The sequence below is a fragment of the Saccharothrix lopnurensis genome (assembly GCF_042658445.1).
Taxonomy (GTDB): Bacteria; Actinomycetota; Actinomycetes; order Mycobacteriales; family Pseudonocardiaceae; genus Actinosynnema; species Actinosynnema lopnurensis.
In genome coordinates this window covers 1-57132 of sequence record NZ_JBHSQO010000054.1, presented here as the reverse complement: position 1 = coordinate 57132, position 57132 = coordinate 1, and the positions used below count along the sequence as shown (strand labels likewise).

At 74.1% G+C, this 57132-nt stretch carries 53 protein-coding genes and 1 pseudogene (1 of these 54 only partly in view); 39 read left to right on the top strand and 15 right to left on the bottom strand.

Annotated elements, in window-relative coordinates; translation table 11 throughout:
* The 9 genes from ACFP3R_RS32805 to ACFP3R_RS32765 form a co-directional block, all read left to right on the top strand.
* Positions 1-620, top strand: the 3' portion of a protein-coding gene (locus ACFP3R_RS32805; RefSeq protein ID WP_380641940.1) for a TlyA family RNA methyltransferase. Its footprint begins 187 nt before the window's first position; the window shows 620 of its 807 coding nt (coding positions 188-807); its start codon lies off the left edge, out of view; it ends in the stop codon at positions 618-620.
* 10 nt (positions 621-630) lie between these two features.
* Entirely contained in the window at positions 631-1524 is an 894-nt protein-coding gene (locus ACFP3R_RS32800; protein WP_380641938.1) for an NAD kinase, read from the top strand.
* 66 nt (positions 1525-1590) lie between these two features.
* On the top strand, positions 1591-3372 hold the full coding sequence (gene recN / locus ACFP3R_RS32795; RefSeq protein WP_380641935.1) for a DNA repair protein RecN: 1782 nt from the start codon (positions 1591-1593) through the stop codon (positions 3370-3372).
* Positions 3369-4103 carry a hypothetical protein gene (locus ACFP3R_RS32790; RefSeq protein ID WP_380641933.1) on the top strand — a complete coding sequence of 245 codons (735 nt, stop codon included), beginning with the start codon at positions 3369-3371 and terminating at the stop codon, positions 4101-4103. The genes recN and ACFP3R_RS32790 overlap by 4 nt, the downstream gene beginning before the upstream one ends.
* A gap of 22 nt (positions 4104-4125) precedes the next feature.
* Positions 4126-4758, top strand: a complete 633-nt coding sequence (locus tag ACFP3R_RS32785) for a hypothetical protein (RefSeq protein WP_380641930.1) — start codon at positions 4126-4128, stop codon at positions 4756-4758.
* Between the two features lie 75 nt (positions 4759-4833).
* The gene (steA, locus tag ACFP3R_RS32780) at positions 4834-6018 is read left to right on the top strand and encodes a putative cytokinetic ring protein SteA (protein ID WP_380641928.1); all 1185 of its coding nucleotides are present in this window, start codon (positions 4834-4836) and stop codon (positions 6016-6018) included.
* Positions 6015-6950: a copper transporter gene (locus ACFP3R_RS32775; RefSeq protein WP_380641926.1), complete on the top strand. Its 936-nt coding sequence runs from the start codon at positions 6015-6017 to the stop codon at positions 6948-6950. The genes steA and ACFP3R_RS32775 overlap by 4 nt, the downstream gene beginning before the upstream one ends.
* A 385-nt stretch (positions 6951-7335) precedes the next feature.
* Positions 7336-9024 (top strand): CTP synthase, encoded by a 1689-nt coding sequence (locus ACFP3R_RS32770; RefSeq protein ID WP_380641923.1) that lies wholly within the window; start codon positions 7336-7338, stop codon positions 9022-9024.
* Complete coding sequence (locus tag ACFP3R_RS32765) at positions 9021-9644, top strand: NUDIX domain-containing protein (RefSeq protein ID WP_380641920.1); 624 nt, start codon at positions 9021-9023, stop codon at positions 9642-9644. The genes ACFP3R_RS32770 and ACFP3R_RS32765 overlap by 4 nt, the downstream gene beginning before the upstream one ends.
* A gap of 100 nt (positions 9645-9744) precedes the next feature.
* On the opposite strand, the gene ACFP3R_RS32760 is transcribed toward ACFP3R_RS32765, so the two are convergent.
* A complete protein-coding gene (locus ACFP3R_RS32760; RefSeq protein WP_380641918.1) occupies positions 9745-10137 on the bottom strand; it encodes a hypothetical protein in 393 nt (130 codons plus the stop codon).
* A gap of 53 nt (positions 10138-10190) precedes the next feature.
* Here ACFP3R_RS32760 and ACFP3R_RS32755 point away from each other — a divergent pair, with 53 nt between their 5' ends.
* Positions 10191-10562, top strand: a complete 372-nt coding sequence (locus tag ACFP3R_RS32755) for a DUF2752 domain-containing protein (RefSeq protein WP_380641916.1) — start codon at positions 10191-10193, stop codon at positions 10560-10562.
* On the opposite strand, the gene ACFP3R_RS32750 is transcribed toward ACFP3R_RS32755, so the two are convergent.
* Complete coding sequence (locus tag ACFP3R_RS32750) at positions 10551-11165, bottom strand: DUF1707 domain-containing protein (protein WP_380641914.1); 615 nt, start codon at positions 11163-11165, stop codon at positions 10551-10553. The genes ACFP3R_RS32755 and ACFP3R_RS32750 overlap by 12 nt on opposite strands.
* A gap of 98 nt (positions 11166-11263) precedes the next feature.
* Between ACFP3R_RS32750 and xerD the strand changes: the two genes are divergently transcribed.
* The 11 genes from xerD (at position 11264) to ACFP3R_RS32695 (ending at position 22843) form a co-directional block, all read left to right on the top strand.
* Positions 11264-12196: a site-specific tyrosine recombinase XerD gene (gene xerD, locus ACFP3R_RS32745; RefSeq protein WP_380641912.1), complete on the top strand. Its 933-nt coding sequence runs from the start codon at positions 11264-11266 to the stop codon at positions 12194-12196.
* A gap of 60 nt (positions 12197-12256) precedes the next feature.
* Positions 12257-12577, top strand: coding sequence for an ArsR/SmtB family transcription factor (locus tag ACFP3R_RS32740; RefSeq protein WP_380641909.1), 321 nt, complete (start codon positions 12257-12259; stop codon positions 12575-12577).
* Positions 12578-12690: 113 nt separating this feature from the next.
* Positions 12691-13665, top strand: a complete 975-nt coding sequence (locus ACFP3R_RS32735) for a ParA family protein (RefSeq protein WP_380641907.1) — start codon at positions 12691-12693, stop codon at positions 13663-13665.
* A complete protein-coding gene (locus ACFP3R_RS32730) occupies positions 13662-14018 on the top strand; it encodes a hypothetical protein (RefSeq protein WP_380641905.1) in 357 nt (118 codons plus the stop codon). Before ACFP3R_RS32735 ends, ACFP3R_RS32730 begins: the two co-directional genes overlap by 4 nt.
* Positions 14015-14914, top strand: a complete 900-nt coding sequence (locus ACFP3R_RS32725) for a segregation and condensation protein A (protein WP_380641902.1) — start codon at positions 14015-14017, stop codon at positions 14912-14914. The genes ACFP3R_RS32730 and ACFP3R_RS32725 overlap by 4 nt, the downstream gene beginning before the upstream one ends.
* A complete protein-coding gene (scpB, locus tag ACFP3R_RS32720) occupies positions 14911-15606 on the top strand; it encodes an SMC-Scp complex subunit ScpB (RefSeq protein WP_380641899.1) in 696 nt (231 codons plus the stop codon). The genes ACFP3R_RS32725 and scpB overlap by 4 nt, the downstream gene beginning before the upstream one ends.
* On the top strand, positions 15599-16342 hold the full coding sequence (locus ACFP3R_RS32715; protein ID WP_380641896.1) for a pseudouridine synthase: 744 nt from the start codon (positions 15599-15601) through the stop codon (positions 16340-16342). Before scpB ends, ACFP3R_RS32715 begins: the two co-directional genes overlap by 8 nt.
* A gap of 72 nt (positions 16343-16414) precedes the next feature.
* Entirely contained in the window at positions 16415-20158 is a 3744-nt protein-coding gene (locus tag ACFP3R_RS32710; RefSeq protein ID WP_380641894.1) for an nSTAND1 domain-containing NTPase, read from the top strand.
* 233 nt (positions 20159-20391) lie between these two features.
* The gene (locus tag ACFP3R_RS32705) at positions 20392-21165 is read left to right on the top strand and encodes an ABC transporter permease (protein WP_380641955.1); all 774 of its coding nucleotides are present in this window, start codon (positions 20392-20394) and stop codon (positions 21163-21165) included.
* The gene (locus ACFP3R_RS32700) at positions 21162-21965 is read left to right on the top strand and encodes an ABC transporter permease (protein ID WP_380641892.1); all 804 of its coding nucleotides are present in this window, start codon (positions 21162-21164) and stop codon (positions 21963-21965) included. The genes ACFP3R_RS32705 and ACFP3R_RS32700 overlap by 4 nt, the downstream gene beginning before the upstream one ends.
* Positions 21962-22843 (top strand): ABC transporter ATP-binding protein, encoded by an 882-nt coding sequence (locus ACFP3R_RS32695; RefSeq protein ID WP_380641890.1) that lies wholly within the window; start codon positions 21962-21964, stop codon positions 22841-22843. Before ACFP3R_RS32700 ends, ACFP3R_RS32695 begins: the two co-directional genes overlap by 4 nt.
* A gap of 723 nt (positions 22844-23566) precedes the next feature.
* Here the strand turns inward: ACFP3R_RS32695 and ACFP3R_RS32690 are convergent.
* A complete protein-coding gene (locus tag ACFP3R_RS32690) occupies positions 23567-24724 on the bottom strand; it encodes a 4-hydroxybenzoate 3-monooxygenase (protein ID WP_380641887.1) in 1158 nt (385 codons plus the stop codon).
* A 232-nt stretch (positions 24725-24956) separates the two neighbouring features.
* On the opposite strand from ACFP3R_RS32690, the gene ACFP3R_RS32685 reads away from it, so the two are divergent.
* The 5 genes from ACFP3R_RS32685 to ACFP3R_RS32665 all read left to right on the top strand — a co-directional run bounded on the left by ACFP3R_RS32685 (position 24957) and on the right by ACFP3R_RS32665 (position 31420).
* Positions 24957-25982 (top strand): ABC transporter substrate-binding protein, encoded by a 1026-nt coding sequence (locus ACFP3R_RS32685; protein WP_380641884.1) that lies wholly within the window; start codon positions 24957-24959, stop codon positions 25980-25982.
* Positions 25983-26244: 262 nt separating this feature from the next.
* The gene (locus ACFP3R_RS32680; RefSeq protein ID WP_380641882.1) at positions 26245-29505 is read left to right on the top strand and encodes a sensor histidine kinase; all 3261 of its coding nucleotides are present in this window, start codon (positions 26245-26247) and stop codon (positions 29503-29505) included.
* On the top strand, positions 29502-29924 hold the full coding sequence (locus ACFP3R_RS32675; RefSeq protein ID WP_380641880.1) for a roadblock/LC7 domain-containing protein: 423 nt from the start codon (positions 29502-29504) through the stop codon (positions 29922-29924). The genes ACFP3R_RS32680 and ACFP3R_RS32675 overlap by 4 nt, the downstream gene beginning before the upstream one ends.
* A 34-nt stretch (positions 29925-29958) precedes the next feature.
* Positions 29959-30555: a GTP-binding protein gene (locus ACFP3R_RS32670; protein WP_380641877.1), complete on the top strand. Its 597-nt coding sequence runs from the start codon at positions 29959-29961 to the stop codon at positions 30553-30555.
* Between the two features lie 112 nt (positions 30556-30667).
* Entirely contained in the window at positions 30668-31420 is a 753-nt protein-coding gene (locus ACFP3R_RS32665) for a class I SAM-dependent methyltransferase (RefSeq protein ID WP_380641874.1), read from the top strand.
* Here ACFP3R_RS32665 and ACFP3R_RS32660 read toward each other — a convergent pair.
* The 5 genes from ACFP3R_RS32660 to ACFP3R_RS32640 all read right to left on the bottom strand — a co-directional run bounded on the left by ACFP3R_RS32660 (position 31374) and on the right by ACFP3R_RS32640 (position 36447).
* Positions 31374-33608: a diguanylate cyclase domain-containing protein gene (locus ACFP3R_RS32660; RefSeq protein ID WP_380641871.1), complete on the bottom strand. Its 2235-nt coding sequence runs from the start codon at positions 33606-33608 to the stop codon at positions 31374-31376. The genes ACFP3R_RS32665 and ACFP3R_RS32660 overlap by 47 nt on opposite strands.
* 34 nt (positions 33609-33642) lie before the next feature.
* Complete coding sequence (locus ACFP3R_RS32655; protein WP_380641868.1) at positions 33643-33783, bottom strand: hypothetical protein; 141 nt, start codon at positions 33781-33783, stop codon at positions 33643-33645.
* 198 nt (positions 33784-33981) lie between these two features.
* The gene (locus tag ACFP3R_RS32650; protein WP_380641865.1) at positions 33982-34446 is read right to left on the bottom strand and encodes a hypothetical protein; all 465 of its coding nucleotides are present in this window, start codon (positions 34444-34446) and stop codon (positions 33982-33984) included.
* A complete protein-coding gene (locus ACFP3R_RS32645) occupies positions 34412-35044 on the bottom strand; it encodes an RNA polymerase sigma factor (RefSeq protein WP_380641863.1) in 633 nt (210 codons plus the stop codon). Before ACFP3R_RS32645 ends, ACFP3R_RS32650 begins: the two co-directional genes overlap by 35 nt.
* A gap of 197 nt (positions 35045-35241) precedes the next feature.
* Positions 35242-36447 (bottom strand): S8 family peptidase, encoded by a 1206-nt coding sequence (locus ACFP3R_RS32640; RefSeq protein ID WP_380641861.1) that lies wholly within the window; start codon positions 36445-36447, stop codon positions 35242-35244.
* Between the two features lie 83 nt (positions 36448-36530).
* Between ACFP3R_RS32640 and ACFP3R_RS32635 the strand changes: the two genes are divergently transcribed.
* The 3 genes from ACFP3R_RS32635 to ACFP3R_RS32625 all read left to right on the top strand — a co-directional run bounded on the left by ACFP3R_RS32635 (position 36531) and on the right by ACFP3R_RS32625 (position 40268).
* Positions 36531-39188 (top strand): CHAT domain-containing protein, encoded by a 2658-nt coding sequence (locus tag ACFP3R_RS32635; RefSeq protein ID WP_380641858.1) that lies wholly within the window; start codon positions 36531-36533, stop codon positions 39186-39188.
* 201 nt (positions 39189-39389) lie between these two features.
* Positions 39390-39818 carry a nucleoside deaminase gene (locus ACFP3R_RS32630; protein ID WP_380641952.1) on the top strand — a complete coding sequence of 143 codons (429 nt, stop codon included), beginning with the start codon at positions 39390-39392 and terminating at the stop codon, positions 39816-39818.
* Between the two features lie 108 nt (positions 39819-39926).
* Positions 39927-40268, top strand: a complete 342-nt coding sequence (locus ACFP3R_RS32625; RefSeq protein ID WP_380641855.1) for a hypothetical protein — start codon at positions 39927-39929, stop codon at positions 40266-40268.
* Here the strand turns inward: ACFP3R_RS32625 and ACFP3R_RS32620 are convergent.
* Complete coding sequence (locus ACFP3R_RS32620) at positions 40265-40624, bottom strand: STAS domain-containing protein (protein ID WP_380641852.1); 360 nt, start codon at positions 40622-40624, stop codon at positions 40265-40267. The two genes, ACFP3R_RS32625 and ACFP3R_RS32620, sit on opposite strands and share 4 nt — an antisense overlap.
* 56 nt (positions 40625-40680) lie before the next feature.
* Positions 40681-41769 (bottom strand): carboxylate-amine ligase, encoded by a 1089-nt coding sequence (locus ACFP3R_RS32615; protein ID WP_380641849.1) that lies wholly within the window; start codon positions 41767-41769, stop codon positions 40681-40683.
* A gap of 76 nt (positions 41770-41845) precedes the next feature.
* Between ACFP3R_RS32615 and ACFP3R_RS32610 the strand changes: the two genes are divergently transcribed.
* Positions 41846-42874, top strand: a complete 1029-nt coding sequence (locus ACFP3R_RS32610) for a DNA topoisomerase IB (protein WP_380641845.1) — start codon at positions 41846-41848, stop codon at positions 42872-42874.
* Positions 42875-43280: 406 nt separating this feature from the next.
* On the opposite strand, the gene ACFP3R_RS32605 is transcribed toward ACFP3R_RS32610, so the two are convergent.
* From ACFP3R_RS32605 to ACFP3R_RS32590, 4 genes are read right to left on the bottom strand one after another with little or no spacing between them, the layout of a single operon-like run.
* Positions 43281-44204: a hypothetical protein gene (locus ACFP3R_RS32605; RefSeq protein ID WP_380641842.1), complete on the bottom strand. Its 924-nt coding sequence runs from the start codon at positions 44202-44204 to the stop codon at positions 43281-43283.
* 44 nt (positions 44205-44248) lie between these two features.
* Positions 44249-44827 carry a hypothetical protein gene (locus ACFP3R_RS32600; protein WP_380641839.1) on the bottom strand — a complete coding sequence of 193 codons (579 nt, stop codon included), beginning with the start codon at positions 44825-44827 and terminating at the stop codon, positions 44249-44251.
* Between the two features lie 29 nt (positions 44828-44856).
* The gene (locus ACFP3R_RS32595) at positions 44857-45579 is read right to left on the bottom strand and encodes a SigB/SigF/SigG family RNA polymerase sigma factor (protein WP_380641837.1); all 723 of its coding nucleotides are present in this window, start codon (positions 45577-45579) and stop codon (positions 44857-44859) included.
* Complete coding sequence (locus tag ACFP3R_RS32590) at positions 45576-45935, bottom strand: ATP-binding protein (protein WP_380641834.1); 360 nt, start codon at positions 45933-45935, stop codon at positions 45576-45578. Before ACFP3R_RS32590 ends, ACFP3R_RS32595 begins: the two co-directional genes overlap by 4 nt.
* A gap of 206 nt (positions 45936-46141) precedes the next feature.
* Here ACFP3R_RS32590 and ACFP3R_RS32585 point away from each other — a divergent pair, with 206 nt between their 5' ends.
* The 7 genes from ACFP3R_RS32585 to ACFP3R_RS32555 all read left to right on the top strand — a co-directional run bounded on the left by ACFP3R_RS32585 (position 46142) and on the right by ACFP3R_RS32555 (position 54812).
* Positions 46142-46927, top strand: a complete 786-nt coding sequence (locus ACFP3R_RS32585; RefSeq protein WP_380641831.1) for an ABC transporter ATP-binding protein — start codon at positions 46142-46144, stop codon at positions 46925-46927.
* Positions 46924-47802, top strand: a complete 879-nt coding sequence (locus ACFP3R_RS32580) for an ABC transporter ATP-binding protein (RefSeq protein WP_380641828.1) — start codon at positions 46924-46926, stop codon at positions 47800-47802. The genes ACFP3R_RS32585 and ACFP3R_RS32580 overlap by 4 nt, the downstream gene beginning before the upstream one ends.
* Positions 47799-49634 carry an AMP-dependent synthetase/ligase gene (locus tag ACFP3R_RS32575; RefSeq protein ID WP_380641825.1) on the top strand — a complete coding sequence of 612 codons (1836 nt, stop codon included), beginning with the start codon at positions 47799-47801 and terminating at the stop codon, positions 49632-49634. The genes ACFP3R_RS32580 and ACFP3R_RS32575 overlap by 4 nt, the downstream gene beginning before the upstream one ends.
* The gene (locus tag ACFP3R_RS32570) at positions 49631-50518 is read left to right on the top strand and encodes a branched-chain amino acid ABC transporter permease (protein WP_380641823.1); all 888 of its coding nucleotides are present in this window, start codon (positions 49631-49633) and stop codon (positions 50516-50518) included. Before ACFP3R_RS32575 ends, ACFP3R_RS32570 begins: the two co-directional genes overlap by 4 nt.
* A complete protein-coding gene (locus ACFP3R_RS32565; RefSeq protein ID WP_380641820.1) occupies positions 50515-51615 on the top strand; it encodes a branched-chain amino acid ABC transporter permease in 1101 nt (366 codons plus the stop codon). The genes ACFP3R_RS32570 and ACFP3R_RS32565 overlap by 4 nt, the downstream gene beginning before the upstream one ends.
* Positions 51616-51641: 26 nt before the next feature.
* Positions 51642-52934 (top strand): ABC transporter substrate-binding protein, encoded by a 1293-nt coding sequence (locus tag ACFP3R_RS32560; protein WP_380641817.1) that lies wholly within the window; start codon positions 51642-51644, stop codon positions 52932-52934.
* A gap of 219 nt (positions 52935-53153) precedes the next feature.
* Positions 53154-54812, top strand: coding sequence for a catalase (locus ACFP3R_RS32555; protein WP_380641815.1), 1659 nt, complete (start codon positions 53154-53156; stop codon positions 54810-54812).
* 91 nt (positions 54813-54903) lie between these two features.
* Here ACFP3R_RS32555 and ACFP3R_RS32550 read toward each other — a convergent pair whose 3' ends face one another.
* Positions 54904-55281: a hypothetical protein gene (locus ACFP3R_RS32550; protein WP_380641812.1), complete on the bottom strand. Its 378-nt coding sequence runs from the start codon at positions 55279-55281 to the stop codon at positions 54904-54906.
* Positions 55282-55486: 205 nt separating this feature from the next.
* Here ACFP3R_RS32550 and ACFP3R_RS32545 point away from each other — a divergent pair, with 205 nt between their 5' ends.
* Together ACFP3R_RS32545 and ACFP3R_RS32540 are read left to right on the top strand one after the other, a co-directional pair.
* Positions 55487-56095 (top strand): Pvc16 family protein, encoded by a 609-nt coding sequence (locus tag ACFP3R_RS32545; protein WP_380641809.1) that lies wholly within the window; start codon positions 55487-55489, stop codon positions 56093-56095.
* Positions 56092-57132: pseudogene (locus tag ACFP3R_RS32540) on the top strand (ATP-binding protein); the annotation flags it as partial. The gene ACFP3R_RS32545 and the pseudogene ACFP3R_RS32540, both read left to right, overlap by 4 nt.

Genomic DNA, 57132 nt, shown 5'->3' with positions numbered 1-57132 from the left:
CCTCGCGGGGCGCGCACAAGCTGGTCGGCGCGCTGGAGGCGTTCTCGGGGGTGGTCGTGGCGGGCAGGCGCTGCCTGGACGCGGGCGCGTCCACCGGCGGGTTCACCGACGTGCTGCTGCGCGCGGGGGCCCGGCAGGTGGTGGCCGCGGACGTGGGGCGGGGGCTGCTGGACTGGCGGTTGCGCACGGACGACCGGGTCGTGGTGAAGGACCGGACCAACGTGCGGTCGCTGGCGCCGGAGGCCATCGGCGGTCCGGTGGAGCTGGTGGTGGCGGACCTCTCGTTCATCTCCCTGCGGCTCGTGCTGCCCGCGCTGGCGGCGTGCCTGGAGGAGGGCGGTGACCTGCTGCCGATGGTGAAGCCGCAGTTCGAGGTGGGCAAGGAGCGCCTGGGCTCGGGCGGTGTGGTGCGGGACCCGGAGCTGCGCGCCGAGGCGGTGCTGGACGTGGTCGCGTCCGCCGCCGGGCTCGGCCTGCGGCTGCACGGGGTGACCGCGAGCCCGCTGCCGGGGCCGTCGGGCAACGTCGAGTTCTTCGCCTGGCTGCGCCGGGGCGAGCCGCTGCCGGACGAGGCCGCCGCCGCGCTCGTGCGCACGGCCGTGGCCGAAGGACCTCGGTGAGGGGAACGTGGTGACGAGGGAGATCCTGCTGGTCGTCCACACCGGGCGGCGCAGCAACGTGCTGGTCGCCCAGGAGGTCGCGGCGCGGTTCGCGGCGGGTGGGGTGGACCTGAGGGTGCTGGAGGACGAGGCGCCCGAGCTCGACGCGTCCTGCTTCACCCGGGTGCTGCCCGCCGACGACCACGCGGCCGAGGGCGCCGAGCTGGTGTTCGTGCTCGGCGGTGACGGCACGCTGCTGCGCGCGGCCGAGCTGGCGCGCGCGGCGGGGGTGCCGGTGCTGGGGGTGAACCTGGGCCGGGTCGGGTTCCTGGCGGAGGCCGACTCGGACGCGCTCTACGACGCGATCCGGCACGTCCTGGACCGCGACTACGAGGTCGACGAGCGGATGACGCTCGACGTGACCGCGTTCGCCGGCGGCGAGGTGCTGGGCAGCACGTGGGCGCTCAACGAGGCCAGCGTGGAGAAGAGCACCCGGGAGCGCATCCTGGACGTGGTGGTCGAGGTGGACGGGCGGCCGGTGTCGGCGTTCGGCTGCGACGGCGTGCTGGTGGCCACCCCGACCGGGTCCACGGCCTACGCGTTCTCGGCGGGCGGGCCGGTGGTGTGGCCGGACGTGCAGGCGCTGCTGGTGGTGCCGAGCAACGCGCACGCCCTGTTCGCGCGGCCCCTGGTGGTCTCGCCCGCGTCGGTGGTGGCGCTGGAGGTCGACCCGGAGAGCTACCCGGCGGTGCTGTCCGCGGACGGCCGCCGCACCGTCGACCTGCCGCCCGGCGCGCGGGTCGAGGTGGTGGGCGGCCGCACCCCGCTGCGGTTGATCAGGCTGCGCCAGGGGCCGTTCACCGATCGGCTGGTGGAGAAGTTCGAGCTGCCGGTGCAGGGGTGGCGGGGTCCCTCGGCCAGGTAGATCAACTGGGGAAACCCGGCCCCCGAGCACACGGTTCGTCGGCGTCGCCCAGTAGTGTCCTCTGTTGTGCTGGCCGAGATGCGCATCCAGGGCCTCGGTGTGATCGACGAGGCCACCCTTGAGCTCGACCCCGGGTTCACCGTGGTGACGGGCGAGACCGGCGCGGGCAAGACGATGGTCGTCACCGGCCTCCACCTGCTGGGTGGCGGTCGGGCCGAGGCGTCACGCGTGCGCAACGGCGCGGAGAAGGCGGTGGTCGAGGGCCGGTTCCAGGCCCCCGCCGGCAGCCCGGCGGCGAAGGTCGCCGAGGAGGTCGGCGGCCAGCCCGACGAGGACGGCAGCGTGATCGCCGTCCGCACGGTCGGTGCCGACGGCCGGTCCCGCGCCCACCTGGGCGGCCGGTCCGTGCCGGTCGGCGTGCTGGGCGAGCTGGCCGAGCAGCTGCTGGCCGTGCACGGTCAGAACGACCAGCTGAGGCTGCTGCGGCCCGCGGAGCAGCGGTCGGTGCTCGACCGGTTCGCCGGTGACGAGGTCGCCGGGCCGCTGCGCGCCTACCGGAAGATCCGCGACGAGTGGCTGCGGGTGGCCGGTGAGCTGGCCGAGCGCACCCGCCGGGCCCGCGAGCTGGCCCGCGAGTCCGAGCTGCTGCGGCACGGCTTGGCCGAGATCACCGCGGTCGACCCGAAGCCCGGCGAGGACGAGGAGCTGATCGCGGAGGCGCGCCGGCTCGCCGACGCCGACCAGCTGCGCGAGTCCGCGTCGGGCGCCCAGTACGCGGTGGCGGGCTCCCCGGACGGCGACCCGGACAACCCGGGCGCGCTGGGCTTGATCGGCGAGGCGCGGCGGCGGCTGGCGGCCTCGGAGGACCCGAAGCTGCGCGAGCTGGAGCCCCGGCTGGTCGAGGCGGAGACGCTGCTGGCCGACGTGGGCGCGGAGATCGTGTCCTACCTGGAGCACCTGGAGGCCGACCCGACGCGGCTGGAGCAGGTGCTGGCCCGCCAGTCCGAGCTGAAGTCGCTGACCCGCAAGTACGCCGCGGACGTGGACGGCGTGATCGCGTGGGCGCAGGACGCGTCGGCGCGGCTGGCCGGCCTGGACACCTCCGACGAGGCGCTGGCGGCGCTGGCCGCGCGGCGCGACGAGCTGGCCGTCGAGCTGGCGGGCTACGCGCTGCGGGTGACCGGGGCGCGCGTGGACGCCGCCGACGAGCTGGGCAAGGCGGTGTCCGAGGAGCTGACCGGCCTGGCCATGCCGCACGCCTCGGTCGAGGTCGTGGTGCGGCCGCGGGTGGCGGAGGCGGGTGACGCGCAGGCCCTGGAGGTCGACGGCCGGCTGCTGCACGCCGGCGCGTCCGGCGTGGACGACGTGGAGCTGCGGCTCATCGCGCACCCCGGCGCGCCCGCGCTGCCCGTGCACAAGGGCGCGTCCGGCGGCGAGCTGTCCCGGGTGATGCTGGCGCTCGAGGTCGTGCTGTCGCACTCCGACCCGGTGCCCACGCTGGTGTTCGACGAGGTCGACGCGGGTGTGGGTGGCCGGGCGGCGGTCGAGGTCGGCCGGCGGCTGGCCAGGTTGGCGCGCAGCCACCAGGTCGTCGTGGTCACGCACCTGCCGCAGGTGGCGGCCTTCGCCGACCGGCACCTGGTGGTCGACAAGACCGCGGACGGCGTGCTGACCCGCAGCGGTGTGCGGCGGCTGGACGAGTCGCAGCGCGTGGTCGAGCTGGCCCGGATGCTGGCCGGCATGGACTCCACCGACACCGGCCGCGCGCACGCCGAGGAGCTGCTGGCGGCGGCGAAGGCGGACAAGGAGAGCGTGCCCGTGGTGCGCCGCAGGGCGAAGCGCAGGTGAACCGACGCCTGCTCGGGGCGGCCCTGCTGGTGGCGGCCGCCGCGGGGGCCGTCGTCGGCACCTTCCTGCCGCTGTCGGTGCTGGAGACGGGGTTCGGCCCGGGGAACGAGGGGCTGCGGATCACGACCACGTCGTGGTCGGTGCGGGTGGAGCCGGACACGATCGAGGCGCTGAGGTTCGACGGCACGCCCCAGTACGGGGTGCCGATCGCGGCGGCGGGGCTGCTGCTGGCGGTCGCCGCGGCCATGGTGTTCCTGCCCGAGCACCAGCGCGGGATCACCCGCTACACCGCGCTCGGCGCGACCGGCGTGCTGTTCGGCGCGGTGTGGGCGGTGTGGTCGGCGGTGTCCGCGGCGGTGCGCTCGCCGCGCGGGCCCGAGCGCGACTACCTGAGGGAGACCGCGGGCGGCGGGATCTGGGTGCTCAGCGCGGCGGTGCTGGCCGCGGTGGCGGGGTTGGTGCTGGTCCACGCCCGGCGGGCGGAGCCGCGAGCCGAGGGCGCGGTGGTGTACGCGGTGGGTGGCGAGGACGAGGACACCCCGCCGTTCGGCATCCCGGTGATCGAGGTGGCGCGGCTGCCGGAGAGCGACTACCCGGGGCCGGGCGCCTCGGGGTCGACGGGTTCCGCCGGTCCTGCCGGTTCCGCCGGTGCTGCCGACCTCGTCGATCCCACCGGTCCCGGTTCCGGCGGTCCCGGTCAGGAGACCCCGCGCCCGGAGCGCGCGCCGTGACCCGGCCGGCCGGGGCACCCGCGTGACGCGGCGCGCGGTCGCCGTCGGCCTGCTCGTCGTGGGCGCGCTGCTGGTGCTGCTCGGTTCGCTGTTCCCGCTGTTCGCCGTGGAGCAGGTGGAGCTGTTCGGGCCGGGCGGCCGGGAGCCGGACAGCCGGACCGTCACGGTCGGCATCACCGGGTGGGAGGTGGTCCGCGACCCCGAGCCCGACGCCGCGGCGGAGCTGGACGGCGAGGACCCGGTCTACGGCTACGCCCTGGTCGTGGCGGCGCTGCTGGCCGGCGCCGGCGCGGTGCTGCGCGTCCGCACGCCCCGTCAGGCCGTGGTCGGCGGGCTCGCCGCGGGCGCCGGCGCGGGCCTGGTCGCGGGCGTGCTGTGGGCGGTGGTGGAGACGTGGTCGGTGCTGTTCGGCGGCCCCCTGCCCGACGAGGGCGTCCGCACGTTCGTCGGCGCGGGCGGCTACCTGCTGGGCGTGGCCGTGGCGCTGGTCGTCGCCGGGGCCGTGCTGGGCGCCGAGTGGCCGCCCCGCGCGCCCCGAACGGCCGGGGACGCGGTGCACCGGGTGGACGACGACGCCACGCCGCCGTTCGGGATCGCCGTCCCGGTGATCGAGCTGGGGCCCGTCGAGGCCGACCGGGATCACCCGACCGGGTAGTCCGTCCACTGTGGAGCGGTACCGGGCCCGGCGTGTTGGCCCGGGAGCGCGTGCGGTGTGGGCGACCATCGGGTCATGAAGCTCTCCGGGTTGCTCCACCGCACGAACCACGAACCGCCGGGCGTGACCGGTGTCGCGAGGGTCGACCGGCGCGCGGGCGACCTGCTGCGGAGGCTCGAACCCGGTGACATCGCGGTGCTCGACCTCGTCGACGTCGACCGCCGCACCGCCGAGGCCCTGGTGGCGGCCGGGGTGGTCGGCGTGGTCAACGCCTCGCCGTCGATCTCCGGGCGGTTCCCCAACCTCGGGCCGGAGGTGCTGGTCGAGGCGGGGGTCCGGCTGGTCGACGGGACCGGCACCGGCGTGCTGCGCGACGTGAAGGACGGCTCCCGGCTGCGCCTGCACGAGGGCGGGGTGTTCGCCGGGGACCGCGAGGTCGCGCGGGGCGTCGAGCAGACCGCCGAGTCCGTGGCCGACGCGGTGGTGGAGGCCAGGGCGGGCATGGCCTCGCAGCTGGAGGCGTTCTCCGCCGACACCATCGAGTTCCTGCGCCGGGAGCGCGACCTGCTCCTGGACGGGGTGGGCGTGCCCGAGCTGGACGTGCCGGTGCGCGGCCGGCAGGCGCTGGTGGTGGCCGGCGGGCCGAGGCACGCCGAGGAGCTGCGGAAGCTGCGCCGGTACATCCGCGAGCACCGGCCCGTGCTGATCGGCGTCGACGCGGGCGCGGACACCCTGCACCGGGCGGGGCTCAAGCCGGACGTCGTCGTCGGCGACCCGAACGGCATCGGCACCGAGGCGCTGCGCGCCGGGGCCGAGGTCGTGGTGCCCGCGCAGACCGACGGCCACGCGCCCGGCCTGGAGCGCATCCAGGACCTGGGCATCGGCGCGGTGACGTTCCCCGCGGACGGCAACGCCGAGGACCTGGCGCTGCTGCTGGCCGAGGCGCACGGCGCGAGCCTGGTGGTGACCGTGGGGGTGCAGGCCGGGCTGCGGGAGTTCCTGGACCGGGGGCGCTCGGGGTCGAACCCGTCGACGTTCCTGACCCGGCTCAAGCTGGGCGACAAGCTCGTGGACGGGCGGGCCGTGGCGGTGCTGCACCGCGGCCGGATCTCGACCGGCGTGGTCGTGCTGCTGGTGTCGGCGGCGGTCGCGGCGATGGTGGCCGCGCTGACCGTGTCCGGCGTCGGGTCGGCCTACCTGGACGTGGCGGCCGACGCGGTCGGCTCCGCCGTCGACCGGGTGAGGGGGTGGTTCGGGTGATCTCCCTGCGCTACCACGTCGTCTCGGTGACCGCGGTGTTCCTGGCGCTGGCCGTGGGCGTGGTGCTCGGGTCGACCGCGATCAGCGGCCGGCTGCTGTCGGGGCTGACCGACGACAACAGCGAGCTGGGCCGGGAGGTCGCCGCGCTGCGGGCGGACCGGGTCGCGCTGGACGCGCGGCTGGCCGAGGCGGACCGGTTCGCGGGCGCGGTCGGGCCGTCGGCGGTGCGGGAGCAGCTCGCGGACCGGACCGTCGTGCTGGTGACCACGGCCGACGCCGCGCCGGGTGACCGGGACGCGCTGGTGGAGCTGCTGCGCGCGGCCGGGGCGGACGTGACCGGGGAGGTGCAGCTCACCGAGTCCTTCACCGACCCCGACAAGGCCGACCAGCTGCTGAACATGGTGGCGCGGCTCCAGCCCGCCGGGACGCAGCTGCCCACCGGGGCCGACCCGGGCACGCGGGCCGGCGCGCTGCTGGGGTCGGTGCTGCTCCTCGGCGGCGACGGCCGGCCCCGGGCGACCGAGGCGGAGTCGGCGGCGGCGCTGGGCGGGTTGGCCGGCGCGGGGTTCGTCCGGCAGAAGGCGCCGGTGCGGCCGGCGCAGCTGGCCGTGGTGCTGACCGGGGGAGCGGCCTCGGGGAACTCGGCGGGCGACCGGGCGGCGGTGGTGGCCCGGTTCGCCTCGCAGCTGGACCGGTCGGGGGCGGGCGCGGTGCTGGCGGGCGACCGGGGTTCGGCGGACGGCACGGGAGCGGTCGGCGTGGTCCGGGCGGACACGGCGGCGACGTCGGTGCTGTCGACGGTCGACCACCTCGACACGGCGGCCGGGCGGGTGGTGACGGTGCTGGCGCTGCGTGAGCAGCTGGAGGGCGGGGCCGGGCGCTACGGGGTCGCGGGCAACGCGGAGGGCGCGGCCCCGGGCATCCCCGACTGACCACAGCGCGAGTCGTACGTCCAGGCCCACCGTGTCGTACGTTCGGGACCCCCGTGTCGTACGTTCAGGCCCCTTGAGTTCTGCGTTCGGGAGCTCGGGCGCGGGACGTGCTGGGACCGGGCGCGGGACACGTGGAACCCGAACGTGGGACACGGGCGCCCGAACGTGGGGCATACGTGGTCTGAACGTTGAACTCGGGGGTCCTGAACGTACGACTCGCGAGGTTTGGGCGTACGACTCGCGCGGGGGTGGGTGGGGGTAGGCCATCCGAGTGATGCCCAACCGGACCCACCAGCGCGCTGGGTGATGGGTGGCGTGTTAGCGTTAGGGCCCGTGGACAGGGCCGTTGGCCCTGCGGAAATCCAGACCACGGGGAGCCTCCTTGGTGCAGCAGGCACGTACGACAAAGCACGTTTTCGTCACCGGAGGTGTCGCCTCCTCCCTGGGCAAGGGCCTCACCGCGTCCAGCCTGGGACAGCTGCTCACCGCCCGTGGCCTGCGGGTCACCATGCAGAAGCTCGACCCGTACCTCAACGTCGACCCCGGCACGATGAACCCCTTCCAGCACGGCGAGGTGTTCGTCACCGACGACGGCGCGGAGACCGACCTCGACATCGGCCACTACGAGCGCTTCCTCGCCCGGGACCTGTCCGGCGAGGCCAACGTGACCACCGGCCAGGTCTACTCCGAGGTCATCGCCAAGGAGCGGCGCGGCGAGTACCTGGGCGACACCGTCCAGGTCATCCCGCACATCACCGACGAGATCAAGCGCCGCATCCGGGCCATGGCCGAGCCGGGCGCCGACGGCGTCGCGCCCGACGTGGTCATCACCGAGGTCGGCGGCACGGTCGGCGACATCGAGTCGCTGCCGTTCCTGGAGGCGTGCCGGCAGGTGCGCCACGACGTGGGCCGCGACAACGTCTTCTTCCTGCACGTCTCGCTGGTGCCGTACCTGGCGCCCTCGGGCGAGCTGAAGACCAAGCCCACCCAGCACTCGGTCGCCGCGCTGCGCAACATCGGCATCCAGCCCGACGCCATCGTGTGCCGGGCCGACCGCGAGATCCCCGACTCGCTCAAGCGCAAGATCGGCCTGATGTGCGACGTCGACACCGACGCCGTGGTGGCCGCCGTGGACGCGCGGTCGATCTACGACATCCCCAAGGTGCTGCACGCCGAGGGCCTCGACGCCTACGTGGTGCGCCGGCTGGACCTGCCGTTCCGCGACGTCGACTGGACCGTGTGGGGCGACCTGCTCGACCGGGTGCACAACCCGACCGAGAAGGTCCGCATCGGCCTGGTCGGCAAGTACGTCGACCTGCCCGACGCCTACCTGTCGGTGACCGAGGCGCTGCGCGCGGGCGGCTTCGCCCACCGCACCAAGGTCGAGATCGTGTGGGTGCCGTCCGACGAGTGCCAGACCCCGTCCGGCGCGGCGCACGCCCTGTCCGGCCTCGACGCGGTCCTCGTCCCCGGCGGCTTCGGCGTGCGCGGCATCGAGGGCAAGATCGGCGCCATCACCCACGCCCGCACCCGCGGCCTCCCGCTGCTGGGCCTGTGCCTGGGCCTCCAGTGCCTGGTCATCGAGGCGGCCCGCAACCTGGCGGGCATCGCCGACGCGAACTCCGCCGAGTTCGAGGACACCGGTTCGCCGGTGATCAGCACCATGGCCGACCAGCAGGACGTGGTCGCCGGCCAGCGCGACATGGGCGGCACCATGCGGCTCGGCGCGTACCCGGCGAAGCTCGTCCCCGGCTCCCAGGTCGCGCTGGCGTACGGCGCGACCGAGGTGTCCGAGCGGCACCGGCACCGCTACGAGGTCAACAACGCCTACCGCGACCGGCTGGCCGACGCGGGCCTGGTGTTCTCCGGCACCTCGCCGGACGACCGGCTGGTGGAGTTCGTCGAGCTGCCCGCCGACGCGCACCCGTTCTTCGTGGCCACCCAGGCGCACCCGGAGCTGAAGTCGCGGCCGACCCGCCCGCACCCGCTGTTCGCGGCGTTCGTCAAGGCGGCCCTGGACTACCGGCTGGCCGACCGCCTGCCGCTGCCCGAGACCGCGAGGGCCGCGAAGTGACCGGCAGGCACGAGTTCAGCACCGTCTCCTCGCGGGACGTGCACGTGGGCAGGGTCGTCGCGCTGCGCGTGGACGAGGTCGCCATGCCCGGCGGCGGCACGGCCAAGCGCGAGGTGGTCGAGCACCTGGGCGCGGTGGCCGTGGTCGCGCTGGACGACGCCGGCGCGGTCACGCTCATCCACCAGTACCGCCACCCGCTCGGGCGGCGGCTGTGGGAGCTGCCCGCCGGCCTGCTGGACGCGGCGGGCGAGTCGCCGCTGCCGGCGGCCCAGCGCGAGCTGGCCGAGGAGGTCGGGCTGGCCGCGTCCTCGTGGGAGACGCTGGTGGACGTCGCCGCCTCGCCCGGTTTCACCGACGAGGTGGTGCGGGTCTTCCTGGCCCGGGGGCTGACCGAGGTCGACCGCGACGAGCAGGGCGAGGAGGAGGCCGACCTGGAGGCCAGGACCTTCCCGCTGGACGAGGCGGTGGTCCTGGCCCTGGCCGGTGACATCGTCAACGGGGCGGCCGTGTCCGGGCTGCTGGCGGCCCAGGCGGTGGTGGCCGGCCGCGCGGTGAGCCGCCCGGCGGACGCGCCGTTCGGCGACCGGCCGACCCGGTTCGCCCGGCGGTCGCGGGACTGACCTGGCTGTGCTGAGGGGCCGCTCGTGGGCGGGAACGGGCTCACGGGCGGCGCCGGTCGGGCCGGTGCGACCGTCCGGGCGGGGAACGCGGCCCGGGTCTTCAGCGGCGGCGGCCCAGGACCAGCCGGTGGGCGCGGCGCGTGGCGGTCAGGATCTCCCGCCACCGCGCGCCCGCCGCCAGGTCCTCCGGCCGGCTGAACGGCGTGGGCCCCGAGGGCGTCCGCCGCCCCGCCCGCTTCTCCACCCGGCGGACCTCGGCGAACGCCGCCACCTCCGCCTTCCACCGCGCCCGCCGCGCCTCCAGCAGCTCCAGCGCCCGCACCAGCGCCTCGCCGTCGCACTGGAACGGCCCCACCTCCAGTTCGAGGTAGGCGAGCGTCCCGGTGTACCCGTACGGCCGGAACAGCTGCACGCACGACCCCAGCGCGGACACCCGCCTGCCCATCGGCAGCGAGGCGTCACGCACCCGGCGGGCGTGCACGGCGAAGCTCACGCACCCCAGTCTCCCCGACCGCGGGCCCCGTCCGCTGGCGGATAATGGCGGGTGTGCGTGGACGAGGTCCGCTGGCGGTGGCCGCGGCGGCGGTGGTCGGGTGCGGGGTGCTGCTGGTCGTCGACCCCAACCAGCCGGGGTCCCCGCTGCCGCCGTGCCCGCTCTACGCGCTGACCGGCATCCAGTGCCCGGCGTGCGGGTCCACCCGGATGGTCCACGCGTTGCTGCACGGCGACCTCGTCGCGGCCTGGCACTTCAACGCCGTGGTGCTGGTGGCCGGGCTGCCGCTGCTGGTGTGGCTGTGGGCGCGGTGGGCGCGGGCGTCGCGGCGGGGCGAGCCCGCCCCGCCGGTGCCGCGGGCCGTCGGCGTGCCGGTGGTGGCCCTGGCGGTGACGTGGATGCTGGTGCGCAACCTAGTCGCGTAGCTTGCGGCCCTGGCTGTCGGTGCCGCCGTTGACCAGCAGCACGATCCCGTCGACCAGCGACCAGATGCCGCACCCGCCGCAGGTCAGCAGCTGCGCGATGCCGATCCCGGTGTCGCCGATGTAGAACCGGCCGATGCCGAACGGCAGCACCAACTGGAGCACGCCCGCGGCGATCCGCGACTTGTCCGACAGCGGCTGCCCGGTCAGCGGGTCCACGCCGTAGGGGGCGGCCGGGGCGAACCCCGGCGGGTAGGCGTGCGCGGGGTCGGCGTAGCCCTTCGCGCCGGTGGTGGGCTGCCCGTAGCCGGGGGTGGCGTACCCCGGGGTGGCGTAACCGGTGGTGGGGTGGCCGTCGCCCGGGTAGCCCGGCGCGGCGTAGCCGGTGGTCCGCGGGTACTCGGCGGTCGGCGGCTGGAACCTGGGGTGCGGCAGGTCGTTGAACAGCGCCGCCAGCTCCTGGGCGGTCTGCGCGCCGGACGCGAAGCCGACGCGCTGCTCGTACTCGCCGATCTCCAGGCGACCGGCCGCGAAGTGCTCGTTCAGCGCGCTGATCGCCTCGTGGCGCTGCTGGTCGCCGATGCGCACCTGGTGTGGTTCCGACACGTCACAACGCTAACAGGAGGGGGCGCGGCGGAAGGCCGGGACCAGCGCGGCGCCGGCCGCCCTCGACGCCGGCGGGCGGGGGCGGCACACTGCCATGCGTGACGGCGGCGACCCCGGCAGGCGCACCGGCGGGGACCCCTGCGGGTGCGGCGATCACGGCCTACCTCGACCACCTGGCCGTGGAGCGCGGCACCGCCCGCAACACGCTGGACTCCTACGCCCGCGACCTGCGTCGCTACGCCGCCCACCTCGCCGGGCGCGGCGTCACCGACCTGGGCGGGGTCACCGAGCCCGTGGTGACCGACTTCCTGGCCGGCCTGCGCGAGTCGGGCCTGGCCGCCTCCTCCGCCGCCCGCACCCTGGTCGCCGTGCGCGGGCTGCACCGGTTCGCCCACCGCGAGGGCCTCACCGCCCACGACCCGGCCCGGGAGGTGCGCCCGCCGCAGCCGCCCAAGCGGCTGCCCAGGGCGATCCCGGTGGACGACGTGCTGCGGCTGCTCGACACCGCCCGCGGCGACACCCCCGCCGAGCTGCGCGACCGCGCCCTGCTCGAACTGCTCTACTCCAGCGGCGCGCGCATCTCCGAGGTCGTCGGCCTGGACGTGGACGACCTCGACGCCGCCGAGCGCACCGTCCTGCTCGACGGCAAGGGCGGCAAGCAGCGGGTGGTCCCGGTCGGCAGGCCGGCGCTCGCCGCGCTCGACGCCTACCTGGTGCGCGCCCGCCCCGCGCTGGCCAAGCGCGCCAACCCGGCCGTGTTCCTCAACGCCCGCGGCGGCCGGCTGACCAGGCAGACCGCCTGGCACGTGCTCAAGACCGCCGCCGAGCGGGCCGGCACCACGGCGGAGGTCTCGCCCCACACCCTGCGCCACTCGTTCGCCACCCACCTGCTGGAGGGCGGGGCGGACGTGCGCGTGGTGCAGGAGCTGCTGGGGCACGCCTCCGTCACGACGACCCAGGTCTACACCCTCGTAACCGTGAACACCCTGCGCGAGGTCTACGCCACCGCCCACCCCCGCGCTTCGGGGTGACGCGGGGGCCGGGACCGGACCGGAAACCACCCGACCAGACGAGCTGGAGGTGCCGACCAGGTGCCGAACTTGGACGAGCCGGAACCCGCCGCCATCGACCTGGGGTCGGTGCTGCACGCGTTGAGCGACCCCACGCGGCTGGCGGTCGTGCGGCAGGTCGAGGCCGACGGCGAGCGCCTGTGCGGCGCGCTGCTGGTGGACGTGGCCAAGTCCACCCTGTCCCAGCACCTGCGGGTGCTGCGCGAGGCCGGCATCACCCGGACCAGGGCCTGCGGCAACCAGCGGTGGGTCTCGCTGCGCCGCGACGACCTCGACCGGCTGTTCCCGGGGCTGCTCGACGTGGTGCTCCGGGCCGCCGACCGGGCGGGCGCGGCGCGGTGACGCGCGCCACCGCGGCGTGACAACTCTTCGCACCCGCTCCGGCGGGGCGCGTTGCCGCCCGGCCCCCCGGTGCCTAGGCTTCGCCCAGGCAGAGGACTAAGGATCGGAAGGCGATGTCGACACCGGGGCACGCGAGCGGGTCGTGGGGAGCTCAACCCCCGCCGCCGCAGCAGACCGGTGTACCCCGGGCCCAGGTCGAACTCAGCCTGGCGCCCCACGCCGCGCCGGTCGACGAGGACGCCGTCGAGCAGTCCGCGGGCGACATGGGCCCCACCGGGCGCCCGCTGCGCTTCGTGCCCGACCCGCCGCTGCTCGCCCACCACGGCCCGGCCCGCATCCTCGCGGTGTGCAACCAGAAGGGCGGGGTCGGCAAGACCACGTCCACGATCAACCTCGGCGCCGCCCTGAGCGAGTACGGCCGGCGGGTGCTGCTGGTCGACTTCGACCCGCAGGGCGCCCTGTCGGTGGGCCTGGGCGTGCACCCGCACCAGCTCGACCAGACCATCTACAACGTGATCATGGAGCGCGACGTCGGCATCAACGACGTCATCATGAACACGCCGGTCGAGGGCATGGACCTGCTGCCCAGCAACATCGACCTGTCCGCGGCGGAGATCCAGCTGGTCTCCGAGGTGGGGCGGGAGCACACGCTGGTCCGCACGCTGCGCCCGGTGATCGACCGCTACGACTACGTGCTGGTCGACTGCCAGCCGTCGCTCGGCCTGCTCACGGTCAACGCCCTGGCGGCGGCCGACGGCGTCCTCATCCCGCTGGAGTGCGAGTTCTTCAGCCTGCGCGGGGTCGCCCTGTTGATAGACACGATCGAGAAGGTCAGGGAGCGGTTGAACCCGAAGCTGGAGATCACCGGCATCCTCGCCACCATGTACGACCCGCGCACGCTGCACTCCCGCGAGGTGATGGCGCGCGTGGTCGAGGCGTTCGGCGAGGTCGTGTTCGACACGGTGATCAACCGCACCGTCCGGTTCCCGGAGACGACCGTCGCCGGTGAGCCGATCACCCGCTGGGCGCCGCGCTCGGCGGGCGCGAAGGCGTACCGCGCGCTGGCGCGCGAGGTGATCGGCCGGTGACCCGACGCCCCTCTCTGCCGGGCGCGTCCGAACTGTTCCGCCTCACGAGCTCCGCCCCCGAACCCGCGCCCCGGCCCGCCGTCGACCCGCCGGCCGACCCGCCCGCCGCCGACCAGCCCGCGCCCGGACCGCGGCGGGGCAGCGGTCGGCAGAAGCACTCGACCAAGATCACCGTGTACGTGTCCGACGAGGAGCTGCTGGCGCTGGAGCACGCCCGGCTGGCGCTGCGCGGCGAGCACGGCCTGGTGGTGGACCGGGGTCGCGTGGTCCGCGAGGCGATCGCAATCGTGCTGGACGACCTGGAGGACCACGGCGAGGACTCCCCGCTGGTGCGCAGGTTGCGCGACCGGTGAGCGGAGAGGCGCCACCACCCGGGACCGCGGCGGGCGCGGCCGGGGTCACCGTCGAGCACCCGCCCGCCCCCGACCAGGCCCCGCCCGCCCCCGACCAGGCCCCGCCCGGCGACGGCCGGTTCCAGGTCCGGCTCACCAACTTCGAGGGCCCCTTCGACCTGCTGCTCCAGCTGATCTCGCAGCACACCCTGGACGTGACCGAGGTGGCCCTGCACCAGGTCACCGACGACTTCATCGCCTACATCCGGGCCATGGGCGACCAGTGGGACCTGGACGAGACCACCGAGTTCCTGGTCATCGCGGCCACCCTGCTGGACCTCAAGGCGGCCCGGCTGCTGCCCGCGGGCGACGTGGAGGACGAGGAGGACCTGGCCCTGCTGGAGGCCCGGGACCTGCTGTTCGCGCGGCTGCTCCAGTACCGGGCGTACAAGCAGGTCGCGGCCCTGTTCGCGGAGCTGGAGCAGGGCGCGTACCGGCGCTACCCGCGCTCGGTGGCGCTGGAGCAGCGGTACGAGGGGCTGCTGCCCGAGGTGATGCTCGGCGTGGACGCCCGGCGGTTCGCCGAGATCGCCGCGGTCGCGTTCCGGCCCAAACCGCCGCCGACGGTGTCCACCGAGCACATCCACCAGCACCGGGTGTCCGTGCGCGAGCACGCGGACCTGCTGCGGGAACGGCTGGCCGAGCTGGGCACGACGACGTTCGCCGAGCTGATCGCCGGGTGCGCGGAGACCATGGAGGTGGTCGCCCGGTTCCTCGCGCTGCTGGAGCTGTACCGGGAGAGGGCGCTGGCGTTCGAGCAGCCGGACCCGCTCGGCGAGCTGCGCATCACCTGGGTGGGGACCGACGGGCAGACCCACGCCCCGGAGCGGGCCGAGGACGACGAGGAGTACGGGTGACCCCCAACGAGCCGAGCCGACCCGGGGCCGCCGGTCCCGCGCTCCCGCCGGGCACCGCCGCCGGGCCGGGCCGGGGCACCGCCCTCGCGCTCGACCCGCCGGAACCCCCGGGAGCCGACGGGACCGAGGTCGAGGACGGTCTGCCCGACCTGTCCGAGGACGCCGAACTGGACGGCGCCCTCGAATCCGTCCTGCTCGTCGTCGACAGCCCCATCGCGGAGGAGCAGCTCGCCGGCGTCCTCGGGCAGCCCGTGAAGCGCGTCACCCGGGCCCTCCACCGGCTGGCCGCCCACTACACCGAGCGGGGCAGCGGGATCGACCTGCGTAGAATCGGCGACGGCTGGCGGTTCTACACGCGGGACCGCTTCGCGCCACTCGTGGAGAAGCTGCTGCTCGACGGGCAGCGCGCCAAGCTCACCCGGGCCGCGTTGGAGACCCTCGCGGTCATCGCCTACCGGCAGCCCGTCACCCGGGCCAGGGTCGCGGCGGTGCGCGGGGTGAACGTCGACGGCGTCATCCGCACGCTCGTCGCGCGCGGCCTGATCGCCGAGACGGGTACCGACTCCGACACGGGTGGCATCCTCTACCGCACGACCGAACTGTTCCTGGAGCGGTTGGGCCTGTCGTCGCTCGGCGACCTGCCCCCGATCGCTCCCCTCCTGCCCGAAGTGGATGCGATCGACGATGTCTGACCAGGACAAGCCCGAAGGGGTCCGGCTCCAGAAGGTGCTCGCCAAAGCGGGGGTCGCCTCCCGCCGCGTGGCCGAGGAGCTGATCGAGCTGGGCCGCGTCCAGGTGGACGGCGAGGTCGTCCGCGAGCAGGGCCGCCGGATCGACCCGGACACCGCGGTCGTCCACGTGGACGGCGTCCGCGTGCAGCTCAAGGACGACGTGATCACGCTCGTGCTGAACAAGCCGCGCGGCGTGCTCTCGACCATGCACGACGAGCAGCACCGCCCGTGCGTCGGCGACTACCTCGCCAACCGCAAGGACCGCCTGTTCCACGTCGGCCGGCTCGACGCCGACACCGAGGGCCTGCTGCTGCTGACCAACGACGGCGACCTCGCGCACCGCCTGATGCACCCCTCCTACGAGGTGCCCAAGACCTACCTGGCCGAGGTGCCCGGCCCCATCCCCCGGGACCTGGGCCGCACCCTGCGCGCGGGCATCGAGCTGGAGGACGGCCCGGTCAAGGTCGACTCGTTCCGGCTGATCTCGGCGCTGCCGGGCCGGGCGCTGGTCGAGGTCGTCCTGCACGAGGGCCGCAAGCACATCGTCCGCCGCCTGCTGGAGCAGGTCGGCCACCCGGTGCAGACCCTGGTCCGGACCGCCGTGGGCGAGGTGCGCCTGGGCAACCAGCGGCCCGGTTCCATGCGCGTGCTCAACCGCCAGGAGGTCGGTTCCCTCTACAAGGCCGTCGGCCTGTAGTTGTTCAGCGTCAGCGCGTGGACGCTGAACGGGACCCGCTGAACAATCGCCCTCGTCGAAGGGGAGGGCGACATGGCCAGACGGGAGACCCCGTTACGGGTCGAGCACCACGGGCTGGGCGAGTTCGCGGCGGGGCTGCGCAAGCTCCGCGAGAAGGCCGGTGGCCCCACCTACCGGCAGTTGAGCAGGCAGGCGCACTACTCGCCGGCCGCGCTGTCCGAGGCGGCGAACGGCCGCAGGCTGCCCAGCCTCGCGGTCACCCTGGCGTACGTGCGGGCGTGCGGCGGCGAGGTCTCCTCGTGGGAGGCCCGCTGGCGCGGGCTGGCCGACCAGCTCGCCGCGCCGCGCGCCGACCCGGACGACGACCGCGCCCCCTACGCCGGGCTGGCCGCGTTCCAGGTCGAGGACGCCGACCGGTTCTTCGGCCGCGACCGGCTGGTGGGCGAGCTGGTCGAGCTGGTCGGGCGGCGCCGGTGCACGGGGGTGTTCGGCGCGTCCGGCTCGGGCAAGTCCTCGGTGCTGCGGGCCGGCCTGGTGGCGGGCGCGACGGGACCGGCGGTCGTGCTCACGCCTGGTCCGCGACCGGTGGAGGAGCTGGCCGTGCGGATCGCCGCGGTCACCGGCAAGCCCGCGGCCGCGCTGGTCGCCGAGTTCACCGCCTACCCGGAGAACCTGCACCTGCGCGTCCGGCAGGCCCTGGTGGGCCGCCACGGCGACCTGCTGCTGGTGGTGGACCAGTTCGAGGAGGTCTTCACGCTGTGCGCGGACCCGGTCGAGCGGGCCGCGTTCGTCGCCGCGCTGACCACCGCCGCGGCCGCGCCGACCAGCCGGACCCGGGTGGTGCTGGGCGTGCGGGCCGACTTCCTGGGCCACTGCGGCCGGTACCCGGAGCTGGTCGAGGCGCTGCGCGGCGGGCACGTGCTGGTCGGCCCGATGACCGCGGACGAGCTGCGCGAGGCGGTCGTCGCGCCCGCCCAGGCGGTCGGCTGCAAGGTGGAGACCGCCCTGGTGACCCGCCTGGTGTCGGACGCGGCGGGCCAGCCCGCGGTGCTGCCGCTGGTGTCGCACGCGCTGCTGGAGACCTGGCGGCGGCGGCGCGGGGTCGTGCTCACCCTGGCGGCCTACGAGGAGGCCGGGGGCATCGAGCACTCGATCGCGCGCAGCGCCGAGGACGTCCACAACCGGATGACCCCGGCCCGGCAGCTGATCGCCAAGCAGGTGTTCCTGCGGCTGATCGCGGTCGGCGAGGGCACCGGGGACACCAAGCGCCGGGTGGACCGGGACGAGGTCGACCACCCCGAGGTGCTGGCGACCCTGGCCGCGGCGCGCCTGGTGGTGCTCGACCGCGACTCCGCGGAGCTGGCCCACGAGGCGCTGATCCACAACTGGCCGCGGTTGCGCGGCTGGATCGCGGAGGACCGCGCGGGCCTGCGGGCGCAGCGGATGCTGACCGACGCCGCGCGCACGTGGGAGGCGCTGGACCGGGACCCGTCCGCGCTGTACCGGGGCACCCGGCTGGCGATGGCCCGCGAGTGGGTCGACGGGGAGGTCTGGCCGCGGCTGACGCCCGGTGAGCAGCGGTTCCTGGAGGCCGGCATCGCCGCGGACGACGCGGTGCACGCCGCCGAGCACCGGCGCGCCCGCCGGCTGCGGCAGCTGGTGTCGGTGATGGCCGTGCTGCTGGTGCTGGCGTTCAGCGCGATCGTGTTCGCCGTGCGCGCCGAGCGGTCGGCCAGCGAGCAGGCCGCGATCGCGCTGGCGCACAAGGTCATCACGCAGGCGGCCGGGCTGCGCACCGCGGACCCGTCGCTGTCGGTGCAGCTCAGCCTGGCCGCGCACCGGTTGGCGGAGCTGCCCGAGACGCGGGACGCGGTGTTCGGCGCGTTCGCCGAGCCCTACGCCACGCGGATTCCGGCGGCGCGGTCGGTGGCCGTCGCGCCGAGCGGGTCGCTGCTGGCGGTCGTGGACGACACCAGCACCCGGAACGCGCGCCTGGTCGACGTGTCCGACCCGCGCCGGCCGGCGCACCTGAGCGAGCTGCCCGCCGTGGCGGGCGTGCGCGTGGTGGCGTTCTCCCCGGGCGGTGACCGGGTGGCCGTCGCCGGGGCGGGCCGGATCGCGGTGGTGGACGTGCGCGACCCGAGGCGGCCGCGGGTGGAGCTGGTGCTGACGGACCCGGTGCCCACCCGGAGCGCGGTGTCGCTGGCGTTCTCGCCCGACGGCCGCCGGCTCGCCGCCGGGTACGAGGACCGGTACGCGGTGGTGCGGGACGTCGGCGACCCGTCCGACCCGCGGCTGCTGCCCGTGGCGGGCGATGGCGCGTCGCGCGCGGTGGCGTTCCTGTCCGCGTCGGCGCTCGCGGTGCTCTCCGGTGACCGGGTGGAGGTCGTGGAGGTGACCACCGGGGCGACGACCACCGCCGTCGCCGGGGTCGGGGCGCTGACCGAGCTGGCCGTGGCGGACTCGGGGCGGCTGCTGGCGACCGCGGGCGAGGACCGCGCGGTGCGGCTGTGGGGGGTGGGTGAGCCGTCGGGGCCGGCGCGGCAGCTCGGCGTGCTGCGCCACGGCGGCGACGTGCGCGCCGTGGCGTTCGACGCGACCGGCCGGGTGCTGGCGACGGCGGGGGAGGACCGGGTGACCCGGCTGTGGGACGTGACCGACCGGGGCGCGCCGACCGAGGTGGCCGCGCCGGTCGGGCACCTCGGGCCCGTGACCGCCGTCGGGTTCGTCGGGAGCCGGGTGGTGGTCACGGCGGGTGACGACCTGACCGTGCGGCTGACCGACGTGACCGACCTGCCGTTCCGGCAGGACGCGCAGATCCGGTCGGTGGTGGTCGCCGCGGGGCGGGACCTCGTGGCGACCGTGGACGAGGAGGGCGTGCTGCGGCTCGTCCACCCCCTCCCACCGTCGGGGCTGCGCACGGCCCGGCCGCTGACCGGGCACCGGGGCAAGGTGCGCACCGCGGCGCTCAGCCCGGACGGCGGGCACCTGGTGACCGTGGCGGAGGACGACGCGGTGCGGGTGTGGCGCGTCACCGACCCGGCGTCGCCGGTGCTGGTCGGGGAGGCGGGCACGGCGCGGGTGGTGGCGTTCAGCCCGCACGGCTCCTCCTTCGCCACCGGCGGCGCGGACGGGGCGACCCGGCTGTGGGACGCGCGGACCCTGCTCCAGACCGCGGTGGTGGCCGACCGGGAACACCGGAACAGCCCGGTCAACGCCCTCGCGTTCGACGAGACCGGCGCGCGGCTGGTGGTGGCCAAGCTCAGCGGGTGGGTGGAGGAGTGGCGGCCGGCCGGTCCCGGCGAACTGGTGCGCCGCCACCGGCCGAACCCCGCCGCGGTGCAGGTGGAGTCCCTGGCGGTGGCGGTGGGCGGCGAGCTGGTGACCGCGGAGCCGAGCGGGCAGGCGGTGCTGGTGCGGCGGCCGGAGCTGCGGTGGGACGCGAGCCTCGCCGCGCCGGTGGAGGTGGTGCCGAGGGAACCGCTCGGGTCGGCGGTGCGGTCGGTCTCGGTGCGCGGGGAGCGGGCGGCGGTGGCCGGCGCGGACGGGACCCTGCGGCTGTTCGACATCGGCGGGGCGGGGCCGCCGCGGGTGGTGGCGTCGTTCGCGGCGCACGCGTCCGGGGTGGACTCGGTGGTGTTCGCGCCGGACGGGCGGGGGTTGGTCAGCGCGGGTGACGCGGTGGTCCGGTTCTGGGCGACCGACCTCGTGCGGGTGGAGGAGCGCATCTGCGCCGCGGCGCACCCGAGGATCACCGCGGAGCAGTGGGCGGTGTACTTCGGGGAGCTGCCGTACGACCCGCCGTGCGGCAGGTGAACCCGTCGCGCGGGGGCCTGAGCGCTGAACCCGGGGGGCCTGAGCGCTGAACTCGGGGGGTCTGGACGTACGACTCGCGGGGTCTGGACGTACGACTCGCGCGGGGGGAAAGTCGAGTGTGGATCGCAAGATCACATCGTGGAGTTTTCCCGCCACTCATTGTGGTGGCGCTGTTCTCTCTCTAGATTGAGCCGGGTTGGCTGGCGTTGATCAACTGGGAAGAGGCGTTGCGCGTGCGTGCGCTCACCCGAGGACTGCTCGGTGTGGCCGGGTTCCTCGTCGTTTGGGAGCTGTTCGGTCGTTCGCGACTGGTTCCCTCGGATTATCTGCCACCGCCGTCCGTCGTAGCGGTGGAGCTGATGAGGTTGTTGGGTGACGAGGCGTTCCTCCGGGACGTGGTCGCGACGCTGCTCGCGCTCCTCATCACCGTGGTGCTGTCGGTCGGGATCGCCGTCCCGCTCGGACTGGTGCTGGGCAGCGTGCCCTCCGTCCGCCACGCCACCCGGGCGGTGGTGGAGTTCCTGCGCCCCATCCCGTCGGTGGCGCTCATCCCGCTGGCGATCGTGGTGATCGGCATCGGCCCGGAGATGAAGATCTCGCTCGCCGTGTACGCGGCGACGTGGCCGATCCTGTTCAACACGATCTACGCGCTCGACGAGCTGGACCCCCTGCTCGTCGAGACGGCGCGGGCGTTCGGCACCGGCCGGGTGCGCGTGCTGTTCTCCGTGGCGCTGCCCAGCGCGCTGCCGTTCGTGTTCACGGGCATCCGCCTCGCCGCCACCACGGGTCTCGTGGTGCTGGTGAGCGTGGAGCTGCTCGCGGGCGGTTCGGGCGGCGGGCTCGGGAACTTCATCATGGACGCGCGCAGCGGCTCGGGCCGCATGGACCTGGTCCTGGCCGGGACCGTGGTCGCGGGCGTGATCGGCTACCTGCTCAACGAGGGGCTGGAGCGCGCGCAGCGCCGCTGGGTCGGGTGGAGCACGGTCACGACGGGAGGACGGTCGTGAACCGGTTCATCCAGCGGTGGGCGGTGTTCGCGGGCCTGGTCGTGGTCTGGGAACTGCTCACCTGGCTCGCCGACGACACGTTCTTCCCGCGCCCGACGGAGATCGCGACCGCCGCGCACGCGCTGTGGCTGTCCGGTCCGGTGGAGGACCTGTTCCTCACCGAGACGGTGTTCGAGCACGTGCTGCCCAGCATCGCCAGGCTCCTCGGCGGTTGGGCCATCGCCGCCGTGATCGGCGTCGCCCTGGGCGTCGCCCTCGGTCGCTCCTCGGCGGCCATGCAGTTCGCCGGTCCCCTGCTGACGTTCATGCGGTCGATCCCGCCACCCACCCTGGTGCCGGTGTTCCTCCTGCTGTTCACGGCCGGCACCCAGATGCAGCTCGCCACGATCGTGTTCGGCGTGCTGTGGCCCATCCTGCTCAACAGCATCGACGGAGCCCGCTCCGTCGACGCCACGAAGTTCGACACCTCGGCCGTGTTCCGCATCCCCAAGCCCCAGTGGGTCCTCGGCGTGGTCCTGCCCGCCGCGTCGCCGAAGATCTTCGCCGGGCTGCGGGTCTCCCTGTCGCTGGCCCTGGTGCTCATGGTCGTCTCCGAACTGGTCGGTACGGACAACGGGATCGGGTCGCAACTCCTGCTGGCCCAACGGTCCTTCGAATTCCCCGACATGTGGGCCGGGATCATCCTCCTGGGATTCCTCGGCTACGCCTTCAACACCGTGCTCCTGTCCTTCGAGGCCCGGGCCCTCGCCTGGCAGCCGAGGCAGGAGCGCACCCCCGCGACGGTGGAGGAAAAAGCGTGACCGCGATGCTCGAAGTGGCCGACCTGGGCCACACCTACCAGGCGAAGGACGGCGCGCACACCGCGATCGCCGACCTGTCGTTCACCGTCGGCGCAGGCGAGCTGGTCTGCGTCGTCGGACCGTCCGGCTGCGGCAAGTCCACGTTGCTGCGCACCATCTCCGGCCTGATCCACCCGACCCGCGGCGAGGTCAGCCTGCACGGCGACCGGGTCCGGGGCGTGCCCGAGGACCTGGCCGTGGTGTTCCAGGACTACAGCCGCTCGCTGTTCCCCTGGCTGTCGGTGCTGAAGAACGTCGAGTTCCCGCTGCGCCGCACCCTCGGCCGCGCCGAGCGCCGCGCCCGCGCGGTCGAGGCGCTGGAGTGGGTCGGACTGTCCACGGCGTACCGCAAGTACCCGTGGCAGCTCTCCGGCGGGATGCAGCAGCGCGTCGCCATCGCCCGCGCGCTGGCCTACCGGCCGGCGCTGCTGCTGATGGACGAGCCGTTCGCGTCGGTGGACGCGCAGACCCGGTTCGAGCTGGAGGACCTGCTGCTGAAGGTCCGCACCGAGCACGACACCACGGTGCTGGTGGTGACGCACGACATCGACGAGAGCGTGTACCTGGGCGACCGCGTGCTGGTGCTGTCCACCTCGCCCGCCTCGGTGGTGGCGGACCTGAAGGTGGACCTGCCCGCGCAGCGCGACCAGATCACCACGCGCGAGTCCGAGGCGTTCGTGGCGCTGCGGGCGGAGGTCGCGCGGCTGCTGAACGTCGGCAAGACCGCCGAGCAGGTGGCGGCGCGGCGCCGGGCCAACGAGGCGCAGGCGGCGAAGTGGGCCGAGGCCGAGCGCGCCGAGGTCTCGCGCGTCGAGGCCGAGGAGCGCGCTGCGACGTGAAAGCCCTTCACGTGAAGTAGGGAGTCGGTCGGCGGGCGATCCGCGGCGCACAGGGCCTCTCAGGGCCGCGCCGGGGGTCGCCCGTCGTCGTGTCCGGGGTGGCCATTGCCGTGTCCGAGTCGCTCGTCGCCGTGTCCGAGTCGCTCGTCGCCGTGTCCGGGGTCGCTCGTCGCCGTGTCCGGGGCCGTCCGTCGCCGTGTCCGGGGTGGACGGGCGCGGTGCCGGCATCGGGCCTGGTCGCGCGGCGGGTGAAGCCGTTGGGGCGCCGGGGTTTCGACGGACGTCGTTGGCAACGATTCGACATCGTTTCCCGGGCGCCGACCGGCCGGCGGCGGCGCGTCCGGGGCGGTTTTCGGGCCCCTGCGGGCACCCTGGGCGCCGGCGCGGGGTGAACGGGGGCCAACGGGCGGGGAACGCGGTTCCCGGAGCCCGGAAAGGACGGTGCGCGGGGTGCGGCGGAATTCGTTGCGGCGTCAGGGGGTGCCGGCGGCGGAATGGGTGCGGCGGGTGCTCCGGTCCGGTGTCCGGCAATGGTGCCGCCCGGCGGAACCGTTCGAATTCGGGGGAATCGGTTCCGGGATTCGGAATGGACTCCCGGTGTGCGTCCCGTTCTCCACGAAAACCCGTTGCGGGGGGATCGGTGGAGAACGGGACGGCGTTGTCCTCCCGGTGTGGCGGGTCGGCTCACCGACCGGCCTCTGCGTTAATCGCGAGTTGTCCTCCTCAGGGCCCCACGTAGTTCTGGGCGAAGTACCCGGCCGACGACCGCGAGCCGATCAGGTGCTCCAGCCGGGCCTGCCCCAACCGGCTCAGGAACGGCTCCGGCGAACGGTGGATCATGAAGACCATCCACTGCGAGAACTCCTGCGCACGCCACACGCGCCGCAGGCACACGTCGGAGTACGAACGGAGTCCGCTGTCATCGCCCGTTCGGTGGTAAGCGGTCACGGCGGCGGCCAGCACCTCGGCGTCGTGCAGCGCGAGGTTCATCCCCTTGGCCCCCACCGGGGTGATGATGTGCGCGGCATCGCCGAGCAGGTACAGGTTCCCGTGGTTCATCGGTTCGACCACGTGGCTGCGCATGTCCAGGATGCGCTTCTCGGTGATGCGCCCCTCGGTCAACTTCCAGTCGGAGTCCTTGAGCGCCAACCGCTTGTGCAGTTCGGTCCAGACCCGCTCGTCCGGCCAGTTGTCGACGGTGTCGTCGACCGGGACCTGGAGGTAGTAGCGCGAAACCGTAGAACTGCGGAGCATGTGGCCCGCGAATCCATCCGGGTGAAGTGCGTAAATCACCTTGTGGGTGGATGGCGGAGCCTCCGCCAAGATGCTCAACCACTCGATCCCGTGCTGGTGGCTGAACTCCTGCACCGCGCCCGGCGGGATGCTGCGCCGCGCCACCCCGTGGAACCCGTCCGCCCCGGCGAGGAACGAGCACTTGAGCCGCTCCCGGGTGCCGTCGGCGTTCGTCCAGGTCAGAGCCGGTTCCGGGCCCTCCACGTCGTGCAGTTCGACATCGCTCACGGACCAGCGGACGTCGCCCCCGCGCTCATCGACGTAGTGCCGCACGAGGTCCCGGACGACCTCCTGCTGCGGGTAGATGTAGTGCGTCTGACCGTCGTAGAGCGTGGAGTAGTCCACCTCGTGCGCGACACCGTCGACCCGGAACTCGCAGGCCCCGTGCCTGTCCGCCTCTTGGAGCAACCGATCGGCCAACCCGTGGGCGGTGAGCATCCGCACCGCGCGGTGCTCCAGCACCCCCGCACGGGGCCTGTTCTCGATGTGCTCGCGGGTGTTCCTCTCCAGCACCACGCAGGGGATACCGGCTTCGCGGAGCAGGTTCCCCAGGGTCAATCCGGCCGGGCCCGCGCCGACGATGCCCACCGCACGTCGATTGCTCTGTACGGCCCATTCGGAGTCATGATCGATCACCGCATACCCCAACCTCTGGACAGCCTGTGCAAAGATGCTCACCGAAGGTAGTGGATCAGCCTTCGAGTGTCGGTCGACTGGGGTCTTGTCGAGCCACCCGTGTCACTTTGAGTGGTTCAACAACGCCCCGTCGCCCGTGCATCCTGCCCCCGCAAAGTCGCCACTCCAACAGGAGATGCACCCCATGACTCGAAGAGTCGGCCTCTCGGCACGAAGGATCTTCGGCGTTCTGTCCGCTGTCACCCTCCTCGCCACCGTGTCGGGCTGCGGCCTGCTCGGCGGCTCGGACGAGCAGCAGCCCGCCGAGTCCGCCGGATCGGGCAAGGTCGAGAAGGCCAAGATCAAGCTTGGCCTGCTCCCCATCCTCGACGTCGCGTCGGTCCACATCGCGATCAAGAAGGGCTACTTCCAGGAAGAGGGCCTGGAGATCGAGCCGATCAAGATCCAGGGTGGCGCCGCGGCCATCCCCGGCCTGATCAAGGGCGACCTGGACATCAGCTTCGGCAACTGGGTCTCGTTCATGCTGGCCGAGTCCAAGCAGGGCGCGAAGGACGTCGGCGGTCTGAAGCTCATCAACGACGGCTACCAGACCAAGCCCGACATGTTCCTGATCCTCGCCAAGGCCGACTCGCCGGTGAAGTCGCCCAAGGACTTCGAGGGCAAGACGATCGCGATCAACACGTTCCAGAACATCGCCGAGCTGACCGCGAAGGCCACCCTGGAGGCCGCCGACGTCGACCTGACGAAGGTGAACTTCAAGGAGTTCCCCTTCCCGGACATGGAGGCCGCGGTCCAGAACGGCACGGTCGACGCCGCGTTCATGGTGGAGCCGTTCATCAGCCGGGCCCAGCGCACCAGTGGCCAGATCACCGTGCTCGACGCGGCGTCCGGCCCCACCGACGGCATCCCGATCGGCGGCTACGCCACCACGGGCAAGTTCGCCGATGAGAACCCCAAGACCGTCGCCGCCTTCCAGCGCGCGATGGCCAAGGGCCAGCGCGACGCCGCCGACCGCCCCACGGTGGAGCCGCTGCTGGTCGAGTACGCCGGTGTGGACAAGGAGACCGCCAGCCTGGTGCACTTCGGCGAGTTCCCGACCTCGCTGGACGCCACCCGGTTGCAGCGGGTCGCCGAGCTGATGCGAACCTATGGCCTGCTCAAGGAAGAGTTCGACGTGAAGCCGATGTTGGTCAGCAGCTCCGGCAGCTGACCGCCCCGGGGGGAGCCCGGTTGGTCGTCGGGCTCCCCCTCGGGTGTTTCCCGTTCGGGTCACCAGCATGAAATAGCCGTGAACGCCGGTTAGCGATCGTTTAGCGCGTCCAGCAGGGTGTCGCGCGACAATGGTTGATTGGCAAAATACCGGCTACCTGGTCCGAACGGCGGTATGACTCCCGGGTTTTTTCCACCAAGATCGCCCGGGTTTGCAGACGGATGTCGTTTCACTGGCTGGGGGGCTGGGGAGTGTGCTGACGGTGCGCGGTCACGACGACCACGCCTCCGGGGAAGAACCGGAGCGGATTCAACTCGACGCGGGTGTCGCCGGTGACGGCCGACCCCCCGACTCGGGTCCCAGCACAGGCGCCGTGCCCGCCGACCGGGGAGTCTCCCGGTGGCGTCTGCGGAACTGGCGCCTGCGCAGCAAGCTCGCCGTGGTGCTCCTGGTGCCGGCGCTGAGCACGCTGGCGCTCGCGGGGCTCCGGCTGAACACCCAGCTCGACGACGTCGAGCTGTTCGGCAAGGTGCAGCGCGAGCTCCAGCTGTCCGCCCAGGCGGCCGCGGTGTCCGACGCGCTCCAGCTGGAGCGCGACGCCGCCGTGTGGTTCGTCGCGGGCGGGCGCAACGAGAACGCCGCGGAGCTCGTGACGCGGTCCAACAAGGTCGACATCGAGGTCGGCAAGCTGCGGGACGTCGCCGCGTCCACCTCGGGCATCGAGGACTCGGTGCGCGACGCGTTCCAGCGCGCCCTCCAGTCGCTGGACGGCCTGGCCTCGCTGCGCAACACGGTGACCAACAGCCGGTACCCCGACGTCTCGGTCCACACCGCGTACGGCCAGCTCCTCGCCGCCCTCTCGCAGGTGCACCGCGCCAGCGCGGGCAGCCTGAGCAACGAGACGATCAACCCGCTGTCGGGCGCCAACCTCGCGCTGTACAACGCGAAGGAGCAGCTGTCGCAGCAGAACGCGATCCTGCTGGCCACCGCGGAGCGCGACGAGTTCGCCCCCGGCCAGGAGAACGCGCTGCGCGCCGCGCAGTCCCGGTTGGACGCCGCGCTCGTCGAGTTCGCCGGCACCGCGAGCCAGGAGAACCGCCAGCTGCTCGCCGACACCGTGTCCGGTCCCGCTGTGGACGGTCGCAACCGGTTGGTGCAGCTCGCCCTGGTGCAGCAGGCCGACGAGGGCGCGGTGAACCTCGACAGCGCCAACGTCATGACGCTGGGCGAGGAGACCGCGGGTCTCTTCAGGACGGTCGCGCAGGACATCGAGCGCCAGGCCGACGCCGCCGCGGTGAACCTCACCGAGGACGCCCGCGCCGCGGCGTGGCGCGACGCGGCCCTGGTGGCCGTGGCGCTGATCCTCGCGTTCGCCCTCATGGCGTTCGTCGCCCGCTCGATGCTGACGCCGCTGCGCGTGCTGCGCCGCACCGCCCTGGAGGTGGCGCGCAACCGGCTGCCCGACGCGATCAAGCGGATCCGCCAGCACCGCGACCCCGAGCGGGCCGCGGAGGAGGCGCTGGTGCCGGTGCCCATCCACACGACCGAGGAGGTCGGCCAGGTGGCGCGGGCGTTCGATGCCGTGCAGCGCGAAGCCGTCCGCCTCGCGGTCGAGCAGGTGGCGCTGCGCGCGAACGTCAACGACATGTTCATCAACCTGTCCCGGCGCTCGCAGGCGCTGGTCGAGCGGCAGATCACCGTCATCGACCGGCTGGAGCAGGACGAGCAGGACCCCGACCAGCTGGCCAGCCTGTTCGAGCTGGACCACCTGGCGACCCAGATGCGCCGCAACAGCGAGAACCTGCTGGTGCTCTCGGGCACCACGGTCAACCGCCGCGTCACCCGGCCCGTGCCGATCTCCGAGGTGCTCGGCGCCGCGGTGTCGGAGGTCGAGAAGTACGCGCGCATCCAGATCGCGCCCGCGCCGGAGCTGAGGATCCAGGGCCGCGTGGTCAACGACCTCGCGCACCTCATCGCCGAGCTGCTGGACAACGCGACCGCGTTCTCCAAGCCCACCACCAAGGTCACCGTGCGCGCCATCGAGACGCGGCGCGGCGAGGTGTCCATCCGCATCCACGACCGCGGTGTCGGCATGCAGGAGCAGGACATCGCGGAGGCCAACACCAAGCTCGCCGATCCGCCCGAGGTCGACGTGTCGGTGGCGCGCGAGATGGGCCTGTACGTGGTCGGCCAGCTGGCCAAGCGCCACAACATCCGCGTCACGTTGAACAACAACGACGACATAGAGGGTGGCGTCACGGCCCAGGTGATCCTGCCGGTCGACCTGCTGCACCGCGGCCCCGAGCCGCTCACCGCGCGTCCCGCGCCGGCCGCGCTGCCGCCGCGACCGGCCAACCTCGAACTGGAGGAGAGCGGCGTCGGCGTGCTGGCCGGCGTGCCCAAGTGGACGCCGGACGCCACGCCCGGCGACTACGCGCCGCCGTCCCCGCAGTCCGCGGCGGTCCCGCCGGTCGTGCACACCCACGAGGCCGAGCCCAACGGGTTCTTCGAGGTCGAGCAGACCTCGGCGGCCGACCTGTTCACCTCGACCGTGGTCGAGACCCCGGCCGCGGGCGAACCGGCGATCGACTACTCGTACCCGCCCTCCCCGTCCCGGCCGGCGCCGCCGGTCGTGGAGGAGGACGACGCCTCGACCCAGCGCCTGCCGATCTACGAGGACGTGCTGTCGCGCTGGTTCCAGGGCGCCGAGGCACCCGAGGCGACGGTGCGCGGCGACCTGGGCGGCGGTGGGGACCCGGGCGGCGACGTGCCGCCGGAGACCGCCGCCGAGAAGACGATGTTCGCCGACCGGACCGACCTGATGGACGAGTCCAACGCCTTCGGCCCGCTCCCCGGCGGGAACCGCCACGAGCCGGCCCGCCACGAGCCGAACCGGGGTGAGCCGAACCGGGGCGAGCCCGCCTTCGCGTCCCGCCTCGACCCGTCCCGCCCGGAGCCCGGCGCGTCGGAGAGGACCGTGTTCGCGGACCGCACCGAGCTGGTCGGCACCGAGCTGGGCGGCACCCATCTGGGCGGCTCCGATCTGGGCGGCTCCCGGCGGGAGTCGGCCCGGCCCACGCCGCCCGCTCCCCGCGGCGCCACCCCGGCGGGCCTGCCCAAGCGCGAGCCCGCGCCGTCGGCGATCCCCTCGTCGGGCGGCGGTCCCGACTGGGGCTCGGGCGACGACGGCTGGTCGGCCGCCACGAACCTGCTCAAGGCTCCGGTGGACGACACCACGACCGCGGGCCTGCCCAAGCGCGTGCCCAAGGCGCGCCTGGTCCCCGGCTCGCTCACCGGGCCCTCGCCCCGCGGCTCGGCGCCCGCCGGGCCCCAGTCGGCGGCGGGCGCGGCGTCCTCCGGTCTCGCGACCGCGGCCCCGCCGCGCCGCTCGGCCGACCGGTTGCGCCAGCGGTTCGCGACCTACCAGCGCGGTGTGCAGATGGGTCGCGAGACCAACGACGACAGCGCCATGCCCTGGGAGGGCTTGTCGATCGGCAACGCAGACAACAAGGAGCAGAAGTGACCACCGCAGCCGAAGAAATTGACAACTTCAGTTGGCTGGTCGACGACTTCGTCAGCAGGGTCGCGGGTGTCGCGCACGCGATCGTGGTCTCCGCGGACGGCCTGCTGCTGGCGTCCTCGACGCGGTTGCCCCTCGACCGCGCCGAGCAGCTCGCGGCCGTGGCGTCCGGCCTGATCAGCCTCAACCTCGGCGCGGCGCGCTGCTTCGAGGCCGGTGACGTCAAGCAGACCGTGGTGGAGATGGAGCGGGGCTACCTGTTCCTCATGTCCATCAGCGACGGTTCCTGCCTGGCCGTGCTGGCCGCCCCGAACTGCGACATCGGCCTGATCGGCTACGCCATGACGCGGCTGGTCGAGCGGGTCGGCGTGCAGCTCACCCCGGAGATCCGTTCGCAGCTGCACGTCGCGATGCGCGGCTGACGACGGCACCGACCACTAGGGAAAGCAGAGCAACATGAGCGGTGGCGTTCCCGGACGGCCGGGGTCACCCACGGTGAGCCCGACCGTCACGTCGACCAAGATCGTGGTGGCGGGTGGGTTCGGCGTCGGCAAGACGACCTTCGTCGGGTCCGTGTCCGAGATCGTCCCGCTGACCACCGAGGCGGTGATGACCGAGGCCAGCGTCGGCGTGGACGACCTGTCCGGCACGCCGAACAAGGTCACCACCACGGTGGCCATGGACTTCGGCCGGGTGTCCCTGGACCAGGACCTGATCCTCTACCTGTTCGGCACCCCCGGTCAGCACCGGTTCTGGTTCATGTGGGACGACCTGGTGCGCGGCGCGATCGGCGCCGTCGTGCTGGTCGACACCCGCCGGCTGTCGGACGCGTTCGCCTCGATCGACTTCTTCGAGGACCGCGAACTGCCGTACGTGGTGGGCGTGAACTGCTTCGACGGCCTGCTGCACCACCGCATCGAGGACATCCGGGAGGCGCTGACGATCGACCAGGCGGTCCCGATCGTGCCCTGCGACGCGCGGAACCGGCAGTCGACCAAGCAGACGCTCATCACGCTGGTGCAGCACGCCATGCGCCTGCCGACGTTCGCCTGACCCCGCACCACCCGCACCACGAGCAGCACCGGCACCACCAGCAGCACCGCGGCGGGCCGCGGCCGGAAAACCGGTCGCGGCCCGCCGCCGTTCCGGGCCACACTCGGGCGCTGTGCCAACGAACCCGGAGAACCAGGACTCGGCCGCGCGCTACGACGCGCTCAACGAGTGGGACCTGTCCGACGACTTCTACCTCGACCTCGTGCTGTCCGCCGACGCGGTGCTCGACGTCGGCTGCGGTACCGGCGTGCTGCTCGGCGCGGCGCGCGCGGCCGGCCACACCGGCCGCCTCGTGGGCCTCGACCCCGACCCCGACGCGCTGGACCGGGCCCGCCGGCGCGACGACGTGGACTGGGTGGCCGGCGACCTGGGCGGCGTCACCTTCGACGGCGAGTTCGACCTGGTCCTGATGACCGGGCACGTGTTCCAGGTCTTCCTCACCGACGACGAGGCGCGCGCGCAGTTCACCGCCGTGCGCCGCGCGCTGCGGCCGGGCGGCCGGTACGCGTTCGAGACCCGCAACCCGGGCGCGCGGGCCTGGGAGCGGTGGATTCCCGAGAACGGCGTCGACATCGTCGGCGAGCGCGGGGAGCCGGTGCGCGTCGAGCACCGCGTGGCGAGCGTGGAGGACGGGCTGGTGCGGCTCAGCGAGACCGCGAGCAGCCCGGACTGGCCGGCGCCGAGGGTCGACTGGGCGACGCTGCGGTTCACCACCGCCGAGCAGGTCGACGCGCTGCTGGCCGAGAGGGGGTTCGAGGTGGTCGAGCGCTGCGGCTGGTGGGACCGCACCCCGCTGACCGCCACCAGCCGGGAGGTCATCACGATCGCGCGACCAGGTCCGCTCCCGGCCACCGACCGTCGCTGACCACCAGCGCGCCGGTCGACCGCACCAGCGGCAGCGCCGCCGCCAGCGCCTCGCGCGCCAGCGGCTCCGGCGGCGGGTCGACCGGCACCACGCCGTGCAGCAGCTGGCGCTCCAGCACGGACAGCTCCACCAGCGCGCAGGTGAAGCCGTGCAGCAGCCGCCGCACGCCCATGTCCGCCAGCGTGGTCAGGTTGTCCTCGACCGCGTCCGGGTCCACCGCCAGGCCGTGCGCGGACAGGGCCAGCCACAGCCGGTGCGGCGGCAGGTCGGACGCCCGCAGCGCCTCGGCCACCGGCGCGGTCAGCTCCGGGTCGCGCGACTGGTCCGACGACAGCGCCACCAGCACCGGCAGCCCCTCCACGGCCGCGAACGAGCACGCCTCGTCCAGCAGCCACCCGGCCAGGCGCCCGCTCACGCCCATCTCGTCGGCGAAGCGCAGGCACTCCTCGTGCCGCACCGGCTCGCCCCCGCCGTCCCGCCAGCGCAGCCGCGCGGACACCGCGACCCGCGCGCCGTCCCGCTCCACCGGCGGGTAGTCGATGTTGATCGCGCCGCCGGCCACCGCGTCCGCCACGGCCGCGACGAGCCGCAGCCGCTCCCGGTCGCGGGCGTCCCGCACCTCGTCGTAGACCTCCCACTGGCCCCGGCCGCCGCGCTCGGCGCGGCGCAGCGTGCTGTGCGCCCGGCGCAGCAGCGCCATCGCGTCCACCCCGCGCGTCGGGACGCGCACGAACCCCATGGCCGCCGACAGCACGAACCGGCGGTCCGCCAGGCGCACCGGCTCGGCCAGCCCCGCCTCGATCGCCCCGGCCAGCGCCGGGACGCCGGGCGTGCCGGGGGAGTCCTCGACCAGCACCACGAACTCGTCACCGCCCAGCCGCGCCACCGTGGCGACCTCACCGGCCACCGCCGCGGTCAACCGCCCCGCCACCGCCTTCAGCAGCTCGTCGCCCGCCTCGTAGCCCAGGCCGTCGTTGACGACGCCCACGCCGTGCACGTCCAGGTAGCACAGGGTCACCGAGCCCGGTCGGCTCAGCACGCGCTCCAGCACCGGCAGGAAGCCCTGGCGGTTGGGCAGGCCGGTCAGCACGTCGTGCAGGGCCTGGTGGCGCAGGTACTCGCGCAGCACCCGCTGCTCGGTGGTGTCCTCGACGACCGCGACGTGGTACTTCGGCCGCCCGTCGGCGTCGCGCACCACCGACAGCGCCACGTTGGTCCACATCGGATCGCCGTTCGGGCCGGTGAACCGCCGCTCGGTGCGGAAGGTGTCGTCGCCCGACCGCAGCACCCGCGCCTGGTCCGCGCGCAGGACCGCCAGGTCCTCCGCGGTGAACAGCGCCGAGGACCCGCGGCGGCCCTCCGGCACCGCCCCGCCGGGGTGCCGCTCCCCGGGCCGGTCGCCGGTCGGCTCGGCCGGGGGTCGCCGGGCGTCTGCCGGTGGTTCCTCGCGGGGGGCTCCCCCGTGGCGCGGTTCCCCGCGGTGGCTTTCGTCGTGCCGCCCCTCCCCGTGCCACCCCTCTCCGTACCGCCCCTCCTCCGGGCCGAGCATCGCGACCAGCGCCGGGTTGGCCTCCACCACCGCGCCGTCGGTGTCGAAGATCGCGATGCCCACGCCGGAGCTGGCGAACACCTGCCGGAACCGCTCCTCGCTGTCGTGCAGGTCGTCCTGGGCCCGCTCCAGCGCCCGCAGCAGCGACGACCGCACCTCCTCCTGCTCGGTGAAGACCTGCCCGCGCGCGGCGGCGGCGTACCCGGCGGCGACCGCGCCGAGCAGCGTGATCACCCGGTCCGCGGGCGCGTCCGCCAGGTCCGGCAGCAGCCGGCCCAGCACCTCGATGGTGCGCTGGAGGCTGTGCGGCCCGAACCGCGCCGACACCAGCCACCGGCCGACCGCGGCCCCGTCGTCGGGGTCGAACGGGGTGGCGGCCAGCAGCCCCGTCAGGCGCGCCAGGTGCCCGTCGAGGTGTTCGCGGATCCGCGCCCGCGCCATCGGCGCGCAGGCGGTGCCGGTCAGCGCCCTCGTCCACGCCTCGGCGGGGTTCGGGTCGGCGGGGTCCGGGCCAGCGGGGCTCGGGTCGGTGGGGCTCGGGTCGGTGGGGTCCGGGTCGGCTGTGCCCGGATCGGGGCGCGCGGCGCCGGCCGGGGGAGGGCTGCCCCCGGTGTGGTCGGGTCCACCGGACTCGGTCATGGGTCGGCGGCGTCGGTCGGCCGGTGCCGGGGCTTCAGGGCTTGCGGCCGACGACCGCGCAGGGGTCGGCCGTGCCCGGGTCGGGGCCCCCGCCGATCAGGTGGTCGTGGACGCGCGCGGAACTCGGCAGGTCGACGTCGACACCGTCCGGGGACCAGCTCGCTCGCTCGACCACGGTGCACCTCTCGGGTGATGGTTTGCCCGCCGGTCGAATACGCCGGTTCAGCCACCCTACTGGGAAAAACGATCCGCCAAACGGGTTAGAAACCGCTGTCACTCTTTCGTGGCGGATATTGGGCGGGGGCACAAATGGGCCCCGCATTACCCGGAGTCGGAACGCCCCGTCGCGGGCGGGCAGGCGCCCGTGACGGGGCTACACGCAAACCCAGTCGGTGACCACGGTCGTGCCGCCCACCGCGCACCGGAAGCGCACCGGTCCCGCCGGCGGCGGCCCGAGCAGGAACATGCCCAGCTCGTCCAGCTCCGCCTCCTCCACCGGCCCGGTCGCGGTCAGCAGCTCCACCCGGCCCGGCCGGGCCGGCAGCACCTGCCCCGCCACGCCCGCCTCGGTCACCTCGACCTGCACCGAGACGCCCTCCGCGTCGAACACCAGCTGCCGCGCGGTCGACGTGGCCCGCGCCCGCACCGCCAGCTCCGCGTCCAGGATCGAGTCGTAGCTGGTCAACGCCGTCAGCTCGGCGTCGACCGTGCGCCACGTGTACGCCGCGCGCGCCGCCTGCACGACGTGCTCGGGCACGTCCCGCTCCTCCGCCAGGGCCACCGCCAGGTCCCTCAGCAGCTCCTCATCGCTTTCCCACGCCGGATCGCCCTTCAGCACCGAGCACACCTCCTCCGTCGACCCGCCTCGGTTTGACCAGCCGGAACACCGCGGGGGTCTTGCGCAGCTTGTCCAGGCACCTGCTGCGGGTGGGGCCGATGCTGCCGACCGGCATGTCCAGGCGCTCGCTCACCGAGGAGTAGCTCGGCGGCGGGTCGGCCATCAGCGCGATCAGCAGCTCCCGGCAGTGCTCGGGCAGCGCCCGGAAGCCGTCGCGCAGCGCCTGGAGCCGCTGCGCGGTCTCCAGCTCCTCGTCCAGCTCGGCCTCCGCGTCCACCGGGCTCGCCGGCTCCTCCTCGGACTGCGGGTCGAACGGTTGGAGGCGCTGCTGCATCCGCAGCATCCGCAGGCACTCGTTGCGCGTGGTGGTGGCGATCCACCCGGGCAGCGCGTCGGCGTCCCGCAGCTTGCCGATCTGCTCCACCAGCCGCAGCCACACCGTCTGGTTGACGTCCGCCGCGTCCGCGGGCCGCAGCCGGTGCCGGTGGATCACCGACACCACCAGCGGCGTGAAGCGGGCCACGATCTCGTCCCACGCACGCCGGTCGCCGTCCGCCGCCGCGCCCACCAGCGCGCCGATCGGGGCTGCAGGGATCACGTGCCCTCCTCGGGGCCCGGGGGTGTGTCACCACCGCCAGGGCGTGTGCCGGCGCGGACCCCGGCCGGGTCTCGGACTTCGGATTCGTCGCTGCCACACACTACGGAGTGCGGACCCGGGCGCCAGATACATCCGTGCCCCTGTTCGGGTGACATCCGGTCCCGCTCGACGTCCGGTTCGACGTCCGGTTCGACGCCCTAGGCGACGAAGACGCCGTACCCGGGGAAGAACTCGGGGCGCCCCACCAGCAGCTGGTCGCGGGCGGCGGCGGCCGACACGCCCGACTGGGTCATCGTCGCGGCGATCCGCCCGGCCACGTGCGGCGCGGCGAACGAGGTGCCCAGCCAGTAGGCGAACCGGTCGTAGACCTCGTCCGGCAGGCCCGGCAGCACCCACCGGCCCCGGAGGAACGTGCTGGTCCGGTTGCCGACCGCGCACGCGTCCACCCAGTGGCCGTGGTTGGAGTAGCAGGCGGGGGCGCGCGTGCCGTCGCGCTCCTCGGCCACCGCCGCCACCGCCGTCACCCCGGGCAGCGCGGCGGGCCAGCTCGGTCGGGCCGTGCCCTGGTTGCCCGCTGACGCGACCACCACCACGCCGGTGGGCAGCGCCGCGACCGACCGGCGGACCGGCTCGGGGGCCACGTCGTCCTGGGTGAAGCAGCCCATCGAGATGTTGACGACGTGCACCCGCTCGTCGAACGCGGACAGCGCCCGCGCGAAGTCCTCCTCGGTGCCCAGGCCGAACTGGTCGAGCGCCCTCTCCGGGTCGAACCGCACGCCCGGCGCGGCCTGCCGCACCACGCCCGCGACGAACGTGCCGTGCCCGCCCTCCACGGCGAACACGTCGCCGCCGGAATAGGCGGGGTCGACCTCGTCGGCCCGGGACAGGAACGCGGTGCCCAGCCACGCCGGGTGGTCGCCGCCCGCGGTGGCCGAGATGCCGGTGTCCACGATGCCGACGGTCACGCCCTTGCCCAGCCCCGAACCCGTCCCGTCCGGGTCGGCCAGCGGCGCCGCCACGCGCGGCGGTTGACCCGGGTGGCCGTGCATGTTCCCCCCGTGGCCGAACAGCACGTGGTGCGGCTGCACCACCGGGGTGCGCTCGCCGGGCCACTGCTGGGGGTCGCGCAGCAGCCGCACGACGTCGGGGACGTCCTCGGCGTTGCGCAGCGGCAGCACCAGGCGCGCCATCCCCGCGAAGTCCCGGCCCCGTTCGGCGACGATGTTGTTCTGCGCCAACTTCCGGACGACCCGCGCGACGTCCTCCGGGATGGTGAGCAGTTCCCGCGCCACGTAGACGAATTCGCGGCCGCGCTCGGGGTGCAGGCGGAAGTCCTTGTGCTCACTGATCGCCTGGTCGAATGCCCGGAGGTAAAGGGCAGCCCGATCGGAAGGTTGGGACACCACGGCCTCACAACGGCGTAGAAGGGGAGTGGTGCGAGCTTTGATCAAGCTACCACAGCGGTCTTGGTAATAAAGTGGTTCTCGTGGCCGGAAAAACCGCCGCCGCAGCGCTGGAGGCCCGGCAGCGGGACCCGCGCGCGGCCATCGAGATCGGCCGCTCCGCACTGCGGGCGGCGCGGTCGGCGGGCGACGCGGAAGAGGCGTCGACCGCCGAACGGGCGATCGGGTTGTCGCTGCGCGAACTGCACGACTTCGACGGCGCGCTGCGGCACCTGCGCCGGGCGGTGCGCATCGCGGAACGGGCGCGCTCGGCGCGGTCGGCGGCGCTGGCCCGGGTGAGCCTGGCGTTCGTGCTCTCCACCACCGGGCGGCACGCGCAGGCGTTGCGCGCGATCAACGCGGCGCTGGGGGAGCTGGACGGCGGCGACGCCGACATCGCCCGGATGCAGCGCGGCCTGGTGCTGCACTACCTGTGCCGGTACGACGAGGCCCGGCGCGAGTACAACCGGTCCATCGAGGCGGCCCGCCGCACCGGCGACCGGCTCGGCGAGGCCCGCGCCCGCAACAACCGCGGCCTGCTGCGCGCCTACACCGGCGGCCTGCGCGCCGCGGACGAGGACTTCGACCGCGCCGCCGCGCTCTACCGCGACCTGGACCTGGAGCTGGCGGTGGCCGACGTGCGGTGGAACGCGGGCATCTCCGCGTCCCGGGCGGGCGACGTGCCGCGGGCGCTGACCATGTTCGCCGAGGCCGAGCACGAGTACCGGCGGCTGGCGGTGCCCCGCCCGGCGCTGCTGATCAACCGGCTGGAGCTGCTGGTGTCGGTGCCGCTGCTGGAGGAGGCGCGGGCGGCGGCCGACCGGGCGCTGGAGGAGCTGGGCGCCGACCTCGTGCTGGCCCGCTCGGAGGCCATGTTCTACCGGGCCCGCGTCGCCCTGCTGGAGGGCGACCTGGAGCACGCCGTGCGGATGGCCGTGGCCGCGCGCCGCGGGTTCCGGCGCGAGAAGCGCGAGGTGTGGGAGGCGGGCGCCCGGCACGTGGAGCTGCGCGCGGCCTACCTCAGCGGCCGGCGCGACCGGCCCCTGGTGGCCGCGCTGGTGCGGGTGGCGTCCCGGCTCGACGCGCTGGGCTGGCGGATGGCGGGCCTGGAGGCGCGGGTCGACGCGGCGCTGGTCGCCCGCGACCTGGGCGACCGGCGGCGCGCGGTGGCGGAGCTGGCGGTGGCGGGCGCGGCCCGGCGCGGCGTCGGCACGGCGGCGCACCGCGTGCAGGGCTGGTACGCCGAGGCGCTGCGGCGCGACCTGGAGGGCAACGCGCGCGGCGCGCAGATCGCCCTGCGGCGCGGCCTGCGGCTGCTCGACGAGTACCGGGTCTCGCTGGGCGCGGCCGAACTGCGGGCGCTGAGCGGGGCCCAGGGCAAGGCCCTCGCGCTGGAGGGGCTGCGCACGGCCGTCGCCTCCGGCCACGCCGCCAAGGTCCTGTCGTGGGCCGAGGCGTGGCGGGCCGGCGCGCTGCGCATGACCCCCGCCCGACCGCCCGAGGACTCCGGCTTGGCCGACGCCCTGGCCGAGCTGCGCGCCGTGACCGCCGACCTGGAGACCGCCCTGCTGGAGGGCAGACCCGTGTCCGCGCTGCGGCAGCGGCAGGTGCGCGGCGAGCAGCGGGTGCGCGAGCTGACCCGGCAGACCAGCGGCGGCGGCGCCGTCTCCACCCCGCCCGAGGTGCACGACCTGGCCCACGCGCTCGGCCCCGCCGCCCTGGTCGAGTACATCGACCACGACGGCGCCCTGCTGGCCGTGGTGGTGGCGGGCGGCCGCGCGTCGCTGCACCACCTGGGCCGGCTCGACGGCGCCCTGCGCGAGGTGCGGCTGCTCCGCTTTGCCCTGCACCGCCTGGTGACCCTGCCCGAGCACGTGGACCGCTCGGCCGTCCGCGCGGGCGCGGACCACGCGGCCAACCTGCTGGAGACCCGCCTGCTCGCCCCCCTGCGCCGCCGCCTGGGCTCCCGCCCCCTGGTGCTGGCCCCCACCGGCCTGCTCGGCGGCCTGCCCTGGTCCGCCCTACCGGGCTGCCAGGGCCGCTCGGTAGTGGTGGCCCCCTCGGCCACCGTGTGGCTACGAGCCTCCACCCCGCCTGTTCCGCCCCCTTCCCTCCCCGCTTCCCCCCACCCGGCCGCTCCCCCTTCCCCGGGCCGCCCTGTCCTGGCCGCCGGCCCGAGGTTGCCCGCCGCCCCGGCCGAGATCGCCGCCATCACCCCCCTGACCGACTCGGCCTCGGTCCTGGTGGGCCCGGACGCCACGGTCGACGCCGTGGCCGCCGCGATGGACGGCGCCCCCCTGGCGCACGTCGCCGCGCACGGCTCGTTCCGCGCCGACAACCCCCTGTTCTCCGCCCTGGAACTGGCCGACGGCCCGCTCACCGTCTACGACCTGGAACGCCTGCGCACCCCACCCGCCCGGGTCGTCCTGTCCGCCTGCGACTCGGGCCTGTCCGCCGTCCGCCCCGGCGACGAGCTGATGGGCTTCACCGCCGCCCTCCTCGGCCTGGGCGCGCGCACCCTGATCGCCCCGGTCGTGCCCGTCCCCGCCGAGGTGACCACCTCCCTCATGGTCGACCTGCACCGCCGCCTGGCCGCCGGCGAACCCCCGTCCGCCGCCCTGGCCGACGCCCAGGAGGCCCACCGCGGCGGCGGCGACGCCGCCTTGGCCGCCGCCGCCGGCTTCCTCTGCTTCGGCGCCTGACCCCCAGTTCACCCCCTCACCGCGAGTCGTACGCTCAGACCCACCGTGTCGTACGTCCAGGACCGGTGAGTTCAACGTTCAGGACCGCGGGTCGCCCGCCAGGAGTGGCCACGTCGCCCGTTCGGGGCCGGTCAGTTCACCCTTCGCGCAGGCCACCGCCGCGCCCGGACGGGTTAGGTTGGACGGGTGGACGCACGCGAGATGCTGGCCGTGGCGGTGGCGGAAGCCCGCGCGGGCTTGGCCGAGGGCGGCATACCGATCGGCGCGGCGCTGTTCACCGCCGACGGGGAGCTGCTCGGTCGCGGCCACAACCGGCGGGTGCAGGACGACGACGCCTCGACCCACGCCGAGACCGCCGCGTTCCGCGCCGCGGGCCGCCGGGCGGGCTACCGCGACACGGTGATGGTCACCACGCTGTCGCCCTGCTGGTACTGCAGCGGCCTCGTCCGCCAGTTCGGCATCCCCCGGGTGGTCATCGGCGAGGCGCGGACCTTCCACGGCGGCCACGACTGGCTGGCCGAGCACGGCGTGGAGATCACCCTGCTGGACGACCCGGGGTGCGCGGCGATGATGGCCGGGTTCGTCGAGGCCCGGCCCGAGCTCTGGTTCGAGGACATCGGCCGGGACTGAACACCGGCCTGGACCGACACGGGCCGGGACCGAACACCGGCCGGCGTTAACGCGGAACACCGCGCCGGGACACAGCCCCGACACAGGGCGCCGTCAAGATCAGCGGGCATGGAACCCCGCTACGTGGACGACTGCCTCGTCCTCGACGAGGACGTGATGGCCGTGGAGGTGCCCGCGAGCTGGGGCGCCGAGGTGAGCCACCAGCTGCGCTCCACCGGCCCCCTCGGACCCATCCTGGCGATCCCCGGCCCCCGGCTGAGGTGGCTGTTCCTCGCCCAACCGGACGCCGAGCCCGAACCGCGCTACGTCCTGCCGCCGGACGCGCGGTACTGGCGGGGCCCCCGGCGCGTACCGGCCCGGGCGTCCCGCTGGGTGGTCCCCCCGGCGGGCGCACTGCCCCCGGTGGGGGCGGTGCGCTGCGCCATCAGGACCGTCCGCCGGTTCCCCTAGAACCGGCCCAACGCGTCGTCGAGCGACTCGACCACGGTGAACACCGAGTCCAAGCCGGTCGCCTGGATGGGGCGCAGGGTCGCCCGGCTCGTGGCCACGAGCACCAACGACACGCCCAGCGCGGACGCCCGTTGGTTGCCCACGACCAGCGACTCCAGGCCGGCGGAGCCCAGGAACCGCACTCCGCCGAGGTCGACGACCACGCCTCGCACGCCTTCGACCAGGTGCTCCTTCAGCGGCCTGGCAAGTTCATCCGCGCTGCTCGTGTCCAACTCTCCCGACACGTGCAGCACCACCACGCCGTCCGCCGGTCGGTCGACCCGCACGGAAGCGAGCGTCGCCGCGGGATCTGGCACGCCCGTTCTCCTCTCGTTCACCGCCGCCCGGTGCGGCGCGTACTCCACGGTAATCCTCAACGGCCGTCGTCGACCGTCTCGGACATCACCACGTCCACCAGTTCGCGGGCGTCGGGCGAGGCGCCGAACGCGCGTCGCTGCCTGGCCGCACCGCTGCCGTGCCCGCGCAGCCACTCCAGGTGCCCCTCCACGGTGCCCAGTGCGTCCGCGTCCCGCAACGCGGGCGCGCACCACCGGGCCAGCTCCAGCGCCAGCTCCCGCGCCGGCACCAGGTGACCCGTGCGGGGGTCCACGGCCAGCCCGTCCACGCCGTCGCGCGAAGCGCGCCAGTAGGCCGCCTTCAGCAGCAGCTCGCTCACCGGCTCGACGTCCGCGGAATCGGCGGCGGTCCGGGCGAAAGCCCTGATCAGCTCGGCGATGACCACGGCCTCGCGGGCCGTCATCGGGACATCGGTGACCCGCACCTCGACCGTCGGGTGGTTCTCCGACGGGCGGACGTCCCAGTAGACCATGCCGCTGTCCAGGAGCACCTCGGTCGCCTCCAGGGAGCTGACCACCCGGTCGTACTCCTCGGCCGACGCCAGGTGCGGCGGGGGGCCGCTGATCGGCCACCGGGACCACACGATCGAGCGCCAACTCGCGTAGCCCGTGTCCTCCGCCTGCTCGATCGGCGAGTTCACGCTCAGCGCGAGCAGCGTCGGCAGCCACGGTCGGATCGCGTTGCCCACCCGCACGGCGGTGTCCCGGTCCGGGACGCCCACGTGGACGTGCATACCGCACACCCCGGAGCCGCCGATCATCTTGCGGTGCGAGTACTCCATCATCCGGTAGCGGGGGTCGTCGGTGCCCGGCGGCGGTCCCGCCGTGCCGATCGGCGGCACCGACGAGGCCAGCAGCCGGCAGCCCGCCGCGTGCGCCGCCTTCGCCAGGTGCGTGCGGCCGAGCAGGACCTGCTCGAACAGCTGGTCGGTCGACTCGCACACCGGCGTGGCGACCTCGATCTGGAACGGCGTCAGTTCGCGCTGCACGTCCAGGCTCGCCCCCGCGTGCTGCTGGACGGACTCGGCCAGCGGAACGGGACGGCGTGATTCGGGGTCGACGAGCAGGAACTCCTGCTCGACCCCGACGGTCCACGGCTGCCTCATGAGCGCTCCTATACCCAATCGGGGCATGATCCAACCATTGTGTTTGTCGGGAGGTCGCGCGGGAACCTGCGCGGGCGTGAGACTCCGTCGCAGTGATCCCCACGGCCCCGGCTGGCACCGCCGCGCGCGGGGACGCGGGTTCGGCTACACCGACGCCGACGGCGCGCGCCTGGACGCCGCGTCGGTCGAGCGGGTCAAGGCCCTGGCGATCCCGCCGGCCTGGCGTGACGTGTGGGTCTGCCCGCACCCGAACGGGCACATCCAGGCGGTCGGCACCGACTCGGCCGGACGGCGGCAGTACCTGTACCACGAGAGGTGGCGGCAGGAGCGGGACGAGGAGAAGCACGAGCGGGTGCTCGACCTGGCGCCCGTGCTGCCGGGGTTCCGGGCCGAGGTCGCGCGTGAGCTGGACGGGCGGGGGCGGTCGCGGCGGCGGGTGCTGGCCGTGGCGCTGGCGGTGCTCGACCAGGGGGTGTTCCGGGTCGGCGGTGAGACGTACGCGGCGGACAACGGCACGCACGGGGTGGCGACGCTGCTGTGCTCGCACGTGGGGGTGCGGGGGTCCACTGTGGACTTCTGCTACCCGGCCAAGCACGGGATCCAGTTCACGACGGAGGTGGAGGACGCGGCGCTGGCGCGGGCGGTGAAGGCGTTGCTCCGGGGAGGGGCGGGGTCGGGGGCCGGGTCGGGGTCGGGGTCGGGGTCGGGGGAGAGGCTGCTCGTGGACGACGGCGGGTACGAGATCGGGTCCGACGACATCAACGAGCGGTTCAAGGAGCTGGTGGGGGAGGAGTTCTCGGTGAAGGACCTGCGGACGTGGCACGCGACGGTGCTCGCGGCGGCGGCGTTCGCGCGGGAGTTCGCTCGGGAGGGGGCGCCGGGGAGCAAGAGCGCGGCGAAGCGGGTGGAGGCGGGGGTGGTGCGGGAGGTGTCGGAGCACCTCGGGAACACGCCGGCGGTGGCCCGGAAGTCCTACGTCGATCCTCGGGTGGTGGAGCTGTGGCGGAGTGGGGTGGTGATCAAGCCGAGGTCGGCTGATCGTGAGACGGTGGAGCGTGCGGTGGTGCGGATGCTACGGGTCAAGGGGAAGCGGGGGCGCGGGTAGCGGGATGGGTGGGCGTGGGCCGGTTACACGATCGGGTGATCATCGGCCTGGGGATGTACGGAAACGGGGGGTTGGCGACTCGGTTGAACATGAGGAACCACGCGAACCACGGAAGTGTTGATGTGAGCGGTTCGGCCTGGCGCCTGGGCCGCCGCCGACCGGCCTGGAGGTGGACCTGGGGCCGGACCTGGTCTGGGCCCTCCGCCCCGGCAGCTCCCGGCCGGCTCCGGTGTTGGTGAGCGCAGTCGGGTGGCCGGGGTGGGTGTGGTTGGGTGAGGGGACTGGCTTCGGGGTTCGGCGGCGGGGCCCGGCTGCGGGGTTCGGCTGCGAGGGTGAGGGTCCGGCTGCGAGGGTCCGTTGCGGGAGGCCCGCTGAGGAGTCCGGCTGGCGGGTGCAGGGGAAGTGATCAGCCCCTGAGCAGCGCCCCGACGTCCTCGTGCAGCCGGATGGCGCCGCCCACCAGGACGATGTCCGCCTCGCACGCGACCGCCCGCAGGGGCAGGAGTTCGTCGGCCCGGTGTTCGCCCACCAGTCGCGAGCCCGCCAGCACGTCGGTCATGAGGAGGGTGTCCACGGTGCCCTCGTCCAGCGCCCGCGACACCGCGTCGAGCCCGTGCACCGCGCGCCCGGTGAGCCGGGTGGATTCGTCGCGGAAGCGTTCGACCACGGCGCGGCGCGCGTCCTGGTTGGCCCGGCCGGCCAGGTGGAGCACCGCGCGGTCCGGCGGGCCCTCGACCTCGACCACCAGGTGGTGGTACCGGCTGGGCAGCGCCACGCGCAGTGAGCGGCGGCCGGCCAGTGGGCCCGCCAGCACCAGCAGGGGCGCGTCCAAGCGGTCCACCAGTGCGGTCGCCTCCTGGGCGACGTCGGCCAGTTCCGTCGCGTCGAGGCGGTGGTCCGGTCTGCGCGCGCCGACCGTGGCCACGGCGACCGGGCGGCCGCTCGGGTCGACCCCGCGCAGGTCCACGCCGTGCTCGCCCACCTGCACCACGACGTGCGGCAGGAGGGGTTCGGAGAGGTCCGCCAGCGGCAGCAGGTAGGGGAGGACCCCGTACCGCGCCGTGTAACCGGTCGGCGGCACCGGGACGTACCGGTCCACCAGCACCCGACCACCGCCGACGACCAGGCCGCGTCCCGCCATGCCGCGCGGGGTTTCGCCGCTGGTGATCGCGTTGTGCGCCAGAGCCACCAGGTACGGGTCGGCGCGCTGGGCCTGGAGCTGGTCCCGCATCGCGCGCCAGCGCAGCTCGACGTGGTCGCCCACGTCGAGGAACACTGAGACGAACGGGCCCTCGATCCCGACCACGTCGTGCAGACTCGCGGTGTCCATGGGTCCTCCCGGTTCGGGTCAACGGTGAGGTACCCGAAAGTGGCTCAGGGCAACCGCTCCGCCGGGCCCGAGGCCGAGCCGGGAGCCGGGCCCGAGGCCGAGCCGGGAACGGGGCCTGGGGCTGAGGCCGAGCCGGGAGCCGGGCCTGGGGCCGAGGCCGAGCCCGAGGCGGGAGCCGAGCCCGAAGCTGGGCCGGGAGTCGAGCCGGGAGCCGCGCCCGGCACCGCACCCCCACCCGGCGACGTCGTCAGGAGCGCCGTCGAGCGCGTCGTCGGGCGCGAGCGCTGCTGGCACCAGGCGCAACTGGCCGCCACCGCCACGGACGCGAAGCCGATCAGCAGGTGCAGCCCGTTGCCGACCACCCCGGCATCCATCGCCGAACCACCCGGCCCCGCCTCACCCACCCCGAACGCGAACACCACCAGGAACACCACGGCCATCAGCGAACCCACGGGCCGGGAGGCGCGCATCGACGTCGCGGACGCCGCCGCGACCACGCCGGTGACCACGTGCAGCACCCCCAGCGGCGACCGGCCGGCGATGAAGTCGACCACGCCCCACACCACGAGCAGCACACCCAACCCGAGGGCCGACCGCTGCGGCCAGCACAGGTTCGCCACCACCGCGACCAACCCCTCTCAACCCTGTTCGCTCAATCGTCGAGCAGGTCGCGCAAACGCGCCAGGGACCGGCTCAACAAACGCGACACGTGCATCTGCGAGACACCCACCGAGTCGGCGATCTGGCTCTGCGTCATGTTCCGGTAGAACCGCAGCACCACGATCCGCCGCTCCCGCTTCGGCAGCCCGCGCAGCATGGGGTCGAGGGCGTGCTGGAGTTCGACCACCTCCAGTGCCGGGTCGTCGAACGCCAGCCCGTCGGAGTCGGCCAGCCCGTCGTCGAGCGAGAGCAGGTGGTGCGCCGACGCCGCGTGCAGGCCCTCGTACACCTCGTCCAGCGGTACGCCCAGGTGCCGGGCCACCTCGCTGGGCTTGGGCGTGCGCCCGGTGCGCCTGGCCAGCTCGACCCGCGCCCCGTCGATCGCGGTGCACAGCTCCTTCAACCTCCGCGGCACGCGCACCGCCCACCCCTGGTCGCGCAGGTACCGCCGCACCTCGCCGGTGATCGTCGGCACCGCGAACGCCAGGAAGTCGATCCCCCGGGACGGGTCGAACCGGTCCACCGCGTTGATCAACCCCACCGCGGCGACCTGCCTCAGGTCCTCCACCGACTCGCCGCGCTCGGCGAACCGGTCGGCGATGTGCCGGGCCATCGGCAGGTGCTCGGTGACCAACCGGTCCCGCAACGCCTGGTGCTTCGCCCCGTCCGCCGCCGCCATCTCCTGGAACAGCGGTTGGTAGTCCACCGCGTTCATGCCCGGCACCTCAGCTCCACCCGCAAGTGGCCGTCTCCCTCCACCCAGGTGGCCACCGCGTCGGTCACGGAACTGACGACCCGCCAGTACAACGAGTCGTGGTCGGGGACGGTGACGGCCGAGGACGAGACCTGTGCGCGAAACCGAACCGAATCACCTTCCCGGACGAACCGGCACAGCAGCTGCGTGCCGCTCCTCGCGCGGGCGATGAGCGCGGTGCACGCCTCGTCCACGGCTATGACCAGGTCGATCGCGAGTTCCGGGGTGGACCGGGCCACCGCTTTCGCGACCGCGCGGACCGTCGACAGGTGCGCCGGCCGCGCCGCCACCCTCAGCTCCACCTCCGGGCCGTCCATGAGTGGCGAACACCCCTCTCGCTCCAGGTGCCGGGGGATACCCGCACCTCCGGGGCCCTACACCAGTCCACACAGGACCGAGCAACAGAATCGTGAAAGCCGAACAGGGCGTGGGTGGGTTCATCACGGTTTGCGAACAGTGGTAGGTAACGGTGTGATCGGAGCCATACTGGCCGCCTCCCCACGCCAACCACACGGAGGCGCCGGTGCTGGAGGCGAACAACCTCGAAGTGGTCTACGACGACGTCGTGCTGGTGCTCCGCGGTGTCAGCCTGGAGGTCCCCGAGGGGCGCGTGGTGGCGCTGCTCGGCGCCAACGGAGCGGGCAAGACGACCCTGCTGCGCGCCCTGTCCGGACTGCTGGGCGTGCACGACGGCAAGGTCACCCGCGGGCGGGTCACGCTCGACGGCGAGCCGATCCACCGCGCGCCGCCCTCGCGCATCGCCGCGCTCGGCGTGAAGCAGGCGCTGGAGGGCAGGCGCGTGCTGGCGGAGCTGACCGTCGAGGAGAACCTGCGCGTCGGCGGCCACACCGCGCCCCGCGCGATCAAGCGCAACCTGGAGCGCATGTACGAGCTGTTCCCGCGGCTGCGGGAGCGGCGCGGGCAGAGCGCCGGCTACCTGTCCGGCGGTGAGCAGCAGATGCTGTCGATCGGGCGGGCGCTCATGTCCGAGCCCCGCTACCTGCTGCTGGACGAGCCGAGCCTGGGGCTGGCGCCGCTGGTGGTCCAGCAGATCCGCGACCTCGTGGTGAAGATCAACGCCGAGGGCACGACCGTGCTGCTGGTCGAGCAGAACGCGACCATGGCGCTGTCCATCGCCGACCACGGCTACGTGCTGGAGACCGGCAGGGTCGTGATGGACTCCCCGGCCGCCGCGCTGCTGGCCGACGAGGACGTGCGCGAGTTCTACCTCGGCCTGGGCGGCGAGGGCGCGGCGCGGTCGTTCCGGGACGTCAAGCACTACAAGCGGCGGAAGCGGTGGCTGTCGTGACACCCCCGGACCCGACCAGCCCGGACCCGACCAGCCCGAACCAGACCAGCCCGGACCCGACCCCCTCGCCCCCGACCCGCCCGCACGAGGGGCCGGTCCTGGAGTTCGACGACGTGACGTTGGCCTTCGACGGCGTCACCGCGATCGACGGGGTCTCCTTCCACGTCGACCCCGGCGAGCTGCTGGCGATCATCGGCCCGAACGGCGCGGGCAAGACGTCGATCTTCAACGTGCTCTCCGGCGTCTACCGCCCGCGATCGGGGTCGGTCCGGTTCGAGGGGCGCGAGCTGCTGGGCGTGCGCCCGCACCGGATCGCCGCCATGGGCATCGCCCGCACCTTCCAGAACATCGAGCTGTTCGCCCACCTGACCGTGGTCGAGAACCTCATGCTCGGCCGCCACCACCACATGCGCTACGGCGCGCTGTCGGCGTTCGCCTGGCTCGGCCGGGCGCGGCGGGAGGAGCTGGCCAACCGGGCGGTGGTGGAGGAGGTCGTCGACTTCCTGGAGCTGGCGCCGTGGCGGCGGATGCCCGTCGGGCTGCTGCCCTACGGGGTGCGCAAGCGCGTGGAGCTGGGCCGGGCGCTGGCGATGGAGCCGAGGGTGCTGCTGCTGGACGAGCCGGTCGCGGGCATGAACGCCGAGGAGACCGAGGACATGGCCCGGTTCGTGCTGGACGTGCGGGAGGAGCTGGGCATCGCCATCGTCATGGTCGAGCACGACATGGGCCTGGTCATGGACCTCGCCGACCGGGTGCTGGTGCTCGACTTCGGCCGCCCCGTCCGCACCGGCACGCCCGCCGAGGTGCAGCGCGACCCGGACGTGGTCCGCGCCTACCTCGGCGAGTCCCCCCGGACCGCGGGGGGCGCCGGGTGATCACCACCATCGCCACCCGCGTGCGCGACCGGGCCTCGGCCACGCCGGGCGCGGTGGCCTTGCGCGCCAAGCGCCTGGGCGTCTGGGAGGAGGTCTCCTGGGCGGACTACTGGGAGCGGGCGGAGCTGGTCGGCCACGCCCTGCTCGCGCTCGGCGTCGACCCGGGCGACCGGGTGGCCGTGCACTCGGAGAACCGCCGCGAGTGGCTGTACTCCGACATCGGCGCGGTGGCCGTGCGCGCCACCACCGTGGGCCTGTACCCGACCAGCCCGGCGGACGAGGTCGCCTACCTGCTGTCGCACTCGGGCGCCCGCGTGCTCGTCGCCGAGGACCAGGAGCAGGTCGACAAGGTGCTGGCCGTGCTGGACGCGCTGCCCGACCTGGAGCACGTCGTCTACCTGGAGCCGCGCGGCGTCCGGGGCCGCTACACCGACGACCGCCTGATGTCCTGGGACGACTTCCTCGCCCTGGGCGCGCGGCACCGCGGGGACCACCCCGACGCGGTCGCCCGCCGGATGCGCGGGGCCGAGCCGGACGACGTGCTGACCCTCGTCTACACCTCCGGCACCACCGGCCCGCCCAAGGGCGCGATGCTGACCGCCGCCAACGTGGAGTTCGCCGTCGGGGTGACCGCCGGCGCCTCGCCGCCCGCCTCGGCGCGCGACGTGACCCTGTCCTACCTGCCGCTGTGCCACGTGGCCGAGCGCGTCTTCACCACCTGGCTCAACGCGGCGGCCGGCATCCAGGTGCACTTCGCGGAGTCCGTCGACACCGTGCGGGCCAACCTGCGCGAGGTGCAGCCGACGATCCTGTTCGGCGTGCCGCGCACCTGGGAGAAGGTGCTGACGGCGGTCACCATCGGCACCGCCAACGCCTCCCCGGTCAAGCGCGTGACCACGCGGTTCTGGCTGCGGGTGGCCGACCGGATCGGCGCCGAGCTGGTCCGCGCCGGCGGCCGGCACACCACCGCGACCCGGCTGCGGTACGCGGTGGGCTGGGTGTGCTGCTACCGGGCGCTGAAGACGCGCCTCGGGCTGCGGCACGTCCGCTACGCCGCGTCCGGCGCCGCGCCGATCTCGCCGGAGGTGCTCCGGTTCTTCATGGGCATCGGCGTGCCCGTGCACGAGGTGTACGGGATGACCGAGAACAGCGGCGTCGCCACCGGCAACCGGCCCGGCCGGGTCCGACTCGGCACGGTCGGGGAGCCGCAGGAGGGCGTGGAGCTGCGGATCGCCGAGGACGGCGAGATCCAGACCCGCCACCCCGGCGTGTTCGCGGGCTACTGGCGCGACGAGGAGGCCACCCGGCGGGTGCTCGCCGAGGACGGCTGGCTGCGCACCGGCGACGTGGGCGAGTGGGTCGACGGCACGCACGTGCGGATCACCGACCGGATGAAGGACATCATCATCACCGCGGGCGGCAAGAACGTGGCGCCGTCCGAGGTCGAGAACGCGCTGAAGGACTCCCCGTACGTCAAGGAGGCCGTCGTGCTCGGGGACCGGCGCCCGTACCTGGTGGCGCTGATCGGTATCGAGCCCGACACCGTCGGCCACTGGGCCGCGCGGCGCGGCCTCACCCACACCACCTACCGCGACCTCGCGGAGAAGGACGAGGTGCGCGAGTTGGTCGCCGGGGTCGTGCGCGCGGCGAACGAGCGGTTCGCCCCGGTCGGGCGGGTGCGGCGGTTCCGGGTGCTGCCCAAGGAACTGGACCACTCCGACGGCGAGCTGACCGCCACGCAGAAGGTGAAGCGGTCCGCGCTGGCCACGGCCTACGCGCACCTGGTGGAGGAGATGTACGCCGACGGCGCGCGGGACGGGGGGCGGACGTGAGCGAGTTCCTCCAGTCGTTGGTCCGGGGCCTGGGCACCGGGTCGGTCTACGCCCTGCTCGCGCTGGGCTTCGTGATCATCTACAAGTCGACGCGGGTGATCAGCTTCGCGCAGCCGGCGTTCATGCTCGCGGGCGCGGTGCTGGTCGCCCACCTGTCGCCGGGCGTCGGGTTCTTCCTGGCCGTGCCGGTGGCCGCGCTGGTGATCGCCGCGCTGGCGCTGGGCGTGGAGCGGACCGTGCTGCGGCCGATGATCGGCAAGCCGGCGTTCGTGGTCGCGATCATCACCATCGGCGTGGACGTGGTGGTGCGGGTGGTGACCAACGCGTTCATCGGGCTGGACGTGCTGCCGGTGGGCGACCCGTGGGGCCTGGCCACGGTGTCGCTGCTCGGCGTGGACGTGCAGCAGCGGTACCTGGTGATGTTCGCGACGACGGTGGCCGTGGTGGTCGCGCTGTTCGCGTTCTTCCGGTTCTCCCGCACCGGCCTGGCCATGCGGGCGGTCGCCCACGACCAGGAGGTGGCGCTGGCCCAGGGCATCCGGGTCGGGTCGGTGTTCGCGCTGTCGTGGGCGCTCGCGGGCGGGCTGGCGGCGCTGGCCGGCGTGTTCGTGGCCACCGGCGCGGGCGTGGACCAGCAGCTGTGGGTGGTGGCGCTCAAGGCGCTGCCCGCGGTCATCCTCGGCGGCCTGGACTCGCTGGGCGGCGCGGTGGCGGGCGGGCTGGCGGTCGGGGTGGTGGAGTCGCTGGTCGGCACCTACCAGGGCGACGTGGCCCCGTGGCTCGGACCGAACTTCGCGCTGGTCGCGCCATACGCGCTGATGCTGGTGGTGCTCCTGGTGCGACCGCAGGGGCTGTTCGGCGCCAGGGAGGTGGAGCGGCTGTGAGGGGTCGTCCGGAGCTCTACACCTCCTACGCGCAGGACACCGCGTTCCTGAACACGCGGCCCAAGCGGGCCTGGACCGGCGCGCTGGCGGTGTTCGCGCTGCTGGTGCCGTTCCTGGTCACCGACGACCTGCTGGTGCTGCTGGCGACCGCGTTCGTCGCGGCGATCGGCGCGATCGGGCTGAACGTCGTCACCGGCTACGCGGGGCAGGTGTCGCTCGGGCACGCGTTCTTCCTGGCCATCGGCGCCTACACGGGCGCGGCGCTGTCGGGCGACCCGGACGGCCGGGTGCTCGGGTTCGGCGTGACCTCGCTGCCGGTGTGGCTGCTGGCGTCCGGGCTGGTCGCGGGGCTGGCGGGGCTGCTGGTGGCGCCGCTGGCGGTGCGGCTGCGCGGCCTGTACCTGGCGATCGTGACGCTGGGGCTGGTGTTCCTCGGCGAGCACGTGTTCCGGGAGTGGACCTCGCTGACCGGCGGTCCGGGCGTGGGCCGGCCCGCGGCGGTGCCCGAGCTGTTCGGGGTGCGGCTGGACCGGCCCTCGGCCTGGTTCACCGCGCCGCAGCAGCTGTACCTGCTGATGTTCGTGCTGCTGGTGGTGTTCGCGGTGCTCGCGCGGAACCTGGTGCGGTCGCGGATCGGGCGGGCGTTCGCGGCGGTGCGGGACCGGGACCTCGCGGCGGCGGTGATCGGCGTGGACCCGACCCGCTACAAGGCGCTGGCGTTCGCCGTGTCGTCCTTCTACGCCGGGGTGGCGGGCTCGCTGCTGTTCGTGGTGAACGGGTTCTTCGACCCCGGCTCGTTCGGGCTGCTGCTGTCGGTGCAGTACATCGCCATGGTGCTCATCGGGGGCGCGGGCACGATCTCCGGGGCGATCATGGGCGCCCTGTTCATCACGCTGCTGCCGCGCGTCACCCGCGAGCTGCCGGAGGTGCTGCCGTTCATCAGCGGCGACGCGACCGGCGCGGTGACCGTGTTCCAGGTCGAGGCGGTGCTCTACGGGCTGCTGATCGTGGTGTTCCTGATCGCCGAGCCGCGCGGCCTGGTCGGGATCTGGGTGCGCGTCCGCAACTACTGGCGCACCTGGCCTTTCTCGTACTGAGATCCTCGCGTCGAAGGGTGGATGGGATGGCAAGGCACAGAGCGGTGCTCGCGGTGCTGTCGGTGGTGGCGTTGGCCGCCGTCGCCTGCCGGGGTGGTGACGGCGCGGCGCCGGTGGAGGACGAGAGCGGCATCAAGATCGACTTCGGGGTGACGTCGGAGCCCTGCCCGGACACCGGCCACGCCGACCGGGGCTGCATCTACCTGGGCACGATCTCCGACCTGACCGAGGGGCCGTTCAAGGCCCTGGCCACGTCGATCGTCGACGCGCAGAAGGCGTTCTGGCAGCGGGTCAACGACCGGGGCGGCATCGGCGGCTACGACGTCGACATGACCACGCACATCGCCGACAACAAGTACAACCCGCAGATCCACAACCAGGTCTACCAGGAGATGAAGGGCGAGGTGCTGGCGCTGACCCAGACCCTGGGCTCGCCGACCACCGCGGCCATCCTGCCCGACCTGGAGGACACGCAGATGGTCGTCGTGCCCGCGTCGTGGACGTCGCTGTGGGGCGTCGAGGAGGTGGTGCTGGAGTCCGGCGCCAACTACTGCGTGGAGTCGATGAACGCGGTCGACTTCGCCGCGGACGACCTGGGCGCCAAGAGCGTCATGGCCGTGCACCTCCAGGGCGACTACGGCGACGACGCGGCCGCGGGCGCCGAGCTGGCCGCCGAGGGGCGCGGGTTGACGTTCTCCGACACCGTCACCCAGACCGGGCAGGACAACCAGGGCGGCGCGATCGACGCGATCGTGTCGGGCAAGCCGGACGTGGTGATCCTGACCGTCGGCCCCACCGACGCGGCGGTGATCGTCGGGCAGACCGCGGCCCGCGGCTACACCGGGAAGTTCATCGGCACCTCGCCGACGTGGAACCTGGGCCTGCTGGCCAGCCCGGCGGCGCCCGCGATCAGGGCGCTCTACTACCAGACCGCGCCGTGGAAGCCGTGGGGCACCGACTCGCCGGGGCACGAGGCCCTGCGGGCGGCCCTGCCGGGCGTCACCCCGAACGACGGGTACACCTCGGGCTGGATCTGGGCGTACCCGCTCAAGGCGGCGCTGGAGAAGGCGGCGGCGAACAAGGACCTGACCCGGGCGGGCGTGCTCGCGGCGGTGCGGCAGCTGGAGTCGGTCGACTACGAGGGGATGCTGCCCGAGGGCGCGGGGCGGTTCGCCGGGACGCCGGACGAGTCGACGTTCCGGCAGTCGCTGATCTACCGGCCGGACGAGGCGGAGCCCACGGGGGTGGGGATGGTCAAGGACTTCTTCGTCGGGCCGACGGCGGAGGGGTTCAGGTTCGAGAAGCCCTGCTACGCGTGACGGGTCGCGGCGCGGGTCGGGCGGTGCCCCGACCCGCGCCGCCGGTCCGGTGGCGACGCGCCCCGGCCGCCCGGTTCCCCGGGCATTTCGCCCGGACGGGTCCACGGCACCCGCACCCTCACCCTTTAGTGGGAATTTCCGTTACTCCACCAGGCCCAGGGGTAGACCGCCTGGACGGAGTGGACCCGGGAAGACGTGCGGAAGGTGGACGCGACGGCCATGACTGACGTGGCGAGCAAGGGGTCGGCGGCCGACGACGACCGCCCGGTGCTGACCAACCGGCAGGGGCACCCCGTCTACGACAACCAGAACCAGCGGACCGTCGGGGCCCGGGGGCCGGCCACGCTGGAGAACTACCAGTTCCTGGAGAAGATCAGCCACTTCGACCGCGAGCGGATTCCCGAGCGGGTGGTCCACGCGCGCGGGGCGGTGGCCTTCGGTTACTTCGAGGCTTACGGGGGCTGGGGCGACGAGCCCATCGCGCCCTACACCCGGGCGAAGCTGTTCCAGGAGAAGGGTAAGCGGACCGACGTGGCGGTGCGGTTCTCCACCGTCATCGGCGGCCGGGACTCCTCGGAGTGCGCCCGCGACCCGCGCGGGTTCGCGGTGAAGTTCTACACCGAGGACGGCAACTGGGACCTGGTCGGCAACAACCTGGCGGTGTTCTTCATCCGGGACGCCATCAAGTTCCCCGACGTCATCCACGCCCTCAAGCCGGACCCGGTGACCCACCGGCAGGAGCCCAACCGGATCTTCGACTTCATGTCGCAGACGCCCGAGTCGATGCACATGCTCGTCAACCTGTTCAGCCCGCGCGGCATCCCCGCCGACTACCGGCACATGCAGGGCTTCGGCGTCAACACCTACGAGTGGCTCAACGGCGAGGGCGAGTCGATCCTGGTCAAGTACCACTGGATGCCCAAGGCCGGGGTCAGGAGCATGACCGAGGCCGACGCGGCGGCGGTCCAGGCCACCGAGCTCGGGCACGCCACCAGGGACCTGTACGAGGCCATCGAGCGCGGCGAGCACCCCGAGTGGGAGCTGCTCGTGCAGGTCATGACCGAGGAGGAGCACCCCGAGCTGGACTTCGACCCCCTGGACGACACGAAGGTGTGGCCGGAGAACGAGTTCCCGGCCAAGCCGGTCGGCCGCATGGTGCTCGACCGCAACGTGGGCGACTTCTTCGCCGAGAACGAGCAGATCGCGTTCGGCACCGGCGTGCTGGTGGACGGCCTGGACTTCTCCGACGACAAGATGCTCGTCGGCCGCACCTTCTCCTACAGCGACACCCAGCGCTACCGGGTCGGTTCCAACTACCTCCAGCTGCCGGTCAACCAGCCGAAGGACGGGGTGGAGGTCAGCACCAACCAGCGCGACGGCCAGATGGCCTACTACAACGACACCGCCGGGACGAACCCGCACGTCAACTACGAGCCGTCGATCACCGGCGGGCTGCGCGAGGCGCGGTACCCCACGCACGACGAGCAGGGGCCGGTGATCCAGGGCCGGCTCACCCGCAAGCGCATCCCCCGGACCAACGACTACGCGCAGGCCGGGCAGCGCTACCTGCTCATGCAACGGTGGGAGCGGGACGACCTGGTGCACAACCTCGTCACCCTGCTCGCGCAGTGCGACCGGCCCGTCCGGGAGCGGATGGTCTGGCACCTCCTGCTCACCGAGGACGACCTCGGGCTGCGGGTGGGCGAGGGGCTGGGCATCGGGCCGGGGGCCGTCGCCCACCTGGAGCCGCTGGCGAGCCAGGACCTGACCGACGAGGACCGCAAGCGGCTGGAGAACCTCGGCGCGAACGGTCCCCGGGACGTCGAGGGGCTCCAGATGACCCACTGCGTGCCGAACGAGCGCGTCCGGCACGCCTGAGCGGGTGCGCCGCGCCCCGGAGCGCCGCGCCCCGGAGCGCCGCGCCCCGGAGCGCGGGGGTCGGGGGCGCGGGGGTCGGGGGCGCGGGGGATCAGCCGCAGGCCGCGACCAGGTTCGCCGAGGTCTTCGCCGCGGACGTGTTGACCGTCCGGTAGGTGTTCGTGGCGGTGCCGACGCAGGTGTAGGTGATGGCACCGGACCCGGCCGCCACCGCGTGCCAGGTGCCGGTGCCCGGGTCCAGGCGCTGCACCACACCGCTGTCGTCGACCACGTGGACCGGCGTCGGCTCGCCCGGGAGCGGGGTGCCGCCGCGGCACAGGGTGATCGCCTGGCCGTGCAGGGAGGCGCCCGCCGCGGTCAGGTTCGCCTTCGCGTTGCAGGTCACGGCCTGCGCCGGGTTCTGCGTGACCGCGGCGAGGCCGGCCGCCAGGGCCGTGGCGAGGAGGACGTGGCGAACACGGCTCGGCATGGCGGAGCTCCTTTGCCCGGCGCGGAAACCCACGGAAGGCTAACCACGGCGCGGGCCCCGCCGCACCGGCCGATGGGGTGGTGTGCCGATCACCGCGGCTGCGGCCTTCGGTCCCCCGCGACTGCCCGCACGGGCAGCCGGCACTGCCCGGAGGTCCGCCGCGCCGCCGCTGGTCCGCCGCCGCCCGCCCGGCCATCGTGGGAGCGTGATCCACGAGGTTGACGAGGCGCTGCGGCGACTGGTCCGCGACGACGCCCTGCGCGGCACGGATGTCGAGGTGGCGTTCGACGCCCCCACGAAGGACTGGTCGGCGCGCCGCAACGCGCCCACCGTCAACGTCTACCTCTACGACATCCGCGAGGACCTGCGCCGCCGCCAGCGCGGCCTGCTCAACGAGTACGAGAACGGCCGGGTCGCCGCCCGGCACCTGCCGCCGCGCCACATCAAGCTGTCCTACCTGGTCACGGCGTGGACGCAGCGCTCCGAGGACGAGCACCGGCTGCTGTCGGAGCTGCTGGTCAACTTCCTGCGGCACGAGTCGCTGCCCGCGCGGCTGCTCACCGGCTCCCTGGCGGGGCTGGGGCTGCCCGTGCCGATGACCGTCGCCCTGCCGCCGCCCGAGGACCGGGCGTTCGCCGACGTGTGGTCGGCGCTGGGCGGCGAGCTGAAGCCGTCGCTGGACGTGGTGGTGTCGGCCCCGGTCGAGGCCGGGCGCCCGGTGGCCGCCGGGCCGCCGGTCGAGGAGGGCCTGGGCCTGGCGATGGGCGGCGACCACGTCGCGCACCGGGCCGGCACCGGTCGCGGGCGATCGTGAACACCGGCAGCCTGCCCCACCTGTTCGGCCGGCTGGCCGCGCTGGAGCGGCGCATCCGGGACGCGGTCGCGGCCCGCCGCGGCGCCGACCACAACCCCGACGACCCGTTCCGCGGCCTCTACCTGTCCGACGAGGCCATCGACGCCCTGCTGGCCGGGCGCCGCGAGCCGTTCGTGCCGTTCCGGGACTCGCCCGCCTCCGGGCGGCTGGGTCGGCTGGCCGGGACCGCCGGGCTGACCGGGCTGGACGTGGAACTGCTGCTGGTGGCGCTGGCCCCGGACGTGGACAGCCGGTTCGAGCAGTTCTACGGCTACCTCAACGACGACGTCACGCGCCGGCGCGCCACCGCGGGGCTGGCGCTGCGCCTGTGCGGCCTGCCCGAGGCGCACGCGGCGGGCCGGGCGCGGCTGGACCCGGGCGCGCCGCTGCCCGCCGGCGGGCTGCTGGTCGTGGAGGACGGGGACCGGCCGTTCCTGTCCCGGTCGCTGCGCGTGCCCGACCGGGTGGTCAACCACCTGCTCGGCGACGACCGGCCGGACGCCGCGCTCACCGGTGTCGCCCGGCTCGTCGACGAGGAGCCCGCCGCGACCGGGGTGGAACCGCTGGTGCGCGCCCTCCACGCCGGGGTCCGCCTCGTCCACCTGCGGGAACGTCCGGGCGGTGGCGCGCGGGAGACGGCCGCGGCGGCGTTGCGGCGCGCCGGGTTCGCGGTGCTGGAGGTCGACGCCGACCGGGTGCGCGCCGACCCGGACCGGCACGCGCGGACCGCCGTGCTGCGCGAGGCCGTGCTGCGCGGCGCGGGCGTGGTGCTCGGGCCGGTGGAGGACGAGCCGCCGCCCGCCGACCTCACCCACCCCGCGGTGCCGCTGCTGGTGTTCGGGCCGGGCGTGTGGGACCCGCGGTGGCACGCCGACCCGCCGCTGCCGCACGACGCCGAACCGCTGCCCGCCGCCGACCGCGCGCGGGTGTGGCGGAGCCACCTGGACGGCCGCCTCGCCCCCGGCGCCAGCCCGGCCGCCGCGCCCGCCCGCCTCGCG

Excerpts from the sequence above, each read along its gene's own strand:
- steA (WP_380641928.1), top strand. The coding sequence starts at position 4,834 with ATGAAGCTCTCCGGGTTGCTCCACCGCACGAACCACGAACCGCCGGGC.
- ACFP3R_RS32735 (WP_380641907.1), top strand. The coding sequence starts at position 12,691 with ATGTCGACACCGGGGCACGCGAGCGGGTCGTGGGGAGCTCAACCCCCG.
- ACFP3R_RS32715 (WP_380641896.1), top strand. The coding sequence starts at position 15,599 with ATGTCTGACCAGGACAAGCCCGAAGGGGTCCGGCTCCAGAAGGTGCTC.
- ACFP3R_RS32710 (WP_380641894.1), top strand. The coding sequence starts at position 16,415 with ATGGCCAGACGGGAGACCCCGTTACGGGTCGAGCACCACGGGCTGGGC.
- ACFP3R_RS32685 (WP_380641884.1), top strand. The coding sequence starts at position 24,957 with ATGACTCGAAGAGTCGGCCTCTCGGCACGAAGGATCTTCGGCGTTCTG.
- ACFP3R_RS32670 (WP_380641877.1), top strand. The coding sequence starts at position 29,959 with ATGAGCGGTGGCGTTCCCGGACGGCCGGGGTCACCCACGGTGAGCCCG.
- ACFP3R_RS32660 (WP_380641871.1), bottom strand. The coding sequence starts at position 33,608 with ATGACCGAGTCCGGTGGACCCGACCACACCGGGGGCAGCCCTCCCCCG.
- ACFP3R_RS32630 (WP_380641952.1), top strand. The coding sequence starts at position 39,390 with ATGCTGGCCGTGGCGGTGGCGGAAGCCCGCGCGGGCTTGGCCGAGGGC.
- ACFP3R_RS32625 (WP_380641855.1), top strand. The coding sequence starts at position 39,927 with ATGGAACCCCGCTACGTGGACGACTGCCTCGTCCTCGACGAGGACGTG.
- ACFP3R_RS32615 (WP_380641849.1), bottom strand. The coding sequence starts at position 41,769 with ATGAGGCAGCCGTGGACCGTCGGGGTCGAGCAGGAGTTCCTGCTCGTC.
- ACFP3R_RS32605 (WP_380641842.1), bottom strand. The coding sequence starts at position 44,204 with ATGGACACCGCGAGTCTGCACGACGTGGTCGGGATCGAGGGCCCGTTC.
- ACFP3R_RS32595 (WP_380641837.1), bottom strand. The coding sequence starts at position 45,579 with ATGAACGCGGTGGACTACCAACCGCTGTTCCAGGAGATGGCGGCGGCG.
- ACFP3R_RS32590 (WP_380641834.1), bottom strand. The coding sequence starts at position 45,935 with ATGGACGGCCCGGAGGTGGAGCTGAGGGTGGCGGCGCGGCCGGCGCAC.
- ACFP3R_RS32560 (WP_380641817.1), top strand. The coding sequence starts at position 51,642 with ATGGCAAGGCACAGAGCGGTGCTCGCGGTGCTGTCGGTGGTGGCGTTG.
- ACFP3R_RS32555 (WP_380641815.1), top strand. The coding sequence starts at position 53,154 with ATGACTGACGTGGCGAGCAAGGGGTCGGCGGCCGACGACGACCGCCCG.
- ACFP3R_RS32550 (WP_380641812.1), bottom strand. The coding sequence starts at position 55,281 with ATGCCGAGCCGTGTTCGCCACGTCCTCCTCGCCACGGCCCTGGCGGCC.